The organism is Acidovorax sp. LjRoot38 (assembly GCF_964252975.1).
In the GTDB taxonomy this organism is placed as follows: Bacteria; Pseudomonadota; Gammaproteobacteria; order Burkholderiales; family Burkholderiaceae_C; genus Acidovorax; species Acidovorax facilis.
In genome coordinates this window covers 1-55,913 of record NZ_CAXUPT020000019.1, presented here as the reverse complement: position 1 = coordinate 55,913, position 55,913 = coordinate 1, and the positions used below count along the sequence as shown (strand labels likewise).

51 protein-coding genes and 3 pseudogenes (1 of these 54 running past the window's edge) are annotated in these 55,913 nt (G+C 64.9%); 25 read left to right on the top strand and 29 right to left on the bottom strand.

The genetic code is table 11. The features are described 5' to 3' along the window. From trbB to ACSQ22_RS23860, 5 genes are all read right to left on the bottom strand, one after another. Positions 1-385 carry the 5' portion of a P-type conjugative transfer ATPase TrbB gene (trbB, locus tag ACSQ22_RS23880; protein ID WP_008905748.1) on the bottom strand. Its footprint begins 671 nt before the window's first position, so only the first 385 of its 1,056 coding nucleotides appear in the window; the start codon lies at positions 383-385; its stop codon lies off the left edge, out of view. Beyond that, entirely contained in the window at positions 382-828 is a 447-nt protein-coding gene (locus ACSQ22_RS23875) for a ribbon-helix-helix protein, CopG family (protein WP_008905747.1), read from the bottom strand. The genes trbB and ACSQ22_RS23875 overlap by 4 nt, the downstream gene beginning before the upstream one ends. Continuing rightward, positions 825-2,822: a conjugal transfer protein TraG gene (locus ACSQ22_RS23870; protein ID WP_008905746.1), complete on the bottom strand. Its 1,998-nt coding sequence runs from the start codon at positions 2,820-2,822 to the stop codon at positions 825-827. Before ACSQ22_RS23870 ends, ACSQ22_RS23875 begins: the two co-directional genes overlap by 4 nt. A 248-nt stretch (positions 2,823-3,070) precedes the next feature. Continuing rightward, positions 3,071-3,328, bottom strand: coding sequence for an EexN family lipoprotein (locus tag ACSQ22_RS23865; protein WP_008905745.1), 258 nt, complete (start codon positions 3,326-3,328; stop codon positions 3,071-3,073). After that, positions 3,328-4,248, bottom strand: a complete 921-nt coding sequence (locus tag ACSQ22_RS23860; RefSeq protein WP_008905744.1) for a LysR family transcriptional regulator — start codon at positions 4,246-4,248, stop codon at positions 3,328-3,330. Before ACSQ22_RS23860 ends, ACSQ22_RS23865 begins: the two co-directional genes overlap by 1 nt. A 62-nt stretch (positions 4,249-4,310) precedes the next feature. On the opposite strand from ACSQ22_RS23860, the gene ACSQ22_RS23855 reads away from it, so the two are divergent. Continuing rightward, entirely contained in the window at positions 4,311-4,691 is a 381-nt protein-coding gene (locus tag ACSQ22_RS23855) for a hypothetical protein (protein ID WP_139019393.1), read from the top strand. Positions 4,692-4,828: 137 nt separating this feature from the next. After that, entirely contained in the window at positions 4,829-6,325 is a 1,497-nt protein-coding gene (boxB, locus tag ACSQ22_RS23850) for a benzoyl-CoA 2,3-epoxidase subunit BoxB (protein ID WP_296336607.1), read from the top strand. Between the two features lie 96 nt (positions 6,326-6,421). Here the strand turns inward: boxB (ACSQ22_RS23850) and pcaF are convergent, their stop codons facing one another. From pcaF to ACSQ22_RS23805, 9 genes are all read right to left on the bottom strand, one after another. Then, positions 6,422-7,630: a 3-oxoadipyl-CoA thiolase gene (pcaF, locus tag ACSQ22_RS23845; RefSeq protein WP_436131753.1), complete on the bottom strand. Its 1,209-nt coding sequence runs from the start codon at positions 7,628-7,630 to the stop codon at positions 6,422-6,424. Then, positions 7,627-8,112 carry a MaoC family dehydratase gene (locus tag ACSQ22_RS23840; protein ID WP_436131752.1) on the bottom strand — a complete coding sequence of 162 codons (486 nt, stop codon included), beginning with the start codon at positions 8,110-8,112 and terminating at the stop codon, positions 7,627-7,629. Before ACSQ22_RS23840 ends, pcaF begins: the two co-directional genes overlap by 4 nt. Continuing rightward, positions 8,109-8,909 carry an enoyl-CoA hydratase/isomerase family protein gene (locus tag ACSQ22_RS23835; RefSeq protein WP_008905739.1) on the bottom strand — a complete coding sequence of 267 codons (801 nt, stop codon included), beginning with the start codon at positions 8,907-8,909 and terminating at the stop codon, positions 8,109-8,111. Before ACSQ22_RS23835 ends, ACSQ22_RS23840 begins: the two co-directional genes overlap by 4 nt. 10 nt (positions 8,910-8,919) lie before the next feature. Continuing rightward, positions 8,920-10,461, bottom strand: a complete 1,542-nt coding sequence (locus ACSQ22_RS23830) for a 3-hydroxyacyl-CoA dehydrogenase (RefSeq protein ID WP_008905738.1) — start codon at positions 10,459-10,461, stop codon at positions 8,920-8,922. Then, a complete protein-coding gene (locus ACSQ22_RS23825; RefSeq protein ID WP_008905737.1) occupies positions 10,458-11,252 on the bottom strand; it encodes an enoyl-CoA hydratase-related protein in 795 nt (264 codons plus the stop codon). Before ACSQ22_RS23825 ends, ACSQ22_RS23830 begins: the two co-directional genes overlap by 4 nt. Positions 11,253-11,380: 128 nt before the next feature. Further along, positions 11,381-12,658 (bottom strand): benzoyl-CoA 2,3-epoxidase subunit BoxA, encoded by a 1,278-nt coding sequence (gene boxA, locus ACSQ22_RS23820; RefSeq protein WP_436131751.1) that lies wholly within the window; start codon positions 12,656-12,658, stop codon positions 11,381-11,383. Between the two features lie 62 nt (positions 12,659-12,720). Further along, complete coding sequence (gene boxB / locus ACSQ22_RS23815) at positions 12,721-14,148, bottom strand: benzoyl-CoA 2,3-epoxidase subunit BoxB (protein ID WP_436131750.1); 1,428 nt, start codon at positions 14,146-14,148, stop codon at positions 12,721-12,723. A 12-nt stretch (positions 14,149-14,160) separates the two neighbouring features. Continuing rightward, positions 14,161-15,828: a 2,3-epoxybenzoyl-CoA dihydrolase gene (boxC, locus tag ACSQ22_RS23810; protein ID WP_008905734.1), complete on the bottom strand. Its 1,668-nt coding sequence runs from the start codon at positions 15,826-15,828 to the stop codon at positions 14,161-14,163. A 267-nt stretch (positions 15,829-16,095) separates the two neighbouring features. Then, complete coding sequence (locus tag ACSQ22_RS23805) at positions 16,096-17,016, bottom strand: helix-turn-helix transcriptional regulator (protein WP_050813866.1); 921 nt, start codon at positions 17,014-17,016, stop codon at positions 16,096-16,098. A gap of 162 nt (positions 17,017-17,178) precedes the next feature. Here ACSQ22_RS23805 and ACSQ22_RS23800 point away from each other — a divergent pair, with 162 nt between their 5' ends. From ACSQ22_RS23800 to ACSQ22_RS23740, 13 genes and pseudogenes are all read left to right on the top strand, one after another. After that, positions 17,179-17,649, top strand: a complete 471-nt coding sequence (locus ACSQ22_RS23800) for a 4-hydroxylaminobenzoate lyase (protein WP_008905732.1) — start codon at positions 17,179-17,181, stop codon at positions 17,647-17,649. 3 nt (positions 17,650-17,652) lie between these two features. Beyond that, complete coding sequence (locus ACSQ22_RS23795) at positions 17,653-19,206, top strand: 3,4-dehydroadipyl-CoA semialdehyde dehydrogenase (RefSeq protein ID WP_008905731.1); 1,554 nt, start codon at positions 17,653-17,655, stop codon at positions 19,204-19,206. Positions 19,207-19,242: 36 nt separating this feature from the next. Further along, positions 19,243-20,802, top strand: a complete 1,560-nt coding sequence (locus tag ACSQ22_RS23790) for a benzoate-CoA ligase family protein (protein WP_008905730.1) — start codon at positions 19,243-19,245, stop codon at positions 20,800-20,802. Then, a complete protein-coding gene (locus ACSQ22_RS23785) occupies positions 20,799-21,590 on the top strand; it encodes an alpha/beta fold hydrolase (protein WP_008905729.1) in 792 nt (263 codons plus the stop codon). Before ACSQ22_RS23790 ends, ACSQ22_RS23785 begins: the two co-directional genes overlap by 4 nt. Then, positions 21,587-22,759: an ABC transporter substrate-binding protein gene (locus ACSQ22_RS23780; RefSeq protein WP_008905728.1), complete on the top strand. Its 1,173-nt coding sequence runs from the start codon at positions 21,587-21,589 to the stop codon at positions 22,757-22,759. Before ACSQ22_RS23785 ends, ACSQ22_RS23780 begins: the two co-directional genes overlap by 4 nt. Before the next feature lie 87 nt (positions 22,760-22,846). Beyond that, entirely contained in the window at positions 22,847-23,719 is an 873-nt protein-coding gene (locus tag ACSQ22_RS23775) for a branched-chain amino acid ABC transporter permease (protein ID WP_008905727.1), read from the top strand. Between the two features lie 17 nt (positions 23,720-23,736). Beyond that, positions 23,737-24,726 carry a branched-chain amino acid ABC transporter permease gene (locus ACSQ22_RS23770; RefSeq protein ID WP_050813865.1) on the top strand — a complete coding sequence of 330 codons (990 nt, stop codon included), beginning with the start codon at positions 23,737-23,739 and terminating at the stop codon, positions 24,724-24,726. After that, positions 24,723-25,469 (top strand): ABC transporter ATP-binding protein, encoded by a 747-nt coding sequence (locus ACSQ22_RS23765; protein ID WP_008905725.1) that lies wholly within the window; start codon positions 24,723-24,725, stop codon positions 25,467-25,469. The genes ACSQ22_RS23770 and ACSQ22_RS23765 overlap by 4 nt, the downstream gene beginning before the upstream one ends. Further along, entirely contained in the window at positions 25,470-26,171 is a 702-nt protein-coding gene (locus ACSQ22_RS23760) for an ABC transporter ATP-binding protein (protein WP_008905724.1), read from the top strand. A 102-nt stretch (positions 26,172-26,273) separates the two neighbouring features. Further along, positions 26,274-27,410, top strand: a complete 1,137-nt coding sequence (locus ACSQ22_RS23755; RefSeq protein WP_436131749.1) for an ABC transporter substrate-binding protein — start codon at positions 26,274-26,276, stop codon at positions 27,408-27,410. Between the two features lie 12 nt (positions 27,411-27,422). Next, positions 27,423-28,412, top strand: coding sequence for a methyl-accepting chemotaxis protein (locus ACSQ22_RS23750; protein ID WP_085942591.1), 990 nt, complete (start codon positions 27,423-27,425; stop codon positions 28,410-28,412). Positions 28,413-28,477: 65 nt separating this feature from the next. Next, positions 28,478-30,328: a sensor domain-containing protein gene (locus ACSQ22_RS23745; RefSeq protein WP_008905721.1), complete on the top strand. Its 1,851-nt coding sequence runs from the start codon at positions 28,478-28,480 to the stop codon at positions 30,326-30,328. Between the two features lie 203 nt (positions 30,329-30,531). Then, positions 30,532-30,942: pseudogene (locus tag ACSQ22_RS23740) on the top strand (transposase); the annotation flags it as partial. A 211-nt stretch (positions 30,943-31,153) separates the two neighbouring features. On the opposite strand, the gene ACSQ22_RS23735 reads toward ACSQ22_RS23740, so the two are convergent. Beyond that, positions 31,154-32,014, bottom strand: a complete 861-nt coding sequence (locus tag ACSQ22_RS23735) for a helix-turn-helix domain-containing protein (protein WP_008905720.1) — start codon at positions 32,012-32,014, stop codon at positions 31,154-31,156. 266 nt (positions 32,015-32,280) lie between these two features. On the opposite strand from ACSQ22_RS23735, the gene ACSQ22_RS23730 reads away from it, so the two are divergent. After that, positions 32,281-34,122: a tannase/feruloyl esterase family alpha/beta hydrolase gene (locus ACSQ22_RS23730; RefSeq protein WP_436131748.1), complete on the top strand. Its 1,842-nt coding sequence runs from the start codon at positions 32,281-32,283 to the stop codon at positions 34,120-34,122. A 462-nt stretch (positions 34,123-34,584) separates the two neighbouring features. Continuing rightward, positions 34,585-36,366, top strand: coding sequence for a carboxylesterase/lipase family protein (locus ACSQ22_RS23725; protein WP_436131760.1), 1,782 nt, complete (start codon positions 34,585-34,587; stop codon positions 36,364-36,366). A gap of 34 nt (positions 36,367-36,400) precedes the next feature. On the opposite strand, the gene ACSQ22_RS23720 is transcribed toward ACSQ22_RS23725, so the two are convergent. Beyond that, complete coding sequence (locus ACSQ22_RS23720) at positions 36,401-37,369, bottom strand: helix-turn-helix domain-containing protein (RefSeq protein WP_436131747.1); 969 nt, start codon at positions 37,367-37,369, stop codon at positions 36,401-36,403. Positions 37,370-37,550: 181 nt separating this feature from the next. Between ACSQ22_RS23720 and ACSQ22_RS23715 the strand changes: the two genes are divergently transcribed. Next, a complete protein-coding gene (locus tag ACSQ22_RS23715; protein ID WP_008905715.1) occupies positions 37,551-38,225 on the top strand; it encodes an OmpW/AlkL family protein in 675 nt (224 codons plus the stop codon). Here the strand turns inward: ACSQ22_RS23715 and ACSQ22_RS23710 are convergent. Continuing rightward, complete coding sequence (locus tag ACSQ22_RS23710) at positions 38,215-40,131, bottom strand: sigma-54-dependent Fis family transcriptional regulator (protein ID WP_008905714.1); 1,917 nt, start codon at positions 40,129-40,131, stop codon at positions 38,215-38,217. The two genes, ACSQ22_RS23715 and ACSQ22_RS23710, sit on opposite strands and share 11 nt — an antisense overlap. 288 nt (positions 40,132-40,419) lie before the next feature. Here ACSQ22_RS23710 and ACSQ22_RS23705 point away from each other — a divergent pair, with 288 nt between their 5' ends. The 3 genes from ACSQ22_RS23705 to ACSQ22_RS23695 all read left to right on the top strand — a co-directional run bounded on the left by ACSQ22_RS23705 (position 40,420) and on the right by ACSQ22_RS23695 (position 44,353). After that, positions 40,420-41,886, top strand: a complete 1,467-nt coding sequence (locus ACSQ22_RS23705) for a benzaldehyde dehydrogenase (protein ID WP_008905713.1) — start codon at positions 40,420-40,422, stop codon at positions 41,884-41,886. A 35-nt stretch (positions 41,887-41,921) separates the two neighbouring features. Next, positions 41,922-43,658, top strand: coding sequence for a GMC family oxidoreductase (locus tag ACSQ22_RS23700; protein WP_436131746.1), 1,737 nt, complete (start codon positions 41,922-41,924; stop codon positions 43,656-43,658). A gap of 182 nt (positions 43,659-43,840) precedes the next feature. Next, on the top strand, positions 43,841-44,353 hold the full coding sequence (locus ACSQ22_RS23695; protein WP_436131745.1) for a nuclear transport factor 2 family protein: 513 nt from the start codon (positions 43,841-43,843) through the stop codon (positions 44,351-44,353). Between the two features lie 194 nt (positions 44,354-44,547). Here the strand turns inward: ACSQ22_RS23695 and ACSQ22_RS23690 are convergent, their stop codons facing one another. Both ACSQ22_RS23690 and ACSQ22_RS23685 read right to left on the bottom strand, forming a co-directional pair. Then, complete coding sequence (locus ACSQ22_RS23690; protein WP_436131744.1) at positions 44,548-45,507, bottom strand: alpha/beta hydrolase; 960 nt, start codon at positions 45,505-45,507, stop codon at positions 44,548-44,550. 69 nt (positions 45,508-45,576) lie between these two features. Next, positions 45,577-46,428 (bottom strand): SDR family oxidoreductase, encoded by an 852-nt coding sequence (locus ACSQ22_RS23685; RefSeq protein ID WP_436131743.1) that lies wholly within the window; start codon positions 46,426-46,428, stop codon positions 45,577-45,579. Positions 46,429-46,641: 213 nt separating this feature from the next. Here ACSQ22_RS23685 and ACSQ22_RS23680 point away from each other — a divergent pair, with 213 nt between their 5' ends. Further along, positions 46,642-46,950: a winged helix-turn-helix transcriptional regulator gene (locus ACSQ22_RS23680; protein ID WP_436131742.1), complete on the top strand. Its 309-nt coding sequence runs from the start codon at positions 46,642-46,644 to the stop codon at positions 46,948-46,950. 169 nt (positions 46,951-47,119) lie between these two features. Here the strand turns inward: ACSQ22_RS23680 and ACSQ22_RS23675 are convergent, their stop codons facing one another. The 9 genes from ACSQ22_RS23675 to ACSQ22_RS23635 form a co-directional block, all read right to left on the bottom strand. Continuing rightward, positions 47,120-49,102: a relaxase/mobilization nuclease domain-containing protein gene (locus ACSQ22_RS23675; protein ID WP_436131741.1), complete on the bottom strand. Its 1,983-nt coding sequence runs from the start codon at positions 49,100-49,102 to the stop codon at positions 47,120-47,122. 448 nt (positions 49,103-49,550) lie between these two features. Beyond that, entirely contained in the window at positions 49,551-50,147 is a 597-nt protein-coding gene (locus ACSQ22_RS23670; RefSeq protein WP_436131740.1) for a S26 family signal peptidase, read from the bottom strand. Then, entirely contained in the window at positions 50,144-50,677 is a 534-nt protein-coding gene (locus ACSQ22_RS23665; RefSeq protein WP_436131739.1) for a DUF2840 domain-containing protein, read from the bottom strand. Before ACSQ22_RS23665 ends, ACSQ22_RS23670 begins: the two co-directional genes overlap by 4 nt. Beyond that, positions 50,674-50,958 (bottom strand): chromosome partitioning protein ParB, encoded by a 285-nt coding sequence (locus ACSQ22_RS23660; protein ID WP_436131738.1) that lies wholly within the window; start codon positions 50,956-50,958, stop codon positions 50,674-50,676. The genes ACSQ22_RS23665 and ACSQ22_RS23660 overlap by 4 nt, the downstream gene beginning before the upstream one ends. Next, positions 50,955-51,593, bottom strand: a complete 639-nt coding sequence (gene parA, locus ACSQ22_RS23655; RefSeq protein WP_436131737.1) for a ParA family partition ATPase — start codon at positions 51,591-51,593, stop codon at positions 50,955-50,957. The genes ACSQ22_RS23660 and parA overlap by 4 nt, the downstream gene beginning before the upstream one ends. A gap of 253 nt (positions 51,594-51,846) precedes the next feature. Beyond that, complete coding sequence (locus tag ACSQ22_RS23650) at positions 51,847-52,704, bottom strand: replication initiator protein A (protein WP_436131736.1); 858 nt, start codon at positions 52,702-52,704, stop codon at positions 51,847-51,849. Positions 52,705-52,730: 26 nt separating this feature from the next. Next, positions 52,731-53,012 (bottom strand): helix-turn-helix transcriptional regulator, encoded by a 282-nt coding sequence (locus ACSQ22_RS23645; protein ID WP_436131735.1) that lies wholly within the window; start codon positions 53,010-53,012, stop codon positions 52,731-52,733. 83 nt (positions 53,013-53,095) lie between these two features. Next, positions 53,096-53,848: a DUF2285 domain-containing protein gene (locus tag ACSQ22_RS23640; RefSeq protein WP_436131734.1), complete on the bottom strand. Its 753-nt coding sequence runs from the start codon at positions 53,846-53,848 to the stop codon at positions 53,096-53,098. 334 nt (positions 53,849-54,182) lie between these two features. Beyond that, positions 54,183-54,533 (bottom strand): DUF2958 domain-containing protein, encoded by a 351-nt coding sequence (locus ACSQ22_RS23635; RefSeq protein ID WP_008905702.1) that lies wholly within the window; start codon positions 54,531-54,533, stop codon positions 54,183-54,185. Between ACSQ22_RS23635 and ACSQ22_RS23630 the strand changes: the two genes are divergently transcribed. The 3 genes and pseudogenes from ACSQ22_RS23630 to ACSQ22_RS23620 form a co-directional block, all read left to right on the top strand. Continuing rightward, positions 54,532-54,660, top strand: coding sequence for a hypothetical protein (locus ACSQ22_RS23630; RefSeq protein WP_436131733.1), 129 nt, complete (start codon positions 54,532-54,534; stop codon positions 54,658-54,660). The two genes, ACSQ22_RS23635 and ACSQ22_RS23630, sit on opposite strands and share 2 nt — an antisense overlap. 186 nt (positions 54,661-54,846) lie before the next feature. Next, a complete protein-coding gene (locus ACSQ22_RS23625) occupies positions 54,847-55,140 on the top strand; it encodes a helix-turn-helix domain-containing protein (protein ID WP_008905700.1) in 294 nt (97 codons plus the stop codon). A 52-nt stretch (positions 55,141-55,192) separates the two neighbouring features. Next, positions 55,193-55,369: pseudogene (locus ACSQ22_RS23620) on the top strand (nucleotidyltransferase domain-containing protein); the annotation flags it as partial. Positions 55,370-55,585: 216 nt separating this feature from the next. Here the strand turns inward: ACSQ22_RS23620 and ACSQ22_RS23615 are convergent. Then, positions 55,586-55,879: pseudogene (locus tag ACSQ22_RS23615) on the bottom strand (DUF932 domain-containing protein); the annotation flags it as partial. Positions 55,880-55,913 lie beyond the last annotated feature (34 nt).

Below are 55,913 nucleotides of genomic sequence, written 5' to 3'. Positions count from 1 at the left end.
GCGTCAGCGGGATCACACCCACGGCGCGCTTGCGTAGGGCGAAGGCCGGGCCCGGCGCAGCGGGCGGCAGGATACCCTCGAACCGCTCGCCCGTTTCAGGCAGCTCGGCGGTCAATAGCGGCTGGCCGCGATGCACTTCCGCGCCGACGTGCGCGGCCACCAAGCGGATGATGCGTTCGCCATCGGCTTCGGACAGTTCTACTCCCATCGGCCTGCGGCCCGACGACAGGCGATCGATCCATAACGTGCGGTCGGGGTTGAGCATGATTTCCACCACGTCCGGGTCTTCCAGCGCGGCGGCGATCAGCGGCCCCATCGCCGTGCGGAGCATCTGGACGCGGCGGTCGAGCGACGTGGAATTGAAGGACGGAGGGACGGCGCTCATGAGGCGCGCTCCTGCGCTTCATCCATGCGCGCCGGGTCGGGATGCAGTTCCTCCACCACGTCGCGCACCAGGCTGCGCCCGCGCAGCAGGTGGCGGCCCAACTGTTCGACGAACTGCTCGAAGCGCGCTTTGCCCTGGGCACGGGCCGCATCCTGGTGCGCCTCGGGCACTGGCGTGCTCACCGTGAGGAAGTAGCGGATGAACAGCGCCAGCGTTTCGATCTGGATGTTCTGGTCGCGCTCCATGCGTTCGGCCTGGCGCGACAGCCGATCCAGCCGCTTGGCGATGGCCGCTTCGCGCTGGTCGCCCGCGTCCGGCGACAGCCAGGACGCCAGGGCAGCCGCGACGATGGACGACTTGGACACGCCTTTTTTTGCGGCCAGCTCGTCAAGGCGCTTGGCGTGCTCGGGCTGGATGAAGAGGTTCAAACGGTGCTGGGTCATAGCTCGATTCCGTCGTCAGGGTCCAGGGTTGCCAGCCGGGCCGTGCGCTGCAGGGCCGGGTCGAAATGGCGTGGAAGGGGAATCGGTTCGTCGTCGTCATCGAGCAGCGCGAAATCGGCTGCGGACGCGGTCAGCTCGTGGTCGTAGGCGACGGTTTCAGAAAGTTCTGGCTGGCGGCGTGGGCCGCCATCGTCGGCGCTACCCATGTCCGCTACAGCTTCAGTGACAGGCACCACCGGAACGGCAGGAATCGCCAGTCCGCTCCAGTCATTGGAACGCGCAGGCGGCACATCGGCGTAGCGCCCGACCCCGAGGACGGGCGGCGGCAGCGCGCGGCGCTTGAAATTGCCGTCCGCGTAGTAGCGCAGCTTCTTCGCCTTGATCGGCGCCACGCTGGACACCATCACCACCGCCTCGTCGGGCGGAAGCTGCATCACCTCGCCGGGCGTCAGCAGTGGGCGCGCGGTTTCCTGGCGCGACACCATGAGGTGGCCCAGCCAAGGAGCGAGCCGATGGCCGGCGTAGTTGCGCTGCGCGCGCAGCTCGGTGGCTGTGCCCAGCGTCTCGGAAATGCGTTTGGCCGTGCGTTCGTCGTTCGTCGCAAAGGTCACGCGGACGTGGCAGTTGTCGAGAATCGAATGGTTCTGACCGTAGGCTTTGTCGATCTGATTGAGCGACTGCGCGATGAGGAAACTGCGGATGCCGTAACCCGCCATGAAGGCTAGTGCCGTCTCGAAGAAGTCCAGGCGCCCCAGGGCCGGGAACTCGTCGAGCATCAGCAGCAGTTTGTGGCGGCGCTTGATGCCGTCGGAGCCGTCCAGCGACTCGGTGAGGCGTCGCCCGATCTGGTTGAGGATCAGACGGATCAGCGGCTTGGTGCGGCTGATGTCCGATGGCGGCACCACAAGGTACAGCGACACGGGATGCTTCGCTGCGATCAGGTCGGCGATGCGCCAGTCGCAGCGCGAGGTGACTTCGGCCACCGTGGGGTCGCGGTACAGGCCGAGGAACGACATGGCAGTGGACAACACGCCCGAGCGCTCGTTGTCGCTCTTGTTGAGGACTTCGCGTGCGGCGGATGCCACCACGGGATGCGGCCCATCGCCCAAGTGCGACGTGGTCATCATCCGGTGCAAGGTCAGTTCGAACGGGCTGGCCGGATCACTGAGGAAGTTGGCGACGCCGCGTAGCGTCTTGTCCTCGCCCGCATAGAGCACATGCAGGATAGCGCCGACCAGCAGCGCATGGCTAGTCTTCTCCCAGTGGTTGCGCTTCTCCAGTGCACCCTCGGGGTCTACTAGGATGTCGGCGATGTTCTGCACATCGCGGACTTCATGCGCGCCGCGCCGCACCTCCAGCAGCGGGTTGTAGGCCGCTGACTTCGCATCCGTGGGGTTGAACAGCAGGCAGTGCGAGAAGCGCGAGCGCCAGCCAGCGGTGATGCTCCAGTTTTCGCCCTTGATGTCGTGGATGACGGCCGACGCGGGCCAGGACAGCAGGGTAGGCACGACCAGACCGACGCCCTTGCCGGAGCGCGTGGGTGCGAAGGTCAGGACGTGTTCTGGGCCTTCGTGGCGCAGGTACTGCCGGCGATGCAAACCGAGGAACACGCCAGCAGGCTGGTCGAGGCCCGCCTTGCGAATGTCCTCCATGTTGGCCCAACGCGCAGAACCGTAGGTCGTGACCAGCCGAGACTGCCGCGAGCGCCACACCGACATGCCGATGGCCACCAGCACGGCGACGAGGCCGCTGCCACCGGCGATTGCACCGCCCGTGTCGAAGACGCGCGGCGCGTAAGCATCGAAGAAAAACCACCACTCGAACAACCGCCAGGGGTGATAGACCGGCGTGCCGAAGAAATCGAACCAGGGCGAGCCCAGACGTAGCTGATAGCCGAGGGCCACTGCTGTCCATTGTGTGGCGCTCCACATCCCAGCGATCACAATGCCAAAGACCACAGCAATCTGACCGAATAGAACGTTCGTCCCATGCATAACCTAGCTTCCTTCCTGCGCTCTGCTTCCTCGTGCGCAAGCGGCACACAAACCTGCCGCATATGCGAGGATCAACCCTGTCCACAGAGCTGGTCAAAGACCGTTATCGGAAGAAAAGTCGAGCCAAGAACAAGAATTAGCGCAGGGGCGCAGGACGTAAAAACGCCGCAAGCGTGGGCGCATTGCGGCGTGTCGAGCAAGAACGTGAAAGATCCGTGGCAAGCCAGCCAAGATCTGAATCTAAGCAGCTAGAACTTGGGTGCCTCCTTGGATGGCGTATAGGGCACCTTGCCATCACCGAAGAACCGGCGATTCGTCGCCTCGGCCACGCGATTGCACAACTCGTCGCCCAGCTTGGCTCGCTCCAACCTGCATTGCTGTCGCAGCGTTTTGAGGCGTTCGGGGTTGGCGGCCAACGATTCGACAGTTTCCGTTGCTGTCGATTCGGATTTTCCGCAGCTGACAAGAGCTATGGCTAGCGCTGCAAGCAGCATGAACTCACGCATCATGCACCTCCTTTAATGTTGACGATCTCGCTACCTGTCGAGCCAATGAATTGCAATCGCTCAATGAAACGAGCCAGCGCCTGGGTCGGCTCGGTGTCCTTGCGCAACAAATAGGTAGTCAGCATGGGTGGCTTGCCCGCCAACGAGCGGGCAACGACGTTTGGTTCACGGGCGGAGGCAATGCGCGCGGCATCGGCAAGGCCCAACGCCAGGCCAGCAGAAACCAATGTCATCATCACGTCGAACGTAGCCACCCGCTGCGCGATCAGCAGGTCCATTGCCTGCTGACGCAGAATGCGATCCACCTGACGAGCGTGTCCCTCGCAGATTGCAGGGTCGCCCAAAACCAAAGGGTAGCGCAGCACTTCCTCCAGCGGAATACGCTTGTAGACCAACACGGGATGGCGCGCAGGCACCGCCACCATCAATTGATCATCCCAGGCTGACTCCGCGAAGATACCGTCGCCCGCGTCTTCGGTCATCGAAAAACCAGCGTCGTACAGATCGTCATGCAGCCCCCTGACCTGTTGAGCTAAAGGTACCTCGAACAGTTTGATTTCCACCTCGGGGTCTTCCTCGCGGCTGCGTGCCAACAAAGTCGATAAGCGCGACGGTGTGATGCCATCAGACAGGGCGATGCGCAACTGACCATCGAAGCCATTGACCGCCGCCTTCACGGCATCGCGCGCCTGTTCAAGCGCGATGAAAACACGCGACACATGATCCGTGAACAGTTTGCCGGCATGAGTCAACCTGGTACTGCGTGTCGTGCGTGCGAAAAGTTGCACGCCCAATTCCTCTTCCAGTTCCTTGATCGCACGCGACAAGGGCGATTGCTCAATGTGCAGCCGCTGTGCCGCTCTCGCAAAGTGCAGTTCTTCGGCGACAGCAAGGAAACAGCGCAGATGCCGAAGCTCCATTGCCTTTTCTCCTCCGTTCATCGGTGCGCCATTGACAGCTTGGCAAAACCTGTCGGATTGGCGTGTTACTTCGTCGTGCTTTCGTCCTCTGTTTCCGTACCCAACGGCGCATTGCCGATCACTTGGTTGATCGTTGTGTAGGGCGCATTCAAACAGCCCTCGTCTATGAAGTCAGCGATGCCGCCCTCGTTGCATGCCTGCGCCAACTGGTAGGGATCGCCTGCGCTTCGTATACGGGATTCGACCTGCGGCTCTTCCTGCTGTTTCAGTTCGTGTGGCTGCATCTGTACCACGCGCCGACATCGGCCGCCTTCGCGATAGAGCGGCACATTCAAGCGCGAACCAATCGACCACTGCGGCTTGCAACAACAGCGCCGTTCTGCGCGTATGTAGGCGAGATCAACGGCGATTTACAAACCTGTGCCGCCCGGTCCAACCTCTGATCTATATCAAATGCTCAATCCACATGAAGATGCATATTAATGCACGTTAATCATCAGATGAATGCATTATTTTGCAATATTGTAAAAAGGCGTGTGTGTAAGCCCGCCGTTGTCATCCAACCACAGGAGAGAAAAGTATGAGCGAGACATTGGATACATTGACCGAAGATTCCGAGGCAGTGCGCGCCGACAACTTCGTCGAGGTCAGGCTAGACGAAAGCATTCCCAACAACGTGGATCTGTCGTCCGACAAGCAGTTGCTGCGCGCCCTGGAGACTTGGCACCCGCAGTACCTCGAATGGTGGAAGGACATGGGGCCCGACGGGTTTCAGGATGCCGACGTGTATCTGCGCACCGCCGTGGGCGTCGATCCGTCCGGCTGGGCCAAGTTCGGCCACGTGAAGATGCCCGAGTACCGCTGGGGCATTCTGCTGGCGCCCAAGGTCGAGGGGCGCACCATTCCCTGCGGCGAACACAAGGGCGAGCCCGTCTGGCAGGAAGTGCCGGGCAAGTACCGCGCCCTGCTCAAGCGCCTGATCGTCGTGCAGGGCGACACCGAGCCCGCATCGGTGGAGCAGCAGCGCTACCTGGGCAAGACGGCGCCCAGCCTCTACGACATGCGCAACCTGTTCCAGGTCAACGTCGAGGAAGGCCGCCACCTGTGGGCCATGGTCTATCTGCTGGTCAAGTACTTTGGCAAGGACGGCCGCGAGGAGGCGCAGGCGCTGCTGGAGCGCCGCAGCGGCCAGCAGGACAATCCGCGCATCCTGGGTGCCTTCAACGAGCGCACGCCCGACTGGCTGTCGTTCTTCATGTTCACTTATTTCACCGACCGCGACGGCAAGATGCAGCTCGCCGCGCTGGCCGAAAGCGGGTTCGACCCGCTGTCGCGCTCGTGCCGCTTCATGCTGACCGAGGAGGCGCACCATCTGTTCGTGGGCGAAACCGGCGTGCAGCGCACCATCGAGGCCACCTGCGCCGCCATGGTCCGGGCGGGCATCACCGACCCCTATGACGTGGAGCGCGTGCGCGCGCTGGGCGTGGTGGACCTGCCGCTGCTGCAGCGCAAGGCCAACTTCCACATGAGCGTGACGCGGGACCTGTTCGGCAGCGAGATTTCGAGCAATGGCGCCGAGGCGTTCAGCGCCGGGCTCAAGGGCCGCTTCAACGAGGCCAAGCTCACGGGCGACGACCACCAGCTGCAAGACGCCTTCTACCCTGTTACCCAGGTGGTCGATGGCGCGCTGGTCGTGAACCAGGTGCCCGCGCTGCGCGCTATCAACTGCCGCCTGCTGGACGACTACATCGCCGACTGTCAGGGCGGCATCGACCGCTGGAACAAGACTATCGAGAAGGCAGGTATCGCGTTCAGGCTGAGCCAGCCGCACAAGGGCTTCAACCGCCGCATCGGCGAATTCGCGGGCTACCGCATCGACCCGCAGGGCGAAATCGTCAGCGACGAGCACTGGCAGGCCAACGCCGCCGAGTGGCTGCCCAACGCCGAGGACATGGACTTCATCGTGTCGTTGATGCAGCCCTGCACCGAGCCGGGCCGGTTCGCCAGCTGGATTGCGCCGCCGCGCGTGGGCATCAACAACCAGACGGGCGATTTCGAGTATGTGAAGATCGCATGATGAAAGCCGCGCCTTCCTATCCAGGAGGGCGCAGGCGTGTCGTTTTCACTTCGCCGCCAGCGCACACACCATCGTTTGGTGCGATTTGCGGTGCGCTCACACCCGCTCCAGCACCACGGCAATACCCTGCCCCACGCCGATGCACATGGTGCACAGCGCGTACCGGCCCGCGTGTTCGTGCAGGCGGTTGACGGCGGTGGTGGCCAGGCGCGCGCCGCTGGCGCCCAGGGGGTGGCCCAGCGCGATGGCGCCGCCCCAGGCGTTCACGCGGGCGTCGTCGTCCGCGAGGCCCAGCGCGCGCAGCACGGCCAGGCCCTGGGCGGCGAAGGCCTCGTTGAGCTCGATCACGTCCATGTGGTCGATGGTCAGGCCCGTCTGCGCCAGCACCTTCTGCGTGGCGGGCGTGGGGCCGAAGCCCATGATGCGCGGCGCCACGCCGGCGACGGCCATGCCGACCACGCGGGCGCGGGGCTTGAGGCCGTATTGGGCGGCGCTGGCCTCGTCGGCCAGCAGCAGCGCGCAGGCGCCGTCATTCACGCCCGAGGCGTTGCCGGCCGTCACCGTGCCATCGGGCCGCACCACGCCCTTGAGCCTGGCCAGCGCTTCGAGGCTGGTTTCGCGCGGGTGTTCGTCCTGGCTGACCACGATGGCATCGCCCTTCTTCTGCGGGATGGTCACGGGCACGATCTCGCGCGCGAGGTGGCCGGCCTTTTGCGCGGCCACGGCGTTGAGCTGGCTGCGCAGGGCCATGCGGTCCTGCGCCTCGCGTTCGATGTGGAAGTCGGTCGCCACGTTCTCGGCGGTTTCGGGCATCGAATCGACGCCGTACTTTTCCTTCATCAGCTTGTTGATGAAGCGCCAGCCGATGGTCGTGTCGTACACCGCGTTGCTGCGGCTGAAGGCGCTTTCCGCCTTGGGCATCACGAAGGGCGCGCGGCTCATGCTCTCCACGCCGCCCGCGATCACCAGGCCCGCCTCGCCCGCCTTGATGGCGCGCGCCGCCGTGCCCACGGCGTCCAGGCCCGAGCCGCACAGGCGGTTGAGGGTGGCGCCGGGCACGTCCACGGGCATGCCCGCCAGCAGGCTGGCCATGTGGGCCACGTTGCGGTTGTCCTCGCCGGCCTGGTTGGCGCAGCCGTAGAGCACGTCGGTCACGGCGGCCCAGTCCACGCCCGGGTTGCGCTCCATCAGCGCTCTGAGGGGAATAGCGCCCAGATCGTCGGTGCGCACGCTGCTGAGCGCGCCGCCGTAGCGGCCGAAGGGGGTGCGGATCGCGTCGCAGATGAAGGCGTGGCGTGCGGTCATGTGTTGTCTTCTCCTTGTTCGTTGGTGGGTGGATCAGGCAGGCATACAACCGGCAGCTTGAACATGCTGGTGGCTTCCAGATCCAGTACCTGCCGCCCCTCCTGGTTGAAGAGCTGCCAGCGCCATTCGATGATGCCCAATTCCTTACGGCTTTCAGAGCGTCGCGCGGCGATGACGTGCGCCTCCAGGCGTAGCTCGTCACCTGGCTGCACGGGGTACGGCCAACGCACGTACTTCAAACCTGGCGACGCGAAGGATTCCGAGCCTTGCAGCGCCACATCGACGATGAGGCGCATGGCGATGCTGCCGGTATGCCAGCCGCTGGTGATCAAGCCGCCGAAGCTTCCGCCTTGCGCTGCCTGCGCATCTGTATGGAACCACTGCGGGTCGTAGGCCTTGGCGAAGGCCACCGACTCCTCTGGCGTCACCCGGTACGGGCCGGCATGAATCACCTGCCCAGGATGGAATTCGGCGAACTTCATGCACCGAAACGGGGCGCCCTGCGCTCTTCGAAGGCCGCCAGGCCCTCGCGCGCATCGCTGCCCGCGAAATCGATCATCTCCAGCGCCAGCGAATGCTCGAACGCCGGCCAAGCCGCGCGCAGCCAGTGGTTCAATGAGCGCTTGGTGTGTGCCAGGGCGGCAGGGCTGCCGGCAGCCAGTTCCTGGGCGATGCGCCGCGCCGTCTGCAGCAGTTCCGCATCGGGCACGGCCAAGCTGACTAAACCGATGTGCTCGGCCTCCACGCCGGTCAGGGGGGCGCAGGTTAGCAGGTGGTATTTGGCCTTGGCCATGCCGCACAGCAGAGGCCAGATCACCGCCGCATGGTCGCCCGCCGCCACACCGATCTTGGTGTGGCCGTCGATGATCTTGGCTGTGTGCGCCGCCACCGACACGTCAGCCAGCAAGGCCACCGCCGCACCCGCGCCTACCGCCGCGCCATTGACGGCGGAGACAATGGGCAGGTCGCAATCCAGCATGGACTGCACCAGTTGCCGCCCCTCGCGCATCACGCGGGCGCGGTGCTGCGCGGAGTCGAGCATTTGCCGCACCAGCTCGGCATGCCCGCCAGCGCAGAAGCCCTTGCCTTCGCTGCGCACCAGGATGCTGCGCACGCCGGGCTCGGCGGCCAGGCGCGACCAGATCGTCGCGATGGCCCCATGCCCGGCGACGCCTGTGGTCGGCATGCTGCCCGGCTGGCCCAAGATGACCTCGGCTACCCCGTCATCACCCACTTCGACACGGAAATCGTTGGTATCTACCGGAATCGTCTTTGGCATCAGTCGTCCTTCAATTCAATCCCCAAGCGCGCCGGCGCAGCCCTGGGCTCGCACGGTAGCGCTCGCCGCGATAGTGCCCATCAAGATGGTCGAGCACGGCCACCACCGCGCCCGCACACCAGCCCTCCAGCCAGTGGAAGGGGCCATCCGGGTAGTTCGCGCCCAGTTTCATGGCCGTGTCCGCGCCACCCTCACTGCACACGCCCTGCAGCACCGCGTCGCAGGCTTCATTGATCAGCATGACGATGGTGCGAGCGACGAGCAGGCCAGCCACGTCGCCAAACAGCACCGGCTCCCAGCCCCCGAACTGCAGCATCGCCTGCACCTCGTCCCGCCATGCAGGCGTAGCGGCGGGCGCGGCCGTCCAGGCCAGGGCACCGCCGTTCGCGTTTCCATCCAAGTTCGGCAGGACGAGATCGCAGACCGCGAGGTTGGCGGCCTGCTTCTCAAAGGCCAGTTGCGCCGCCGTGCGTCCGTCCGTCACGCGCAACTGCCCGTGCGGGGTTTCGATACCGCTCCAACCGCTGTCGGGGCAGCGCTCCACGCTTGCCCCCATGGCCGCGAGTCGGGCGGCCATCCGCTCAACGAAACCGCCCCGGCCGTGCAGGATGATTCCCTTCTCGGGGGGCATCCAGGCAGCCACTGGACCGGGCTGTACGGGAGAGGGGACGGTGTGGTGGTCGGCGTTGTGCCGGTAGAAGCCCTCGCCGGACTTGCGCCCCAGCAGGCCGCCATCGACCAGTTCCTGCTGCACCAGGCTCGGGCCGAAGCGCCGGTCCGAGTAGTTAGCCGAAAACATGCTGCGTGTTACCGCGAGGTTGGTGTCGTGGCCGATGAGGTCCATCAGCTCGCATGGTCCCATGCGAAAGCCCACCGCGCGCAGGCAACGGTCGATGTCGGCGGGGCAGGACGCGCGCTCGGTGAGCACGTTCAGTGCCTCGGCATAGAACGGCCGGGCGATGCGATTGACGATGAAGCCTGGCGTGGAGCGTGCATGCACCGGCGTCTTGCCCCAACGTACACCTAGCCGCTCCACGGCGGCAGCCACTTGCGCATGGGTCTTGAGCCCACTGATAACCTCTACCAATTGCATGGCCGGCACCGGGTTGAAGAAATGCATGCCCACAAGGCGCTCGGGCCGCTGCATGCCGTTGGCCAGCGCAGTAATCGAGATCGACGACGTGTTGGACGCCAGGATGCAATCGCTGGCCACGATAGCCTCCAGGCTGGCGAACAGGTCGCGCTTGACGGCGGCGTCCTCGACGATGGCCTCGATGACGATACTGCAGCCGCTGGCCTGAGCCAGGTCCTGCGCGGGCCGGATACGGCCCAGCGTCTGTTGGGCCTGTGCTTCAGTCATGCGCCCGCGTTCGGCGAGTTTCGTCAACTGCTGGCGAAGCTTACGCAACGCATCCTCGGCCGCGCCTTCGCGCTTGTCGAACAGTAGCACCGTGTCGCCCGCCTGCGCAGCGATCTGGGCAATACCCGCCCCCATCAGACCGGCGCCGATCACGCAGACCTGGGCGCCAACGGGAATGTCGAATGGACTCATGGTGCAGCCTTCCGAATCCAGGCCGCCGGGCGCTTGTTGAGGAATGCATCGAAGCCTTCTCTGGCCTCATCGGTCATGCGCACGCGCGCAATGGTCTGCGCGGTCAACTCGCGCACCGCCCCGTCCACTGGTCCGACGTGAAGCTGGGCATAGAGGGCTTTCACCTCGGCTAGAGCCGTGGGGCCGTTTTGCAGCAGGCTGTCGATGATCTCGCACACGGTGGTATCCAATACGTCGCGGGAGCAGACTTGGTGCACCAGTCCGAGGGCATGCGCCTCGTGCGCATCGAAGCGCGTGGCCGTCAACGCCAGCTGCAAGGCCGCGCGCTTGCCCACGGCGTTGACGAGGTAAGGGCCGATGACGGACGGGAGAATTCCGAACTTCACCTCGCTGACCGCAAAGCGCGCGTCCTCGGAGGCCACGGCAAAGTCGCAGGCCGCCACCAGCCCCACTCCGCCGCCCAGCGCCAGGCCGTGGACGCAGGCCACGGTGGGCTTGGGACAGTGGGCGACGGTCGCGAGCATGCCCGCGAAGCGCCGCGCATCTTCCACGTTTTCTTCGCGCGACGCGACACTCGCGCGCTGCATCCATTGGAGATCGGCCCCTGCCGAGAACGCCTTGCCCTGTCCCTTGAGCAGGATTGCCCGCACCTGGGTATCGGAGGACAGCTTGGCGAATGCCTCGCCCAATTCCTGGATCATCTGCTCGCCGAAGGCATTGAATACCTCCGGCCGTGCCATTTCGACGCTGGCAACGCCATCAGCATCCAGCGTCACATTCACTGTAGTCATGTGTTAGTCATCCATTGCGCTGTGCGCTACCGTGAGTCCGCCAACGGATCACCCGCCTTGCCACCTCCCCTCAGCGCCTGGTGGTGCGAGAGAAGGGGAAGGGCGTGCGGCGTCTCAGCAGTTGCTTATTAGTACGTCTCAAGGTGTAGGCGACCTTCGGCCTTCATGGCACTGCCGATTGCGTCCCAGTCGAGGCACGCATCCATTGCGATGTCGCGCAATGTCAGCACCACGCCTTCTTCCATGCTCTTGAGTCCGCAGACGTAGAAGTGGCTCAGCCCGTCCTTGAGCAGGGCAGCCAGGTCGGCGGAGCGCTCGCGCATCAGATCCTGCACGTAGCTCTTGGGCTTGCCGGGGGCGCGAGAGAACGCGAGGTTGATGTCGATGAAATCCTTGGGCAACTTCTGCAGGGGGCCGAAGTAGGGCAGCTCCTGCGGGGTACGCGCGCCGAAGAACAGCATGAGTTTGCCGCTCTCGAACTTGCCGCTGTTGCGCAGGCGCCGGCGCCACTCGGTCATGGCGCGCATGGGGGCGCTGCCGGTTCCGGTACAAATCATCACGATGTGTGAGCGGGGGTGGTTAGGCATCAGGAAGCTGCTGCCGAAAGGCCCTACCACCTTGATCTTGTCGCCCACCTTGAGATCGCAGATATAGTTGGACGCGATCCCGCGCACCGGCTGCCCTTGGTGATCCACAGTGACCCGTTTCACGGTCAAGGATAGGTTGTTGTAGCCCGCGCGCTCGCCGTTGCGCGCGCTGGCGATCGAGTACTGGCGTGGCTGGTGGGGCCGGCCCAGCGCGTCCTCTCCCGGCGGGATGATGCCGATGGACTGACCCTCCAGCACCGGGAAGGGCACCGTTCCGAAATCCAGCACGATGTGGTGGGTTTCGCTGTCGAAGCCATGCTCGGTGCAGTTGAAGTTACCCACCACTGTGGCCTGCATTGGGCCCTTGGGGGTGTACAGGTTGGTGTAGGCATGTGCCGCCGACCAAGGCGGGACATGCGCCCCGTACCGCCCCGAGCGGAAGGGTTCCGTCCCCGGCTCGGCCGTTTTTGCCGGTGCGGGTGTCGCGACAGTGCAGATGCTCGCGGCATCTTCGGTCGCGTCGGCTTCCTCTAACTGCTCAGGGGTCAGTTCCTGTGGCAGTTCATCCCAAGTCAACTGCTCCTCGATGGAATACGCACGTACGATGGGTACGATGCGCCAGTTGTCGATCGAGCCCGTGGGGCAGGGGGAGATGCAATCCAGGCAACCATTGCAGACATCGGCCCTGATGACGTAGTTGCGGTCGTCGTGCGTGATGGCGCCGACGGGGCAGGTCGCCTCGCAGGTATTGCAGCGGATGCAGATCTCGGGGTCGATCAGGTGCTGCTTGAGTGTCGTGACAGCTTCGGCGGTTTCCATCGTGTTCATCCTTTTCTCATGGGCCGGGGGTTCCCGGCCCTTGTCTCCCACCACCGTGGTTATCAGCCAAAACGGACGTATTCGTAATTCACGGGCTGGCGGTTGATGCCCATGACGGGCGGTGCGATCCAGTTGGCGAACTGGCCGGGCTCGACCACGCGGCCCATCAGCGAGGCGACGAAGGCACGGTCCTCGTCCGAGGGCAGCCACTCATTCTTGCGGGCGTTCCATTCGTTCTCGCTGACCACGCGGCCGTCGGGCGACAGGCGGATGCCGGCGAGCGCGCCGATGGCGCGGTTGAACGCCTTGTGCGGCACCTGCAGCCGGAAGGGGATGTTGGCTTTCTCGATCACCTTGTTCCAGCGGCCCACGCCCGCGACGGAGTCCTTGATGTAGTCGTCGCGCAGCACCTCGTTGAGGGCATTGAGCATGGGCACTTCCTTCTCGACAAGCTGGCCGTTGACCACCTCCAGCACCTTGTAGGTCTGGCCCTTGAGCTGGTGGTCGTCCGTGCGCTTGCCCTCCTCGTAGCGTCCCTTGAGGCCCGAGCTGTAGAAGGTGGCCGCGTTGCTGGACTGGTCGGCGCCGAACAGGTCGATGGTCACCGAGTAGTGGAAGTTCAGGTAGCGCTGGATGGTCTCCAGGTCGATGGCGCCCGCGGCGCGCACCTTCGCGGGGTCGTCGGTCTTGAGTTCGTTCATCACCTGGCACGTGCGCTGCACCACGCGGCTGACGCCCGATTCGCCCACGAACATGTGGTGCGCCTCCTCGGTCAGCATGAACTTGGTGGTGCGCGCCAGCGGGTCGAACGCGCTCTCGGCCAGCGCGGCCAGCTGGAACTTGCCGTCGCGGTCGGTGAAGTAGGTGAACATGAAGAAGGACAGCCAGTCCGGCGTCTTCTCGTTGAACGCGCCCAGGATGCGGGGGTTGTTGGCATCGCCGCTCTGGCGTTCCAGCAGCGCCTCGGCTTCCTCGCGGCCGTCGCGGCCGAAGTGCTTGTGCAGCAGATAAACCATGGCCCACAGGTGGCGGCCTTCCTCGACGTTGACCTGGAACAGGTTGCGCAGGTCGTACATGCTGGGCGCGGTCAGGCCCAGGTGGCGCTGCTGCTCCACGCTGGCGGGCTCGGTGTCGCCCTGCGTCACGATGATGCGGCGCAGGTTGGCGCGGTGCTCGCCGGGCACGTCCTGCCAGGCCTTCTCGCCCTTGTGGTCGCCGAAGTGGATCTCGCGGTTGGCGTCGCCGGGGTTCAGGAAGATGCCCCAGCGGTAGTCGCGCATCTTCACGTGGCCGAACTGGGCCCAGCCCTGCGGATCGACGCTCACTGCCGTGCGCAGGTATACGTCGTAGTTGGTCGAGCCCTCCGGGCCCACGTCGTCCCACCAGTTGATGAAGTTGGGCTGCCAGCCTTCCAGTGCGCGCTGCAGGGTGCGGTCCTCGGACAGGTTGACGTTGTTCGGAATCTTCTCGCTGTAGTTGATGCTGCTCATGTCGTGGTCTCCTTACACCCGGTTCAGATCGAATTGCGACTTCTCGCCCTTGCCATACACCTTCAACGCGCCCTTGTCGCCCACGGCGTTGGGGCGCTGGAAGATCCAGTTCTGCCAGGCCGACAGGCGCCCGAACACACGGGTGACCATGTTCTCCTTGCTGGCGAAGCGCAGGTTGGCTTCCAGGCCGGTCAGGGCGTCGGGCGACATGGCGGCGCGCTCCTCGATGGCGATGCGGACCTCGTCCTCCCAGTCGATGTCGTCGGGCGCGGCGGTGACGAGGCCCAGGCGCAGCGCTTCGTCGGCATCCAGCGGGCGGCCCGCGGCGGCGCGCGCGGCCTCCAGCGGGGCTGCCTCGTCGTAGAAGCGGCGCTGCAGGCGGCTTTGGTCGGTGACCAGGGGCAGCAGGCCGAAGTTGAATTCATCCAGCACGATGTGCGGCGCCTTGGCGGCGTCGTCCGGCAGCGCCAGCATGTAGGCGCGGTCGGCGGCGAAGGCCAGCTCGGCCAGCATGCCCGCGAAGCAGGAGCCGGGCTCGATCAGCGCGAACAGCGTGCGCGAGGACACGTCCAGGCGCGCGAACGTGCGGCGCAGCAGGCCCAGCGTGGCGCGCACCAGCCAGTGCGCGCGGTGCTCCAGCAGCACCTGGTCGGCGCGCAGCACGGCGCCGGCATCGCCCTCGGTCTTGAGCAGCCAGGTGCCCACGTCGAGCTCGTTGGTGCGCAGGTTCAGGATGGCGTCGTCGAGCTGGCGGCCCATGGCCAGCGGCCACCAGGCGGCGCCCGCGGCCTCGATGCCCGCGATGTCGGCGGGCTGCGCGCCCTGCGGCGCCTTTACCGTGAGCGTGGCCGTGCGGCGGGCGCGGTCGATCTGCACGGTGACGTGTTCGTACACCAGGCTGTCGGGGCCTTCCTGGCGCTCGATGCGGGGCAGGGCGATGCCCTGGGCTGCCGTGGCGCGCCCGCCGGATTCGCCCAGCCTGGCGGCGCGGCTGTTCACGGTGTCGGCGAACTGCGCGGGCTTGGCGATGGCATCGACCAGGCGCCAGTCCACGGCGCGCTGGCCACGCACGCCCTCGACGCTGGTGCAGAAGATGTCGGCGAGGTCATGGCGCACCTTGCGCTTGTCGGTGACGCGGGTCAGGCCGCCGGTGCCGGGCAGCACGCCCAGCAGCGGCACTTCGGGCAGGGACACGCTGGAGGAGCGGTCGTCCACCAGCACGATCTCGTCGCAGGCCAGGGCCAGCTCGTAGCCGCCGCCGGCGCAGGCGCCGTTCACGGCCGCCAGGAACTTGATGCCCTCGTGTTGGGAGCTGTCCTCGATGCCGTTGCGCGTCTCGTTGGTGAACTTGCAGAAGTTCACCTTCCAGGCGTGGCTGGACAGGCCCAGCATGAAGATGTTGGCGCCCGAGCAGAAGATGCGGTCCTTGCCGCTGGTGACGATGACGGACTTCACCTGCGGGTGCTCGAAGCGCACGCGGTTCAGCGCGTCGTGCAGTTCGATGTCCACACCCAGGTCGTAGCTGTTGAGCTTGAGTTTGTAGCCCGGGCGCAGACCGCCGTCCTCGGCGATGTCGAGCGCGAGGCGGGCGACGGGGCCATCGACGCTCAGCGTCCAGTGGCGGTACTGACTGGGGTCGGTACGGTAATCAACACGTGGGGATGAAGTGGTTTCAGCCATGCTGTCTCCGGTCAAGTGATGGTGCAAAATAGTGCATCTTTTCAAGATGTTCAAGGAGTATCTTGCATTAAATTGCATACGTCAAGTGCTGGCAGCACAAAATTGCATCTGCCTGCGCTTTTTCGCGCACACATCAGAACCAGACCAAGGCTCGACCAGCGTCGAAGATGAAGTGCTTTTAACCTCCAGCGCTTGGCGAGCAAGCGCTGACAGCTATTGTTTTGGAAGCAACTGAGCGAGGACGCGTGCCCACCGGCGCGCGCGCCCTCATGCCGACAGCACGGGCACAACCGCTGCGCAGAGCGCATCGAAGGCCTGTTGCTGCGTCTTGCCGCCTGTGTTCACGCGCAGATCTGCCTTGGAGTAGAAGGCTGCGCGGCCGTCAAGGATCCGGCGCAGGTCCTCCATGGCCTCGTGGCTGGCAGCCATTGGACGCAGATCGCCTTGCGCGGCTACGCGGCCCATATGCTCCTCGGGCGATGCCTGGAGCCATACAGTGGTGCAGTGGGCCAGCAACTCGTTGAACGTGGCGGGGTCGGAGACGATGCCGCCCGGCGTGGCGATGACAACCTCACCGTAGATCTGCACCGCTTCTTCCAATGCGCGCCGTTCGTAGCGGCGGTAGGCATTGGTGCCATACAGGTCATGAATCTCGCGCACGCTGCAACCGGCCACCTTCTCTATCTCGCGGCTGAGTTCGATGAAGGGTAGCTCCAGATGATCGGCCAGCATCCGCCCAAGCGTCGATTTACCCGCGCCCCGCAACCCCACCAGGGCGATGCGCCGTCCCCGCGCCGCATCCACCGCCCCCGTTCCGAGTAGCTCGCCGATCGCGACGCGCACCCTGCGCAGATCGGCTTCGGAGCGATTCTCCAGCAGCTCGCGGATCAGCAACCACTCGGGAGAACTGGTCGAGACATCGCCCACCAGTTCCGCCAGCGGGCACTGGAGTGCACCTGCTACCTGATGCAGCACCAGGATCGAGGCATTGCCGATGCCGTACTCCAGATTGGCAAGGTGCCGCTCTGACACTTCAGCGGCCTGGGCAACGGCCTTGCGCGTCAGCCCCCGGCGCGCACGCAAGCTGCGCACGCGCTCACCCAACGCGGCCAATAAGGCGTCACGCGGCTCCTCTGTATCGAGGGCGGCAACGGCAACCTCCAAGTGACGCCCGTCTCTTTTGTTCATGCCAATTGACCTTTCGAGCCCTGCATTGTCGCACCTAGGGTTAACACCACGTATGCATTATATTGCTTGACAAGCATAGGACATCATTCTATAGTCACGAACAAAGCACGATAGTGCATGTTTCTGGGGTGTGCAAGCACCTTACATCAAATAAGAACCACGATGAGCAAACACACGTTCTACCAACAAGTTGCCGATCTAACCGCACAGATTGCAGGCCGCCCCCTTGACGCAGCGCTGGACCAGTGGCTGAACGCACAACATGGGCCGCACAGCCAAAGCTACGAACAGCTCAAGGCGTCCTGCTTAGAAGGCGTGCGCGATGGCTGGCTGTGTGAGCGCGAGGGCGGGGGCATCCGCTACGGCCGAGTCTTCAAGGCCGACGATGCGCTGCACCGCTTTTCCGTCGATGTAGTGGACATGCAGGACATCGCCGGCCCGCACCACGTGCACCCGGGCGGCGAGATCGATCTGATCATGCCACTAGGCGACGGCGCAGCGACCTTTGACGGACGGCCCGCCGGCTGGTGTGTCTATCCGCCCGGCAGCGCGCACCGGCCCACGGTTGCGGACGGACGTGCCCTGGTTCTCTATCTCCTGCCCGAAGGGCAGATTCAATTCTCGAAAAGCTGATCCATGAACACTCCCCTGCTTCCCAACTATGTCAGCGGCCGCTGGCAGGCCGGCACCGGCGCCGGCGCGGTTCTCAGCGATCCGGTGCTCGGCACGGAACTGGTGCGCGTCGATGCCTCGGGCCTTGACGTGCCCGCCGCCTTCCGGTTCGCACGCGAGCAGGGCAGCGCCGCCCTGCAGGCGCTGACCTACGGCGAGCGCGCCGCGCTGCTGGCCCGGTGCCAGAAGGTGCTCCAGGGCCACCGCGACGCCTACTACGACATCGCGCTGGCGAACTCCGGCACTGTGAAGAACGATTCGGCAGTAGATATCGATGGTGCGATTTTCACCCTGGGCCAGTACGCCCGCTGGGGCGAGGCGCTGGGCGGCGCCCGCGTGCTGCGCGACGGCGATGCGGTGAAGCTGGGCAAGGAGCCCGTCTTCCAGTCGCAGCACCTGCGCACGCCGCGCCCCGGCCTGGCCCTGTTCATCAATGCCTTCAACTTCCCGGCCTGGGGCCTGTGGGAAAAAGCCGCGCCCGCGTTGCTGTCCGGCATGGCCGTGGTGGTCAAGCCCGCCACGGCCACCGCCTGGCTGACGCAGCGCATGGTTCAGGACGTGGTGGACGCGGGCATCCTCCCGCAGGGCGCGCTCTCGGTCATCTGCGGCAGTTCGGCGGGCCTGCTCGACGCGCTGCAACCGTTCGACGTGCTTTCGTTCACGGGCTCCGCCGACACGGCGGCCGTGATCCGCAGCCATGCCGCCGTCACGCGCCATGCGGTGCGCACCAACATCGAGGCCGACAGCCTCAACAGCGCGGTGCTGCTGCCGGACGCGGCACCCGGCACACCGGCCTTCGACCTGCTCGTGCGCGAGGTGGTCAAGGAGATGACCGTCAAGTCGGGCCAGAAGTGCACGGCGATCCGCAGAATCTTCGTGCCCGCCCCGGTGTTCGGGGCGGTGGCCGAGGCGATCTCGGCCAAACTGGCCAAGGTCACGGTAGGCAACCCGCGCAACGAGGGCGTGCGCATGGGCGCGCTGGTCAGCCGTGAACAGCTGCACAACGTCGGGCAGGGCCTGCGGCAGCTGGCGGGCGCTGCCACGATCCTGCACGACGGGCGCAGCCAGCCCCTGGTGGACGCCGACCCCGCCATTGCGGCCTGCCAGCAGCCCGTGCTGCTGGGCACGCTCGACGCCGACGGCGCGCAGGCCGTCCACGACGTGGAGGTCTTCGGCCCCGTCGCCACGCTCGTGGCCTACCGGGACGCCGGCCACGCCCACCAGCTGGTGCAGCGCGGGCTGGGGTCGCTGGCCGCATCGCTGTACAGCGACGATGCCGCCTTGCTCGCCCGCAGCGCGCTGGCCCTTGCGCCGTTCCACGGCCGGCTCCACATCGTCACCCCCGAGGTGGCCCAGGCGCACACGGGCCACGGCAACGTCATGCCCATGTCCGTGCACGGCGGGCCGGGGCGCGCGGGCGGTGGCGAAGAACTGGGTGGCCTGCGCGCGCTCGACTTCTACCACCAGCGCAGCGCCATCCAGGCCAGCCCGCAGGTGCTGCAGGCGCTCGGGCTCTGAACCTCTCGCACACACGCACACGCACACGGAGACACCATGCCCACCCCCACGGACGGCCCCTTCAACTTCGCCGAGCACCTGTTCGCGCTGCACCGCCAGCGCGGCGACCGCCTGGCCTACATCGACGACCGCGGCCCCCTGAGCTACGGGCAGCTGGAGCAGCGGGCGCGCCGCTTGGCCGCCGCCCTGCTGGCGGCCGGCGTGCGCCGCGAGGAACGCATCCTGCTGCTGATGCTGGATTCGCACGACTGGCCCGTGAGCTTCCTTGGCTGCCTTTATGCGGGCGTGGTGCCCGTCGCGGTGAACACCTTGCTGACCGCGGACGACTATGCCTACATGCTGGAGCACAGCCGCGCGCAGGCGGGCATCGTCTCGGGCGCGCTGCAGGGCACCCTGCAGGCCGCTATGCAGAAGTCGGCGCACGAACTGCGCACGGTCATCGTGTCCCAGCCCGAGAGCGAGCTGCCGCAGGGCGCGCTGGAATTCGAGGCTGCGCTGGCCGCCGTGCCACCGCTCGCCGCCCCCGCGCCGACCACGGGCGACGAACCGGGCTTCTGGCTCTACTCCTCCGGCTCCACCGGCCGACCGAAAGGCACTGTCCATACGCAGCGCAACCTGTGGTGGACGGGCGAGCTGTATGGCAAGGGCGTCCTGGGCCTGACCGAAAAGGACGTCTGCTTCTCCGCCGCCAAGCTGTACTTCGCCTATGGCCTGGGCAACGGGCTCACGTTCCCGCTCTCGGTGGGCGCCTGCACGGTGCTGATGGCCGAGCGGCCCACGCCGGACGCCGTCTTCAGGCGCCTCACCGAGCTGCAGTGCCGGCCCACGGTGTTCTTCGGCGCCCCGACCGGCTTCGCCGGCATGCTGGCATCGCCCCGGCTGCCGGAGCGCCAGTCCGTGGCCCTGCGCATGTGCTCCTCTGCCGGGGAGGCGCTGCCCGCCGACATTGCCCACCGGTTCAAGGCGCACTTCGGCGTGGACATCATCGATGGCATCGGTTCCACGGAGATGCTCCACGTATTTCTCTCCAACCGTCCCGACGACATCAAGTACGGCAGCACCGGGAAGCCCGTGGCCGGGTACGAGGTCGAATTGCGCGGAGAGGACGGCCAGCCAGCCTCCGACGGCGAAGTGGGTGACCTGTACATCCGAGGCCCGAGCGCCGCACTGACGTATTGGGCCAACCGGGAGAAATCCCGCGAGACCTTTCAGGGCGCTTGGACGAAGAGCGGCGACAAGTACGTGCGCGACGAGCAGGGCTACTACGTCTATGCCGGTCGCAGCGACGACATGCTGAAGGTGAGCGGCATCTATGTCTCGCCTTTCGAGGTCGAATCCACCCTCATGGAACACCCCTCGGTGCTGGAAGCCGCGGTCATCGGCACGGCGGACGCCGAAGGCCTGACCAAGACCAAGGCCTTCGTCGTGCTCAAGGATGGGCAACTGGTGGACGAAGGGCAGCTCAAGGCCTTCGTCAAAGAACGGCTCGCGCCCTACAAATACCCCCGGCAGATCGAGTTCCTGGCCGAACTGCCCAAGACGGCCACCGGCAAGATCCAGCGCTTTCGCCTGCGCGAACTCGAGGTCCGTCCGTGACTCAGTTTCAGGATCTACGCTGGCGCAGCCGCGAGGTGCGCGTCGAGTACGCCTGGGTGGGGCCCGAATCCGCGCGAGGGCCGCTCATTGTGTTTCTGCACGAAGGGCTGGGCTCGCTGGCGATGTGGAAGCACTTCCCCGACCGGCTGTGTACCACTGCAGGGGCTCGCGGGCTCGTGTTCTCGCGCCCGGGGTACGGCCAGTCCACGCCCCGCCCGCACGACGAGGTGTGGGACGTGGACTTCATGCACCAGCAGGCCTATGAAGTTCTGCCCCGGCTGCTGGACGCCGTCGGCGTACAGCAGCCCGTCTGGCTGTTCGGGCACAGCGACGGCGGTTCCATCGCCCTGTTGCACGCGGGCCGGCATCCGGAACGTGTGGCCGGACTGGTGCTGCTCGCGCCGCATATCTTCGTCGAGGACATCACGGTCCGGAACATCGAGCGCGCCAAGGCGGACTACGAGACCGGCGGCCTGCGGGCGGGCCTGGCGAAGTACCACGGCGACCCCGACTCCGCCTTCTGGGGCTGGAACCGCATCTGGTTGCACCCGCCCTTCCGGCGCTGGAACATCACCGATGAACTCGCGGACATCCGCTGCCCGGTCCTGGCCATCCAGGGCCTGGACGATGCCTACGGCACGCTGGCGCAGATCCGGGGCATCGCCGAAAGCGTCCCAACCACGCAGTTGCTGGAAATCCCGCACTGCGGCCACTCGCCCCACCGGGATCAGCCTGAGCAGGTCATCACAGCGACACACACATTCATTCACCACAGGAGACAAGCATGAAGCACACACTCACTCGCCGCAGCGCCATCGCGCTGAGCACACTGATTCTCGCCGCAGGCGCCCATGCCCAAAGCACGGACAAGCTCAAGGTCGGCCTGATGCTGCCCTACAGCGGCACCTTCACCGCGCTGGGCGTGGCCATCGAGAACGGCTTTCGCATGTACGTGGACGAGCAGGGCGGGAAGCTCGCGGGCCGCGAGATCGAGTTCATCAAGGTGGACGACGAGTCCGACCCCGCCAAGGCCACGGAGAACGTCAATAAGCTGATCCGGCGCGACAAGGTGGACGTGATCGTCGGCACCGTGCACTCGGGCGTGGCAATGGCCATGGCGCGCGCGGCGAAGGAAAGCAACACCCTGCTCATCGTGCCCAACGCGGGCTCCGACGCCGTCACGGGCCCGATGTGCGCCACCAACATCTTCCGCAGCTCGTTCTCGAACTGGCAGTCTTCCTACGGCATGGGCACGGTGGCCGCCACGCAGGAGAAAAAGAAGACCGCGATGACCATCACCTGGAAGTACGCAGCTGGCGAGGAGATGACCAACGCCTTCAAGGAGGGTTTCGAGAAGGAAGGCGGCAAAGTGCTCAAGCAGTTGACGGTGCCCTTCCCCAACGTGGAATTCCAGGCGCTGCTGACCGAGATCGCGGCGGCCAAGCCAGATGCCGTGTTCGCCTTCTTTGCCGGCGGCGGCGCCGTGAAATTCGTCAAGGACTACGCGGCCGCGGGCCTGAACAAGACCACGCCGCTCTACGGCTCGGGCTTCCTTACCGACGGCACGCTGGACGCACAGGGCGAAGCGGCCCAGGGCCTGCTGACCACGCTGCACTATGCGGATAACTTGGATCTGCCCAAGGACAAGAGCTTTCGCGTGGCCTATGCCAAGGCGTTCAAGCTGCAGCCGGATGTCTATGCCGTGCAAGGCTATGACGCCGCGCAGATCCTGCGCGTGGGCCTGGACGCCGTGAAGGGCGACGTATCGAAGAAGGCCGAGTTCGCGGCGGCTGTCGAGAAGGCGAAGTTCGACAGCCCGCGCGGCTCGTTCACCATGTCCAGGTCGCACAACCCGGTGCAGGACATCTATCTGCGCCGGGTGGAAGGCAAGGAGAACAAGGTGATCGGCATCGCCTCCAAGGCGCTTTCCGATCCGGCGCGCGGCTGCAAGCTGTAAGCACCATCCACCGAGCCACTCCACGGCAGGGCGACCCGGCACACCCGGTGCGCTCTTCCACTCTCCAATCAGTCAGGATGAACCAACGTGGATTTCGCCACATTTCTCGTGCAGTGCCTGAACGCGATTCAGTACGGACTGCTGCTCTTTCTGCTGGCCTCCGGGCTCACGCTCATCTTCGGGATCATGGGCGTGATCAACCTGGCGCACGGCAGCTTCTACATGATCGGCGCGTACATGGCTTTCGCTCTGTCACCGCTGTTCGGTGGCAATTTTCTGGTCACCCTCGTTGCTGGAACCTTGTTGGCAGCCGTCCTGGGCTATGTGCTCGAATGGGTGTTCTTCAGCTATCTGTACCAGCGCGAGCATCTGCAGCAGGTGCTGATGACCTATGGCCTGATCCTGGTCTTCGAGGAGCTGCGCTCCATCCTCGTGGGCAACGACGTGCATGGCGTGCCGGTGCCGCCCTGGCTGGGGGGTAGCCTGCCCCTGGGCGACCTTATGCAGTACCCCTGGTACCGTCTGTTCGCATCGGGCGCCTGCATCGTGCTGGCCGTGGCACTGTATCTGGTCGTCAACCGCACGCGGCTGGGCATGATGATCCGTGCCGGGGCCAGCAACCGGGACATGGTGCGTGGGCTGGGCATCAACATCCGTCGCCTGTACCGCACTGTGTTCGCCGCCGGCGTGGCCTTGGCAGCCCTGGCCGGCATGATCGCCGCGCCGATCTCGTCGGTCTATCCCAACATGGGGGCCAGTGTGCTGATCATCTGCTTCGTGGTGGTCGTCATCGGGGGCATCGGCTCCGTCACTGGTGCACTGGTGGCGTCACTGCTGGTGGGCTTCGTGGACACCTTTGGCAAGGTCTTCTTTTCGGAAGCTGCGGGCATTGGCATCTACGTGCTGATGGCCATCGTGCTGATTTGGCGCCCCGAGGGCTTGATGGGCCGGCGCACATGAACACCACTACCTTATCCATGAAAACTGCTCCAACGCCTATCGCTGTCCCGCGCAACAACGGGATCTGGTTACCGCTGGGGATCGCGGTGGCGCTCGCCGCCGCCGGCCCTATGCTGACCGGCTATCTGGGAGACCTTGTGGTCAAGGTCATGATCTTGTCCATCTTTGCCCTCAGCTTGGAACTGCTGGTTGGGATGGCCGGGCTAGTCAGCCTGGGGCACGCGGCCTATTTCGGCGTTGGTGCCTACGTCACCGTCATCGCATCGGGCGACGGGGCGGGCAACCTTGCCGTGCTGGTGGGGCTGTCCATGCTGGCGGCAGGCCTGTATGCGCTGGTCGTGGGAGCGCTCTCGCTGCGCACGCGCGGGGTGTACTTCATCATGGTCACTCTGGCCTTTGCGCAGATGGCCTATTTCATCTTCCACGACACGCCCGTGGGCGGCGGCAGCGATGGCATCTACCTGTATGCGCGTCCCGCCGTGGGACCTCTGGACATGGAGAGCCGCCTCACCGTGTTCTATGTGGCGCTCGCCGCACTGGTGTTCACCTACGTGCTGCTGGCCGTGATTCGCCGCTCCCGCTTCGGTGCCGCGCTGGCGGGCATCCGCGCCAACGAGCAGCGCATGCGCGCCACCGGCTTTCCCACCTTTTGGTACAAGCTGGCCGCCTTTGTCATCGCCGGCTCGCTGGCCGGGCTGGCGGGCTTTCTGGTGGCCGCGCGCGACGGCGTGGTCAACCCGGAAATGCTGTCGTGGCATATCTCCGGCGAGGTGCTGCTGATGGTGATCCTGGGGGGCATCGGGCACCTGCGCGGCGCGGTGCTGGGGGCCATCGTCTTCACCCTTCTCAAGGAACTGTTGTCCACGCACGCCGTAGTGGGCAGCCTGGCCGACCATTGGCAGCTCACCCTTGGGCTGGCGATCATCGCCTTCGTGGCCCTACTGCCCAGGGGCCTGATCGGGCTGGTGCACCGCACCGCACGCACCGCCAAGGAGCCCCGCACATGAGCACGATCCTGCAAGTCCAGGGGCTGACCCGGCGCTTCGGGGGGCTCACGGCCGTGAACACCGTTTCCATCGACCTGCGCATTGGCGAAGTCCACGCTGTCATCGGGACGAACGGGGCCGGCAAGTCCACGCTCATCAACATGCTGTCCGGCGAGATCGCCAGTTCCGAGGGCCGCATCCAGCTCTCCGGCGCGGACGTGACCCGCCAGCCGCAGCCGCGCCGCGCCTTGTCGGGCATCGGCCGCAGCTACCAGCGCACCACCATCTTTCCCGAATTCACAGTGCATGAGAACTGCCGCCTGACCGCCCAGGCCAGAAACCCGCGCCCCTGGGCATTGTGGGAGTCGGCGCGCAAATGCGACGCCAGCGTACAGGCGGCCAATGCTGCGCTGGAGGCCACCGGGCTTGCTCCCGCAGCCAACCGCCTTGCGGGCACCCTGAGCCACGGCGCCAAGCGCCAGCTGGAAGTGGCCATGTGCCTGGCCACCCAGCCGCGCGTGCTGCTGCTGGACGAGCCTCTGGCCGGCATGGGCGCCGAGGAGACCGACCGGATGCTCGCGTTGCTGGAGCGGCTCAAGCCGGGCCACGCCATCTTGCTGGTGGAGCACGACATGGACGCGGTGTTCCGCATCGCCGAGCGCATCACCGTCATGGTCAACGGCGCCGTCATCGCCACCGGCTCGCCGGATGCGATCCGCAACGATCCGCAGGTGCGCACGGCCTACCTGGGCGAGGAGCACTGAATGATCGGCATAGAGGACCTGCACACCTATTACGGCGACAGCCACATCCTGCGCGGCATCGAGGCGCGCATCCCCACGGCCACGTCCGTGGGCCTGCTGGGCCGCAACGGCATGGGCAAGACGACCCTGATCCGCAGCCTGATGGGCTATGTGCGCCCGGCGAGCGGCAGCGTGCGCTGCGACGGCGCCAGCGTGACGGGCTGGGCACCCGAGCGGATGGCCCGGCTGGGCATCGGCTACGTGCCGGAGGGGCGCGGCATCTTCCCGAACCTGTCCGTGCGCGAGAACCTGGTAATGGCCGCGCGCGCTGGCGTCGATGGCCGGCGCGAGTGGACTTTCGAGCGCGTGCTCGCTACCTTCCCGCGCCTGTCGGAGCGCCTGGCCCACGGCGGGCAGCAGTTGTCCGGCGGCGAGCAGCAGATGCTCTCCATCGGCCGCGCGCTGATGACGAACCCGCGCCTGCTCATCCTCGACGAAGCAACCGAGGGGCTGGCACCCCTCATCGTCGCCGAGATCTGGCGCGTGATCGAGGCGATCCGCCAGACAGGCATCGCCACCCTGATCGTGGACCGGGACTGGCGCCGCGTGCTGCACCACACGGAACAGGCGCTGGTGATGGAAAAGGGCCAGATCGTCCTGGCGGGCGATTCCGCCAGCCTCCTGGCAGATCCCCACGCCCTCAGCGAGCGCCTGGGCGTTTGATATGCAACCCCAAGCCCCCGGCAGAGGGGCAACGGCGCATATGCAACGCGCCGAATGCGATCCGCCTATTCGCATCGGCCTAACGAGTTTGGAGAGAGACAAATGCGATCCTTCACATTGCGCCTTCTGGCGGCGCCGGTGTTGCTGTGCTCTTGCATGGCGGTTCAGACTTCCGCTGCGGGCGAAGTCGTCGTAGCCCATGTGGGACCTTTCAGTGGGCCGCTGGGCGTCAACGGGCTGGCCAATCTGGAAGGCTCCAAGGCGTGCATTGCCGAAGCCAATGCGGCCGGCGGCATCAACGGCAACACCCTGCGGCTGGTGCAGCGTGACGACGAATACAAGCCCGAAAAAACCATTGCGCTTATGCGCGAGGTCGCGCGCGGCGAAAAGCCCGTTGCCTTCCTCAACCTGCTGGGGTCGGCCAACGCCAGCGCGCTGCTCAAGGACGGCACACTCGAAAGCCTGAAGATTCCGGTTGTGGGCGTTACCCCTGGAGCTGACGTTCTGCGCTCGCCAGGCAGCCCGTGGATGTTCCACGTTCACGCCAGCGACAACGCTCAATTGGCGCGCATCGTCCAGCATCTCTCGACCATCGGCATCCAACGCATCGCGGTGGCCTACCAGGACATTCCCTTTGGCCGAGGCGGGATGGAATTCATCCAGGGCGTCGCCCAGAAGGCAGATGTCGCCATTACCAAGAGCGTTGGCGTACCTTCGGCGGGTGAAGATTTCACGGCTATCGCCAACGACCTGCGCCAGTCGAACGCGCAAGCCTACGTGATGATCCTCGTGCCCAACAGCGGGGCAGCCTTCGCGGCGCAGGTCCGGGGCGCGGGCGATGCCACGCCGATGTATGGCATGTCCTACGTCCCCGTCAAAGGGCTGATCGACAAGGCCGGCGCGGCGCACTCCGTCGGCATCGGCCTAGCCCAGGTCACCCCCAATACGGACTCATCTTCCTCAGCCCTGATCCGGCAGTTCCGCTCGGCCATGGAACGGTATGCCCCGACGGACACCGCGCGCACGCAGCTGCACCTGGTCGGTTACCTGAACTGCCGGGTGTTCATCGAAGGGCTCCGCCACACAGGCAGCGCGCCTACCCCCGACAGTCTGCGCGGCGCGCTGCACAAGCTGCGGGTGGACTTAGGCGGCTACCTGGTGGATTTCGCCGGTGGCAACGTGGGGTCGCGCTATGTCGATATCGGCGTCGTCACGCGGGATGGGCGTCTGCAGTACTAACACTGCGACTTCATGAGCAAGAGAAACTCGATGCAAACACGAACCGAACACCGCCACGCGCCCCACATTGCGCCACCTGCCTATGGCCAGTTGATTGCCGCCGTCATTGGGGCCCTTGTTTCTGTGGCCATCGCTCTAACGGCCCAAGATCTCCTGACGATGTTACTGGGTGGCTGCTGCCTGGTCCTGTTCGTTGTCATGGCTGTCTTCGGCCACCGGCGCGCAGACGCAGGGCCCCTGCAGCATGAGCAGGCTTCGACGGCCTCCGAGGCACACGCTGTGGCCGTCCACTCCCTCTGGAGCGACGTGCGCGAAGTGGTTGAGGGGCTGGGGCTGGACGGGGAAGTTCAGAACCTGGCGCAGCACGCAGGCATCCTCGTACGCCTGGTTGCCAATGCGCTCGATGCCATGGACCGCGCTACGGTGCTGGCCAAATCATCGGGTAACCAAGTCAAGGATGGAGCCGTCGCCGTCGCCGGCATTGAGACAGCGATTGAAGAACTTGCGCAGCACATCGAGCATTCCAGCGCCGTGTTTGCCGAACTCCAGGCCAAAGCAAATCAGATCGGAGACATCGTGGCCACGATCCACCAAATCGCGCGACAGACCGATCTGCTCGCCGTCAACGCCGCCATCGAAGCCAGCCGCGCCGGCGCAACAGGGCGCGGGTTTGCCGTGGTGGCCCACGAAGTCAAGGCACTGGCCGCGCGCACCAACGAAGCGAGCAACCAGGTCAGCACATTGGCCTCTTCGCTCGCGGCCTCATGCAAATCGGCCGGCGAGCGTGTGGGCGATGCCTCGAAGGCTACGGAAATGGGTCGGGCGCGCATCCACGCATCGCGTGAGGCTATGCAAGGCATCCAAACAGGCGCCCAGAAGCGCGTTGCCATCGTGTCTGAGGTCGTCGAGGCGTTGCGTCAACAAGAGGTTCTAGGAAACCAGCTTACCCATGACATCCAGTCTTTGGCTGAAAAAGTGGATGTAGTGAAAAAAGTGCCCTAGGCCCAATGAAACAGACAGCAACGCGGAGGATACCGTTCGGCGGCTGTCTTCATCCCGCCGTTCACATGCCCCTCACGCCCGAGGTGCCAGTCCTCCCGATCTCCGATTTGCCCGTTGATACGCCGCTGCAACGCACCCTGCGCGAGCAGCAGACCCTACTGGACAGCGCGGGCGTGGGCATCGTCTTCGTTCGCCAGCGCGTAGTTGTGCGCTGCAACCCACGCTATGCGGAGCTTTTCGGCTATGACTCCCCGCAGGAACTGATCGGTCAGAGCATGGAAGCCCTGCACCCGAGCAACGAGGCTTTCCGCGCTCTGGGGCGTGCCGCCTACGCGACTCTCTCGCAGGGGCACACCTTCCGCACCGAATGGCGCATGCGTCGGCGCACTGGCGAAGTCTTCTGGAGCAACCTTACTGGCCGTCTCATCAACCCGGATGACACCGCCGAAGGATCGATCTGGACCATCGACGACATCGAGGCCTACAAGCGCGCCCAAGAAGCGCTAGACCGGGCGCACGAGAACCTAGAGCGCCAGGTGCGCGATCGCACGCGCGAGCTGCGCGAAACGGTGGACAACCTGCACCGCGAGATCAGCGACCGCAGGGCCGACCAGGAGCGTATCTACTGGCTCGCGCACTACGACGCGCTCACCGGCCTGCCCAACCGCGCGCTGCTGGCCGAGCGCGCGCGCTCGGCCATCTGCTTGGCGCAGGAGGGCGGCACGCCGCTGGCCGTGATCTTCCTGGACCTGGACCATTTCAAGCAGGTCAACGACTCGCTGGGTCATCGCGTGGGCGATGCGTTGCTGATGGAGGTCGCCCAGCGGCTGCGTGCCACGGTGCGCGACAACGACACCGTCTCGCGCCTGGGCGGTGACGAATTCATCCTGCTGCTGCCCGGGGCCAACGCGCACGGTGCTGCCCGCGTGGCGGGCAAGCTGCAGGAAGCTTTGCGCCAGCCCTACCAGATCGACCACCACGAGCTGACGATGGCGCCCTCCATGGGCATCGCCCTCTTCCCGCAGGACGGCGCGGACTTCGACACGCTCACCCAGTCCGCCGACGTGGCCATGTACCGCGCCAAACTCGACGGGCGCAACACCTTCCGCTTCTTCACGCCCGAGATGCAGGCCCAGTCGATGCGCGCGCTGCAGCTCGAAAACGCCCTGCGCCGCGCACTCGAACGGGAGCAACTGCATCTGCACTACCAGCCGCAGGTGAGCCTGTCCACAGGCTCGGTGCACAGCGTGGAGGCGTTGCTGCGCTGGCTGCACCCGCAGCTGGGCGGCATTTCGCCGGCAGAGTTCATTCCCATTGCTGAAGACAACGGGCAGATCCTGCAGATCGGCGAATGGGTGCTTCGCACCGCACTGGCGCAGCTCAAGGCCTGGCGGTGCAGCGGGTTCCCGGGGCTGACGATGGCGGTCAACCTCTCAGCCATCCAGTTCCGCCAGCCCCAGCTGCCCGAGCTAATCAGCCGCATGCTGGCCGAATTCGGTCTGCCGCCCAACGCGCTGGAGCTGGAGCTGACCGAGGGCGTGGCCGTGGACGACCCCCATACCGCCGTAGCCACAATGGACCAGCTGCACGCTTTGGGCGTGCGCATGTCGATGGACGACTTCGGCACCGGCTACTCGTCACTGAGTCAACTCAAGCGTTTCCAGATCTTCAAGCTCAAGATCGACCAGTCGTTCGTGCGCGACCTGGGCAACGACCCCAACGACCGCGCCATAGTGAGCGCCATCATCCGCATGGCCCATGCTCTGGGCATGCGCACCACCGCCGAGGGCGTGGAAACCGAAGACCAACTCGCTTTCCTACGCGCACAGGGCTGCGATGAGGCCCAAGGATACTACTTCAGCCCACCGCTGCCGACCGCAGGAATGCAAACTTATTTACTGCAGCAACGAGGCTGAACCTCAAGCCAAAACCGCTCCTGACTATTAGTTATGACTGCACCTGAACAAGGGCTTGCGGGAGTAGGGGCGGGGAGTCTTTTACCGAGCGAGGTTGCATCGGCGGCTTCAATTCAAGACTGTGCGATTGGATCCCGCCGCCAACACCTCCAGCTCGAACTGACCCAACTGCTGGCGTAGCACCTTATCCAGCAGAGCTATGGATTGGTGTGTTGCCCGCAGTGCTGGGCCAGGTGCATACCCTGCTGGGGGACAACGGCTTTTACAGCCAGGCCAACGTGAGTGCCTGCAAGCAAGCCGAGATCGAACCGCTGCTGGCGCTCAAGGTGAAAGAGCACCATGAGCCCGTGCTGGAGCGTCTCGCACCTGGCGCCCCTGAGCCTCAAACCATGGATGCTGTGATATAGATGGCGCATTGGCTGGGCACGCAGGCCGGGCGGGCGCTGTACGGCTTGCGCAAGCAGACCGTGGAGCCAGTGTTCGGGATCATCAAGCGCGTAATGGACTGGCGCCAGATGAGTATGCGCGGGCTCCCCCAGGCGCAAGGCGAATGGAGCTTGGTGACCATGGCCTGGAACGTCAAACGCATGCACATGCTACGCGCAGCGACGTGAGAGCAAAAGTTCATCTCGATCACAACAAGACTGGATGTTCAGGCGCTTTGATGTGCCCTCAGGGGGGCCTTGGCAATCGCGCAGATGCCGTCTTGAACAACACCTTGCACTCAGCAATCAATACCGCTCGGGTTCAAATCCGACGGACTCCTAGCAGGCAGCCTGCACCGTACAGATTCTCCTACAGCCTCTGATGCCAACCCCAGCGCCACTATGTGCCTCGTCGCCAGCGGGCGGGTGTGGTGCCAAGCATGCGGCGAAAGGCTTCCGTGAAATGCGCCTGGCTGGAAAAGCCGCACTCGCTTGCGATCTCCGTAATAGATTGCTCCGAGGTGGAGCGAAGCACGTTGGCCGCCACATCGATGCGCCGCTCAAGAACGAAGGCGTGCGGCGATTTGCCGAACGTCGCCTTGAACATCCGGGCAAAGTGATAGGGACTCATGTGAACCTCTTCGGCCAGCCTGGAGATGCGCAGGTCCCCTGACAAGTGCTCCGCGATATAGGTTTGAAGACGGGTCTTGTCCCGTGATCCAAACTGGCCGCTGCTTCGCAATCGCTTTGTACTCGGCCCGCCCAATGTAGTCAGCAGGCCCAGCAATGCGATGGTCAGCCCTTCAGCGTACATCGGGCTATGGGGAGAGCATCTGGATGCCTCATCCCACAGCGCATTGACGACATTCGCCAACGGCGGGGCGAACAGTTCAAGCCGCGTTTGCAGTGCAAAGGGCCGGACGTCCGCGTGGACCAGGCGATTGACCATGCACGGCGGCAACTGGATCATGACGACTTCGCCGGCAATGCCATCCCACCGTGCCCGGTCGAGACACAAACCCGCCTCGGCAAATGCCGCCACACCGGGCGCGGAATAGAACTCCTGCGTGCGTCCGGCGGTCGTCCACCACCGCCTTCCTCTTCCGCTTCGCACCACGGCCACGGCGGCTTCTGGCAGCTCCATAGCGCCCACTTCAGCTTGTCCCGGCAACAGTTCCAGAGTGATGGGAAGCCCCGCCCAGCCGAGCGGCGTTGCCAGAGGCTCGAAGTGTCGCAATGGTTGCCGCGCAGAGTCCGACATGGGTGCTTTCAGCTAGGTTGTGATGCAGTGAACAAGCGCATTCTGATCCACACAGTCTTTGATTTATGCATTTTAATGCATGCAACAACAACCTGGGAAACCCTATGCGCCAGGAGCAATTTTTCGAAAATTGAGCGCAATATCTCGATAGATTGTCCGTATCCGCTCGCCTAGCATCGTGGCTGGGGATCATCGATCAATGCACTTTAATTCATTGACAGCGTTGTCCCCAGAGAAAACACAACGTGACTTAAGGAGACGACAACATGACCACGATCCAAGGCCGCCTCTCGGCCTGCGGACCAGCCCGGCTTTCGGGCGCTTGGGCCGCAACCGCTTTTGCCGCGTCGCTCAGCCTCGCCCTGGTTGCCTGCGGAGGAAGCGGCAAGGACCACGCTGCGGAAACCACACAGTTGACGTGCGATGACTCGATCACGGCCAACTTCAAGCCGGATGCCCACACCACTGTGCTCCTTGTGAAAGCCTTCAAAAAAGGCGACCCCCTCGTCCTGTCCGGCGCGGCCACTGCGCAGACGCCGAAAGCGGCCAATGCCCTTTGCTTGGTCAAGCTTCTTGTCGGCCCCGGCAATCCCGGCCCAGTCAATGCGCCATCAACCTCTCCAGGGATCGGAATCGAAGTATGGCTACCCGCCAAGTCAGCATGGAATGGCCGAGTGCATGCGGTGGGTGGCGGTGGCTGGGCAGGTACGGAAGAGGCAGATACCACGGCAATCTCTTCCGCGACGAACAGCGGGGATATTCGTTTTCCCGCTGACATCGCAGGCCAGGACGGGTCGGTTTCCTCGTCAACCGACACAGGCCATAGCGGTAGCCCACCAATCTTGCAAGCGTCATTTGCCGTGAACCCTGACGGTTCGATCAACACGACCCTCTGGAACGACTTCGCCTCCAGGGCAATTCACGAGCAGGCGGTCAAGACCAAAGCGCTTGCACAAGCCTACTACGGTACAGCACCCAAATTTTCGTATTGGGACGGTGGCTCAACGGGTGGGCGGCAAGCCCTCAAGCTCGCGCAGGCGCACCCCGGCGATTTCGATGGAATTCTGGCAGGCTACCCTGCAATCAATTGGACCAAGTTCATCACTGCAGAACTCTACCCGCAAATCGTCATTCACCAGGATCTCGGCGGCAACTACATGTCGCTGGAGCAGTTGGATCTGGTCTCAAACGCTGCGATCTCCGCTTGCGACATTGTGGGGGGCAAGCATTTGGGCTTTGTGCTCGACCCGGCCAGTTGCCGCTACGACCCGACAAAGGACGCCAAGGTTCTTTGTGTTGGCAGCGGCGGAACCAATGGAACCTCGGCCTGCGTGACCCAGCCCCAAGCACTGGCAATCAACAAGATCTGGTATGGCATGACCTCGGACGGAAGCGTGCCAGATCCCGCGATCGACAACGGGTTTGGTCCTATTGAAGGTGTGCATCGGTGGTACGGCTTGACACGCGGAACGAGCCTGGCTCTGCTCGCCACGCCCGCTGTATTCCCGATTGCTTCGGAGATGGTTGCATTTGAACTGCAGGACTATCGAATCGCCAGTACCTTGTTCACCAACGCAACCGGCAATGGAGCGGACGCATGGAAAACGCTGAGCTATGCGCAGCTCAATAACGCCTACGACGCCGGTATCGCGCTGCAATCGCAGTTTGGCTTCATCAACACGGACGACCCGGACCTGACTGCATTCAAGGCGCGCGGCGGCAAACTGATCCACTATGCCGGGATGGCGGATCCGCTGATCCCTCCCCAAGGGTCTCGACAGTATTACGAGCGTGTCCTGGCGACCATGGGCGGGCCAGTTCCCGTGCAAGAGTTTTATCGCTACTACGAGTACGCCGGGATGGGCCATGGCCCCATGAATCAAACGTCGAACCATGGCGCTTCACCGCCGATGCCCCACCCTGCGGCGGGGGACCTGCACAAGCTGCTGGTTGAATGGGTAGAGCATGGCCGGGCGCCAGAGGGCATCGTTGCATCATCCGTTCCTGGCGCCCCCGAAGAGATCAGTCTGCCGGTCTGCGCGTACCCACTGAAAACGACTTACACGTCAGGTGATGCCTATCTTGCGGCGAGCTATGTTTGCCGATAATCGACAGTGCAACCGACGTTCGTAGCGGAGCTATGGCCGGGGTCACTCACATTTGCACCGGTTAAGGCGAACTGGAGTGGAGATATGTGCCATTCATCCAGCAAATTGCCCGGCAAACCGATGCCCCCCCGCCATTACCTCCAGCTCGAACGGACCCAACTGCTGGCGTAGCACCCTATCCAGCAGCGCGATGGTCTGGTTCATCAGCGAGTCGTCGGCTTGGCCAACGGGGCGAGAAGGAGGGTGCTGTGCAGCGCTGGTCGGCAAATACGGTGCCATCGCAAAACGGGATCCTCGGTGAATGAGTGCACGCCGAGGGGTAATAGCACCGAGCTGTTCGACGCTCCAGGGCACCACTTCCAACCAAAGCTGCGTGATTCCGTAATTTCTGCGCAACAGCGATTGCCATCGCCTGGGTAGAGCGTGAACCATCTCTACCTCAACACATCAACGTCCGGGCACATGGAACAGTCATCGATTCAGAACAAAAGGGCACGCGGCGCACACCCCGCCACACGCAGAAAGCTCGTGATGGGCGAAGTGATTGGCAGCATGGAGCCTGAGAACATCCACGCTTGGCGAGGCATCCCATATGCAACGGCCCCGGTGGGAGCGCTGCGGTGGAGAGCCCCGCGTGCTGCAGCACCCTGGCAAGGGGTACGCGAAGCGCTCGCCCATGGACCGATCGCACCACAGTACGCGGGACTGCTGGCCCCGCTGCCAAAGCGCATACATGGCCAGATCGTTGGGGACGAAGATTGCTTGCACCTCAACGTCTTCGCCCCTCCTTGGCTGCCTGAGGAGGTGCCCCAGGGCACCGAACGTCGGCCTGTGATGGTGTGGATCCACGGCGGCGGCAACGCAGTAGGCACTTCCGCCAGCTACGACGCGATCCGTAATCTCGCCGCGCGGGATGGACTGGTTGTCGTCACCGTCAACTATCGGCTTGGAGTGCTGGGCTGGTTTCGTCACCCCGATCTCGCTGAAGCCGACGATGCCACGCAAGAGGAGCGATCAGGCAACTTCGGCACCCTGGACCTGATTCTGGCTCTCCAATGGGTACGACAGAACATTGCGGCCTTCGGCGGGGAACCGGATTGCGTCACGATCTTCGGAGAGTCAGCCGGCGGCCAGAACGTGCTGACGCTACTGGCAAGCCCGCTGGCGGCGGGTTTGTTCCACCGAGCCATCGCGCAATCGCCAGTCACCGAAACCTTCAGTGAAACGCAGGCGAGCTACGCCACAAATGCGCCACTGGAAAGCCATCGGACCAGCGCTCGCGAAGTGGAAAACCGGCTACGCAGACGGTTTGGCGGTCCAGCTGCGGGGACGGCCCGGGCCACGGCGGACTGGCTGCGCAGCCTCACACCCAATCAACTGCTCAGCGTATTCCGCCCTGGCACCGCGGGCATCTATCTTGCGCCCCGCCCTGTGCGCGACGGTGTGGTTCTCCCTCGCGAACCTTTGTCCGAGGTCTTCCGCTCCGGTCGATGGAACCGCGTCCCCGTCATTCTGGGCAACAACCGAGACGAGTACAGGACCTTTCTCGCTGACAAGCCAGAGCATGTGCACCTGCTGCCCGGCGGATTGCCGCTGCTACGCGATCGTGCGGCATACCTGACCGAGTCGGGCTTTCTATCTCAGGCATGGCAGGCAATGCACGTTGATGGGTCGGCGGATGCCATGCTGGTCGGTGGACATGCCCAGGTCTGGACGTATCGCTTCGACTGGGATGAGGTACTCGCCCTCCCATTCGTGCGGCCGGACCTGCTGCTCGGCGCAGCGCACGGCATGGAAATGGCTTTCCCCTTCCGGGACATCGCCGGCGAATTGGACGTCTTCAAGATCAATACCCCATTCAACCGCACGGCCCGTTCGGCACTGGCCCATGCGATGGGCGACGCCTGGACGTCCTTTGCGCGCACGGGCCACCCTGCACTGCCTGACGGCACCGCCTGGCTTGCACGCACGCTCGATTCGGGGCGCAGCCTGATCTGGGACAGCCCCGCTGCAGGCGGCTGGCGCATGGCCGAAGTGAGACAGGAAATCGATCAACTCAAGCATGCCCTGCACACAACACCGGAGCTACAGGATGGGACCGCGCGCTGCCGGGTCTATGCGCGGACATTCTTGTGGAATCCTCTGTTCGCAGGTCATGGCGATGAAGCCGAGTATGCGCGCTGGTGCACTGAATTCGGCTGCCATCTGCCTGCCACAGCCTTTCGGCCCAGTGTGGAGGTCTGATCAGGTGCGTCGCCCCAAGGTTTGGCTGGGCGTTTCACCGAAGGCCCGGCGATAGTGCTGCGTAAATTCGCCCAGGTGGGTGAAGCCAAAACGCAAGGCCGTCGCCGCCACACGGGGCGGCGCCCCATTTTTTTTCCAACAGCGCGGCGCGGACGCCTTCCAGCCGCCGCGCGCGCAGCCATTGCATGGGCCCCAGCCCGTCGCTGGCCTGGAATGCGGCCTGCAGGGTTCGTCCTGGTACGCCTATGCCTTCCGACAGCCTGATCAGCGACATCGGTTCCTCCAGGCGTTCCAGCAAGAAAGCCTTGGCCTTGCGCAAGCAGGCCGGGTTTGAGCGGACGGACTGTATCGCCGTCGGTCTTGCTGAATGGGGATGCTGTAGCAGCAATGTGGTCAGCAAGAGATCTTGCAACCGCACGTCCAGGTGCCGAAGTGCTGTGCCATCGAATTCCCCACGAAGGGCGCCCGTCAAAAGTCCCAGCGCAGGGGCAAGCGCGCTGACTGTCCACTCCGAATCGGGGTTGTAGAAGCAGATCGGCGCTCGCGGGACGGTTCCGGCAAGCGCCGTCCAGGCGGTTTCCACAGCCTGTCGCTCAATACGCAGGACGAGTTGCTCGTAGCCGACTGCCGCCGTGAAGTGGAAGCGCTCTCCGCCGCCCACGACTGCAAGGTCTCCAGGGCCAGCTCGCCGCAATTCACGGCCATGCCGGTACTCGATGTGGCCGGCCAATGGAAAGCAAAGCAGGTAGTAGTCGAGCAATGCGCCGGGGTCCACAGCCACCGGCGCCTGCCAAGCCAGCCGATTCAACGACAGCGAACCAAATGGCAGGTGGTCCGCCCAGGCATGAAAGCGGGCGCCGTCATCGAGCACGCGCAAGGCATGGGGACTGAAGACCTGACCAAGCCGGGTCTGCGCTTCACCCGCATCACGCGTGTCGAAAAGTCGACCATGGCGGAAGTCGAGACCAGCGAAAAGAAACTGCGGCAAAGCGAAGGATGGCATGGTGTTCGGGGATTCTGCTCATCGGCGCTGTACGCGACCAGAGTTCATATCCTGATGATCGCCTTGCGCATTTCCGCTCTCGCCGGCGCGCAAGCGATTGCGATGGCAGCCGCGACCCGGAACCATGGTCGTGCCGCAATGCGGCAACCACACATGACAGCCGAAGCAAGGAGACAAGTGCATGAATCTACCCAGGCATCACCGAAAGAAGCGATTTGCGGCGTTGGCCGCCTTCGCTCTCGTCACGACCGCCGCCACAGCCGCCGACACCGAAGAAGCCCGCTGGTGGCTGCATGTCGGCGCCGCTAGAGTCACATTCCACGATCATTCGGCTCTCACATTGGCAGGCCAACCGGTAAGCGGCGCCGGAGCAAAGGCATCGGACAGCACCACGGCGGCGCTTGAGGTCGGATACGCATTGACACCTCACTGGTCGGCCTCGGCCACGTTGGGCGTGCCGCCCACCAGCCGCATCGACGGCACCGGCACTGTCGCGAGCGCTGGCCGCTTCGGCGAGATCAAGTACGGGCCACTGGTGCTGGCGATGCAGTACCGATGGGGTGCGGCCGGAAGCATCCGTCCTTACGCCGGTGCCGGGGCAGTCTATTACCGGGTCCTGGAGTCGCGCGACGGCGCCATCCAGGGACTGGATGCCAGGAGTGGCTGGGGCTCTGCGCTGCAGGCGGGCGTAGAGTTTCCACTCGGCCCGAGGTGGGGGGTGTTCGTCGATGTCAAAAAGATACTCCTCAAGACGACGGCCACCGGCACGCTGCCAGCCGCAGGCGGTCCGCCGGTGCGTGCCCGCAGCACCCTTGACCCCGTGGTGGTGCACGCCGGCCTGCATTTCAGCTTCTGACTCCCGGCACATTGCCCGAATCTGCGCGTCTCAGGCGGCGGTATAACGTGGCACGGCCGATGCCCAACAGCCGTGCCGCCTGGGTAACGCTGCCGCCAGTCTGCTGCAGGGCCTGCTCGATGGCTTGGCGAGTGAGTTGCTGCAGCACACTACCGCTGGTGGCATCGGCGCTGGGCGACGCAGTCAAGAGATGCCCCCCGAAATCGTCAAGGGTCAGGTCTGCATTCATCGAGGCCAACGCCAGCGCCCGCTGGACCGCATGCGCGAGTTCGCGCACGTTGCCAGGCCAACGCCAAGTGCGCAACTGAGCCCGTACGCTGGGCGGTATGCGGCAAGGTTCTGCGCCCAAACGCAGCAGCAGGGTATCCAGGATGGTGTCAAAGTCCTGCCGCTCGCGCAACGGCATCAAGTGCAGCGTATGGCCGGATACCCGGTACATCAGGTCCTCGCGGAACAGGCCTTGGGTCACCAGCGCCGGCAGGCTGCGGTGGGTGGCGCAGACGATCTGCAAATCCACTGGCCGCATCCGCGTGCATCCCAGGCGCACCACTTCGGCGCTATCCAGTACGCGCAGCAGCGAGGCCTGTAGCGGCAGGGGCATATCGCCGATCTCGTCCAGGAACAGCGTGCCACCATGGGCTGCCTCGATCTTGCCCGGCGCGCCGCCACGACGGGCACCGGTGAAGGCCCCCTCCACGTGGCCGAACAACTCGCCGGCCAGCAATTCGGCGGGTATGGCTGCACAGTTAAGGGCAATAAAAGGCCCTCCGGCTCTCGTGCCACCGGCATGCAGGCCACGGGCCACCACCTCCTTACCAGTGCCGGTTTCACCAGTGATCAGCACCGGCAAGCCGGACTCGGCTACACGCAGCGTGCGTTCAAAGGCGCGAGCCAACCGATCGTCGCCCAGAATGGGCTTCGCTGGCAACGGGGTAGCCCGCGCTGGCTGGCGGGTGGCTCGTGCAGACGCCCTGGCGTCCTCCAGAGTCATCGCACGCAGGCGCACACCTTCGGCCAAACGCATCGCAGCGCCATGCCCAGAGCAGCGCAACGCCGACACCCAAGCACCGAAGCGCTCACTGAAGAGTTGCTCGAAATCCAGCACCGCCAGTGGGCCGGGTGACAGGCCCAACAGGTGCCGCGCCGGCCGGTTGGCTGCCAGCAACTCACCGCCATCACCAAACGCCAGCCAGGCGCCGCTGCCTGCGGGCAAGGTAGCACCGCCGCCAGCATCGATCTCCACGTGTACCAGTGCGGGCACACGCTGAAACAGCCGCCGCTCGATGCGATGGGCGCAACGCGCCGCCAGCCACAAAGTGCTGTCCACCAAGCCCGGCATATCGCGGCTGACGTCAATGGACCCGATCACCTCGCCCTGCGGGTCGAACACGGGAGCCGCGCTGCAGTGAAAGATCTGCGTCTCGGTGTGGAAGTGCTCGGGGCCCAGCACGCGCACGGGCTGTGCCTCGCGGATCGCTACAGCCATCGCGGTGGTGCCGATGGCCGATTCGGAGAGGTCTACGCCCGCGCGGAAGGCCTGCCGCAACGGCACGCTGCGCTGGGCGATGGCACCATCCACTGCCAGTGCGTTGCCGTGGCGGTCAGTCAGTAGCACCGCATAGCCTGCATCGGCCACCGAGGCTGCAAGGTCCGTCAGTTCGGGGCGTGCGGCGTCCAACAACTCGGCATGTGCACCCAGCAGATGCGCAATGCGCGCACGTTCCACTGGCTGAAACTCCACCGGCTCGTCCACCGAACGGCCGATCTCGCAGCAGTGCACCCAGGAACGCAGCACGCCTTCATGTACGACACCCTGCGGCGCCCTGCCTTCATCGAAAAAGGCGCGGCGGGCGCTCCAGATGGCTTCTGGGCGATAGCTCGTGATGGCACCGGTGGCAACGGACATAGGCGAGAAAGCGGATGGCAATCGGAAAGTCTGAGGCGCCGTGGATGCAGCGTCAATCGGGGATGTCCTGACGCGCGCGGTGCCTGGGCTGGCACGTCGTCTAGCTTTGAGACGGAATCGTCTCGAATTGAGACGGTGATCCTGCTGGCTTCCCGCGTCTGTTTCGGGCGTTTCCGAGGGAAAGATGCTGCAAGGAGCCAACCGTGCCCGGTCTGGTATGGGGTTTGCGGGAAGCAGGAGACCGACGGCTCGAACCGTCGGCAACCTCAACGTCACCGGAGACATTGCATGACAACCACCATCGCTAGCCAGCCCGCCTGGCATCAGCGCATCTACGTTCATGGTTGGGAAACCGCCCAGGGCGGCACCACCCTGATAAAAGAACCCGCCACTGGCGAGGTGCTGGGCGAGATCGGCCTGGCCGACGCGCGCGACGTGGACCGCGCCGCCCAACGGGCCGCCGCCGTCCAGCCCGCCTGGGCCGCCACCCCCTTCGACCAGCGCGCCGCCGTGCTGCGCCGCGCGGAGCAACTGCTGGCCGAGCGGGCCGACGAGTTCCAACACTGGAACGTGCGTGAAGCCGGTTCCATAGGGCCCAAGGCCGGCTGGGAACTGCAGGCCACGCGCGAGCAATTGTCCATGTGCGCCGCACTGCCCATGCAGCCGGTGGGACAGATCTTTCCTTCCAGCCTGCCGGGGCGCACGAACTACTGGCACCGAGTGCCCATCGGCACAGTGGGCGTGATCTCGCCATGGAACTTCCCATTGCTGCTGGCCATGCGCTCGGTGGCTCCGGCACTGGCGCTTGGTAATGCGGTGCTGCTCAAGCCTGACGTGCAGACAGCGGTGATCGGCGGGGCATTGATCGCCCAGCTGTTCGCGGATGCGGGTCTGCCCGAGGGGGTGCTTCAGGTGTTACCAGGCGGTCCCGAAACGGGTGACGCGGTGGTGCGGCATGCCTTGGTGAACATGATCTCCTTCACCGGTTCCACCGCCGTTGGCCGCAGCATCGGCCAGGTCTGCGGCGGACTACTGAAGAAGTGCGTGTTGGAGCTGGGCGGCAACAACGCGCTGGTGGTTCTGGACGACGCCGACCTGGAGGCCGCCAGCTCCAGCGGCGCCTGGGGCGCATTCCTGCACCAGGGTCAGATCTGCATGCAGGCTGGCCGCCACTTGGTGCATCGCAGCGTGGCTGCACGCTACGGCCAACTGCTGGCTGAGCGGGCGAGGCGGCTGCACGTGGGTGACCCGCACGCGGGCCCGGCGCACCTGGGCCCACTGATCAACGACAAGCAGGCGACGCGCGTGGAACGAATCGTGCAGGACGCCATCGACGGAGGTGCCCACGCCCTGGCCGGAGCGCGACGGGAAGGGCTGTACTACTGGCCCACGGTGCTCGAAGGCGTCACGCCGCAGATGCAAGCTTTCACCGAGGAGATCTTCGGCCCGGTGGCCCCGATCACCGTCTTCGACACCGACGACGAGGCAGTGGCGCTGGTCAACAGCTCGCCCTACGGGCTGGCGGCAGCTATCCACACGCGACAGGTGTCACGCGGCCTTGCCCTGGCGCGGCGACTGCATAGCGGCATGGTCCACATCAACGATCAGACGGTGAATAACGAATTCCACGTGCCCTTCGGCGGCATGGGCGCCTCGGGCAACGGCGGACGATTTGGTGGCCCCGTCAACCTCGACGAATTCACTCAGACGCAGTGGGTCAGCGTGATGGAGCAGGGCATCCAGTACCCCTTCTGACCTTCGCAGTAGAACGATATCCAGGAGACACACCTATGAAACTTCCTCGCAGCATTGCCCTGTCCCAGGGCGACAGACTGAACGCTCTCGAAGCAGCGCTCTACCACGGGCGGCTGGACCGCCGCCGCTTTCTGCATCTCGCGTTGGCCAGCGGCGTCGGGCTCTCTGCCGCCGAGGCCATCGCGCAGCAAGGCGCGGAGGCCGCCGCCTTGCAGCAGGCGAACGCCCGCGCCCTGCAGGCCGAATACGACGTCATCGTGATCGGCTCCGGTAGCGGGGGCGCCGTCGTGGCTGGCCGCCTGGCTGCCGAAAGCGACGCCAGGGTGCTGCTGCTTGAGGCCGGCGGCAGTGACCAAGTGCCGGCGGTGCTCGAACCAGCGCAGTGGCCCACCAACATCGGCAGCGAGCGCGACTGGGGCTACATCGCCCAGCCCAGCCCAGCGGTGAACCAGCGCGCGCTGATCCTGCCCATGGGCAAGGTGCTGGGCGGCGGCTCGTCGATCAACGCCACCGTCTGGGCGCGTGGCCATCGCAGTGACTTCGACTTCTGGGCCGCTGAAACCGGCGACGAAGGCTGGCGCTACGAGCGTGTGCTGGAGATTTACCGCCGTATCGAGGATTGGCAGGGCGCGCCCGACGCGGCCAGGCGCGGACGGGGTGGTCGGCTGTGGGTGGAGCCGGCACGCAACCCCAACCCCGTCGCCCCGGCGATGGTGGAGGCGGCCGCAGCCCTGGGCATCCCGCGCTTCGAGGACCAGAACGGCGCCATGATGGAAGGCGCTGGCGGCGTGGCCATTGCCAACCTGCGCATCCGTGACGGTCGACGACGGAACCTGCCCATGGACTACCTGTACCCTGCGATGGGACGGCCCAATCTGACCCTGTTGATCGGCGCCGAAGTGCAACAGCTGGTGATGGGAGGCAGCCGCGTCAAGGGCGTGAGCTTCATACGCGAGGGACGCCTGCACACAGTGAATGCCACACAGCGCGTGGTGCTGTGTGCCGGGGCCATCAACACCCCAAAGATCCTGATGCTGTCGGGCATCGGCGATGAGGCCGAACTCAAGCGTCACGGCATCAAGGTCGCGGCGCGGCTGCCGGGTGTGGGCCGCAACTTTCAGGACCACGTGCTGGTGGCCGGCTGTGTATGGGAATACAAGAGCGCCCTGCCTCCTGCCAACAATGTGGCCGAAGCCACCTTCTTCTGGAAGAGCGATTCTGCCCTCGCCAGCCCGGACCTGCAGCCCTTCCAGATCGAGGTGCCCTACGCCTCGGAAGTGACAGGGGCCAAGTACAACCCGCCGGCCGGTGCATGGTCAATCGCGCCAGGCCTTGTGAGCCCCAAGAGCCGCGGCCGCGTCGCCTTGGCCTCAGCCAACCCCACCGACAAGGCGCTCGTGGATGGAGGCTTCCTGCGTCACCCCGACGATGTCAAGGCGCTGTTGCGCGGCATCGAACTTTGCAGAGAGATCGGTAACTCGCCAGCGATGAAGGACTTCGTACGGCGGGAGGTGATGCCGGGTCCGCTGAAGCTTCAGGCCATGGCAGACTTTCTGCGCAATGCGGCTGGCACCTACTTCCACGAAAGCTGCACCTGCCGCATGGGACGCGACGAAATGGCCGTGGTAGATGGGCGACTGTCTGTGCGTGGAGTACAGGGCCTGTCCATCGCAGACGCCTCCGTCATGCCTCGCGTGAGCACTGGGAACACCATGGCCCCGACGGTGGTTATCGGGGAGCGCATGGCGGACATTCTGTTGCGAGCGTCGTGAACGCTCCCGCCCGCATCGCTCGCAGCTGCTCGATCTTTTCCGACCTGGCCCAGTAGCAATCTGCTACAAGCCATCAGTCGGCAAGTGCACCAAAGTACATCGCATTTATCCTACATTTCAGTTTCAGTATGCACTCAAATGTCAAACATGGAGTTCAACTCCGCATCACCAACTATGTCGCCATGAAGATGATTCGTCTTGTTCTTTGCTTGCTGATTTCGTCCACCTTATTCTTTGCCACTGCACGTGCACAGGAGGCGGTGACGCCCTCCGCCAATGCTGAGGCGCTATTCACCAGCAGCGACCCGAAGTTGCATGCCAACAAACAAGTGGTCTATCAGATCATTCGAGAACTGATCGAGGCTGGGCACTGGGATCGCGCAGATCGCTATCTCACCGAGCGGTATATCCAGCACAACCCAAATGCGCAATCAGGCCGTGATGCAGTCGTCCGGTACTTCACTGAGGTGCTCAAGGTTCGCCCGGGCACTATCCCGGCGAAGATCAAGACACCAATCGTTGCGGTCATGGCGGAGGGTGATTTGGTGACGGTGATATACCCTCGCACCGTTGAAACACCGCAGGGGTCTTACTCGACGACTTGGTATGACACTTGGCGGCTTGTCAATGGGAAAGCCGACGAGCACTGGGACCCGGCATTGCGAGGGGAGGTGCCGGACTTGCGCGCGCGGTAGACCCACATTCGTGGTCTTCATCCTATTCATCCGACCCAAAGCCTTGCCGTTGTTAGATCATCAGCTTCCACGGTATCTCTGAACCCCACGCAATCATCCAGCATCGCGTCGTGGCCGCTCGGGTATGACGCCGCTCCGCACTTGGCTATGTGCCGAATGCGCGAGTCGCATTTTTCTGCGAGTAGCCCACGCTGTCAGCCAATCTGCTTGCGCAGGAACGAACCTGCACGCTCGAACGCCTGCACGGCAGCGGGCAGCACACCTGCCATCTCAATGAAGCCATGTACCATGCCCGGCACCTCGACATAGTCCACCTCGACACCGGCCTTCGTCAGTGCGTTGCGATAGAGCCTTCCATCATCTCGCAGGACATCGCATTCGCCAGTGAAAATCAATGCGGGCGGCAGGCTGTGAAAGTCGTCAGCTTGCAGTGGAGAGAGGCGCTGATCCCGGGTGTTGAAGTTGCCTACGAAGGGAGCGGACATGGCATGCATGGCCGCAAGGGTGAGCGGCGGGACGTTGCCATTCTCGGACCTGGACGCGAAAGCATCTGCCGCTGGCGACAGGTCGAGGCATGGATAAAAGAGTACCTGGGCGAGCAGCGGGATTTCGCCGCGCAACTGAAGGGTAGCGACAGCCGAGAGACTTCCACCGGCGCTGTCGCCGGCCACCGCCAGCCGCTGCGGGTCCAGTCCCACTTCAGCGGCGTGGCTGAACAGCCAGCGGATCGCGGCCACCACGTCCTCGGGGCCGGCTGGTGCGGGATGCTCTGGAGCCAGCCGGTAATCGACGGAGACAACGGCATGGCCACTGGTGTGAACCAGACGGCGACACACCTTGTCGTGGGTGTCGAGATCGCCGACTGACCATCCGCCGCCGTGAAGATAGATTGTGGCCGCATGCGCCCCCTCGCCTTCTTCAGGAAGATACAGTCGCAAGGGAATCGGTCCGGCTGGCCCTTCGGCGTGCCGTTCGTGCACAGCGCCCACCGCCAACGGTTCACCGCCAAGGCTGGCGCCGATTTGCTTGTACGCCTCGCGCATTTGCGCCATCGGCAGCGATTCCAGCAGTGGCGCATCGCCAGCGGCCATCGCCTCAAGCACCCGGCGCACATCAGGTGCCAGCCGGGCGGGATCGAAGGGTTGTGCTTGCATGTGGTTTGCTCCTTTTCAATGTTCCGAGCCATGGGGAGCCGCGGCGCCCCCTTCCCGCGCAGCACTACGTCAAAGCGCCTTCAGCGCACGTTCGACACTGGTCGCCAGCGAAGTGGTCGGCCGCCCGATCAGCTCAGACAGCGTGCGCTCGGAGCCGTAGAGCGCGCCCTGGGAAGCACTGACGTCATAGGAGGCGAAGGCTGCAGCAAGACCCTTGGGCAAACCAGCGCCTTCCAGGGCTGCGGCATAGTCGGATTCGGAAAGATTGCGATAGGGGATGTCCTTGCCGGTCTGTTTGGAGATTTCCGCTGCCAGCTCCGCGAGAGTCCAGGCCGTATCGCCGGCCAGCTCGTAGGTGGCATTCACATGACCGTCGGTGGTCAGGACCGCGACCGCTGCATCAGCAAGATCCTCGCGCGTGGCTGACGAGATTCGGCCATCGCCTGCGCTACCAAAGAACGCGCCATTGGCCAGTGCCGCGCCAACCGAACCCGTGTAGTTCTCGGTGTACCAGCCATTGCGCAGAATGGTGTAGGAGAGCCCGGACGACTTGAGATCGGCCTCGGTGGCGCGGTGTTCTTCGGCAAGGCTCAGCACGGAAGTGTCAGCATGCAGCACGCTGGTGTAGACGATGCGCTTGACCCCCGCCTTTTTCGCCGCCGCGATGACGTTGGCATGTTGAGCGGCGCGCTGGCCGATTTCGCTGGAGGAGATTAGCAGCAACGTCTCCACGCCGGAAAGCGCGGAGTCAAGGGTCGCCGGCTTGGAGTAGTCGATCGCCTTGGCCGTAACGCCCAGGACTTCGGTCTGCTCCGGATTGCGCACCAGGGCAAGAAGATTGGCCAGAGAGGTCTTCAGCTTGAGGTTTTTGATGACGAGGTGGCCCAGTTGGCCGGCGGCGCCAGTAACGGCAATGCTCATGGTGTCACTCCTTAGTGAACTAGAGGGTTGATGAAAAAACCATAAGCCACTATAAATGTTGAAATTATTTTTCGTAAGTACGCACAAAAAGGTAAGCTCATGACAGCAAACTCGTCACTGCCTGCACCGTCGCCGGCCATGCCTTTGTCTGAAAGGTTGAGGCGGGGCGACGTCCTGACCCCGCTCTGCCCCTCGCGAGAAATCCTGAGCCACTTGACCAGCCGATGGGGCGTGCTCGTGCTTGTTGCGCTGTTGCCCGGCACGCTGCGGTTCAGCCAGTTGCGCCGCAAGATCGGCGGTGTGAGCGAGCGGATGCTCGCCCAGACGCTTCAGCTACTGGAAAGCGATGGCGTGGTGGAGCGGCACGCCCATGATGTCGTGCCGCCGCATGTGGAATACACGCTTTCACCACTAGGCAAGGAGGCAGCCACCAAAGTGCGGGAGTTGGCTGATTGGGTGGAAGCTCACTATGCGGAAGTGCTGGTCCGACAAAAAGCCCAGGTCAAGGAGGAACGTCGATAGCGAATTCATCGCAAACAAGGATGTCATCTCCTCACGGCCAGCGTGCCTTAGATACCCCTTGCTCCAAGTCCGAGTCGACGGCTATGTAGCAGTCACAATCAATCCTGCGGGTCGGCGGGCCGAACATCATGGTGATGGCGCTATTCAAGATGGCCATGATCTGATGGTGTTACCCCAAAGACGGTCCGCGTTGCGGACCAATTTCCCAAATGCCACCGTTGCGCATCGTCACGGCAAGTTTCTGCCCCAGACGCTGCTCGATCACTGGCTTCCACGGCACTAGGCTGAATCCCTTGCCATCGTCGAGCATCGCGTATCGCCCGCTGGCGAGCATGACGCTGCGCCGGTAGATGCCGGCCACACGTTGGCCGTCCGTGACCGGGCGATGCTCCAGGCCGGTCTCGGCTGCAATGTCCTTCGCGGCTTGCGTCAGTTCCCGATTGCGCAGCGTCGCCAGCAGATTGCGGGCCAGGATCACGCGCTGGCCACGCTTCTCCGCCAGCCCCTGTTCGGCCAGGAAGTCGGCGCGTTGCTGCATGGCCTGCTTGGCGTCGCCACCAAAGCCCAGGTCGCCCAGCCCTCGGCCGCAGCCTATCAGTTGTTGGTCGAGCCAGGTGGCCCCGATCACGCGGGCCTGTCGCTCGATGGGCAGGTGCGATTTCAGCTCCACGGCCACGCCGCCCAGGCGCTGCGCGTCGTAACGGCGGCCCTGCTCGGGCAGATCGTCCGGCACCTTCCATAACCCCTCGGCCACGCGCTCCACGATGCCGGCCCGGCGCAGTGCTTCCAGCCGGCGGACGTGGGCCGCGACGACTTCCTGTGGATCGCGACCGGGCTTGGCTCGGCCTTGCTCGATCGCCAGGTGATGATCGGTGCGGTACAGGCCATCGCTCGCCAGCGCGGCGATGTTTTTGTCGGCTGCGCGTACGTCGGCCGATCCCTTCACCTCCACCACGGCGCCGGTGGGATAGTTCGCCAGCTCATCGCGGGCGTTGAGCGCGACGTAGTGGGCTTTGCCGTCCACCCCGTCGACGACCAGATAGCCCCGGTCGCGCAGCTCGTCGACCAGTCCCTTCGCGGCTACGCGGCCGAGAATGGTTCGGCCGTCGTCGCCCGGCTCGAACACCGCCAGCTCGCGCGGCTCGCCGCGCATGGCTCGCTGCATCGTGCGGATGATGTCGCCGCGCTCGCCCAGGGCGCGCAAGGTCTTCTCCGCGTCCGCATGGACGGCCCAGGTGCCGGGCTGCATCTCGTCGGCCAGGCCCAGCCGCTGCAAGCGTTGCAGACGGCCGATCAGAAGCAGGCGCTGGCGTTGCAATCTCGGCTCGTTGAGCCGTTCGACATGAACCTGGCCGTCGTCGCCCAGCTCGCGCTTGAGCGTGCGATCCAGGCTCGTCCACCGCTCTTGCTCCACCTCGCGCTGCAAGGTCTGCTGGATCTCCAGTTCGGTGCGCGGCCCCAGCCATTCGGTCGCCAGTTCGGCGGCGCGATGGCGGAAGCCATCGGCGATGTAGTCGCCCGCGATGATGAGGTCTTTGCCGGTGTCGTCGCGCCCGCGCACGACGATGTGCGTGTGCGGGTTGTCGGTGTTCCAGTGATCGACGGCCACCCATTCCAGCCGCGTGCCCAGGTCGGCCTCCATGCGGCCCATCAGGTGCCGGGTGTAGGTGCGCAGGTCTTCCAATTCCGCGCCATCCTCGGGCGAGAGGATGAAGCGGAAATGGTGCCGGTCGTCAGCGCAGCGTTCCTTGAACGCATCGAGGTCGGCTTCGTCGGTCTGCGGCCCGTAGGCTTGGCCCGGCTCGCCATCGCGGCCCACGCCATCGCGCTCGATGTAGCGAAGGTGCTTGGCGAGCGACTGCGGGCTGGCCTGGCGCTGGTTGACCAACAGCGTCTTGATGGTCACACGCCGAGACATGGGCGTCAGCTTCGCCCCGGCGAAGCGCGCCGCCGTGTGGCCGCGCCCTAGGCGCGAGCCGGGCCGCTGGCCGGTGCCCCTCCCGGTGCCGCTGGCAGTGCCAGGACGGCGCACAGCGGACTTGCCGCTGCTGGCCTTGCCCGCCTGCTTGAGCACCTTGGAGACGAAGCCCTGGCCGCGGTTCTTTGGGGCGCCGGGGCGGATGCGGAAATCGTCGTCGCGGCGGTCGGTCATGGCTGCGCTCCCTGCAAGCTCTGGCATGTCCGGTCGTGCGTAGCACGCGGACAAGCCTGCATTGGCGCGAGCCTCGCGCCCCACGCGGCACGGCGGCGAAGCCGCTGCGTGCCGCGCCACCCCCACGTGCAGACTGGCTTTGCGGGCCGACAGGTGCCGCACCCTTTTGTCTTGCCTTCCGCCTTTGCCCCTCGCTGGCGCTCCGGGCAGCGGCGGCCCGGCGGCGCTGCTGCGCGAGCAGTCAGCGCGCCGGCGAACGCGGACACGGCCGTAGGCCGGGCGCGTTCGAGGCAAGACGCCTGCACGTTGGACGGCTGCGCCGAAGGCAGCGCGAAGTGCGGTGCGAATGCACCCGCACTGCACGCGCGACAACACGGCGACGAACAGCAGAACGACACGCCCGATGGCACGACAAGATGCACGGCGACGTGCAGCGAATCGACAGCCATCATGGGCGTGTCTCCAGCCAGACCGGATGCGCGACGCCGATCACGGCGCCTGCATTGACCGGCCCGAAGTACCTGCTATCGAACGACGCCGGGTTGGTCACACTGAGCAGGAACAGTTCGCCGGGTTCGAGGCGACGGCATTGCTGCCAGGATGGCAGCGGCCGGCCCCAGCGGTCAGCAGGCAGCACGGCGGCCGAAGGCACGCCGTCGATGCGAACGATGCGGCCAGCGATGCACACCTCTTGCGGCGCGATGGCGCCCACGCGCTTGAGCAGCGGCACGCGCGCCGGCAGGTAGCCGCGCTGCGCGGCCAACGCGGCAGCGTCTGGCGGCAGCGTGGTCAGGACGATGCTGCCCACTTCCAGCCGACGCGGCGGCGAGCCGGTGCCGTGGCGCTGCGGATCGACGCGATACCAGCCGACCGCCACGCTGTCGGACGGGTTGTAGATCAGGCGCGGCAGCGGACGCACGAAGGACACCCAGGCCAGCGCAGCGAGGCCGCAGGCGGACAGTCCCGCCAGTACGAGGCGAGCGCGCAAACGTGCGCGGGGCGAGCGAGGACGCGGCGCGGTGCCGGCAGTCGAAACGGCGGTCATGGCAGCGCCCTCCCGGTCAGCCAGGCGGCGTGTCGCTCAGCGGTGTATTCGGGCAGCGGCAGGCGCGCAGCGAGCCGGTTGGCGAGTGTGCGCCAGTACGCCGGCGAGACGCCGACCGGCGCGATGCCCAGCGCCTCGATGGCGTCGATGCGCTCCAGCACGGCGCGCACCTGGTTCTCCCCCTCGGCGTGCAGCAGCAGGCGCGCGCCCGGCTGCACGCCGGGGATGCGCTGCGCCGCATCGAGCGGCGTGCAAGCCTGCATGACCATGAGCTGCCAGCGCACGGTGCCATAGTCGTTGGCCTGCCAGCGGATGCGGCAGAACATGGCGCTGGGCAGGAATATTGCGCAGCGCCGCCAGCGGTCGAGCTGGAGCGTGCGCGCGGGTTCCCCAAAGCGCAGGTAGAGCTTGAAGCGCGGTTCGATGTAGGCTAGCGCCACGCGCGTCAGCGGCGCGCTGGCGGGCTGGCCGGAAGGTGCTGCGAGCGCAGCCGTGGCCGCGCCAGCGGTCGGCGAAGCGGATGCAGTCATGGCGTGTGCTCCCTGCGGTGTTCTGGAAACTCCCGCTCCAGCAGGCCGCGCAGCAGGTCGGCCACGGTCACGCCTTGCGTGAAGGCCGATACCTTGATGCGCGCCCGCATGGCGGGCGTGATGTCGAGAGTGAGGCGAGCCGTGTAGAGATCGCCCTTGCCCAACTCATCGGCGTCGCCCTGGCGAATCCACGCCTCGGCGTGCGGATTCGCGGGCGGACGCGCGCCGATGCCGACGCGCTTGGCCGTGCGCTTGCTGTTGGGTGGCGGCTTCGCTGTCATGGCGTCCACCGCAGCAGTTCATCCACCAGCGCGGTGATTTCGCGCGCGGCGGCGCTGTCCGGCGCCGTCTCGCGTGCAAGCCGGCCAGCGGCCACGCTGTCGGCGAACACGATGCGCTGATGCACTTCCGCGCGCAGCGCAGGAAGCGGTTGGTCGGCCAGCGCCTGGCGCGCTTCGCGTCCGATCACGGTGGTACTGACGCGCCGATTGATGACGAAGGCCGCGCGCAGCGCAGGCCGGAACACCTGCGCCTCGCGGATCAGCGCCACCATCTCGGCGCTGGCCCACAGGTCGTAAGGGCTGGGCTGCACCGGGATCAGCACGCGCTCGGCCGCCAGCAGCGCGGAGCGCGCCAGTGCCGCGATGCGTGGTGGGCCGTCGATGATGACGTGATCGGCCCGCCTGGCGAGTTCTGGCGCCTCTTGGTGCAGCGTTTCGCGTGCGAGGCCCACGGCGCTGAACAGCCGTGGCAAGCCTTGCTGGCTTCTGCGCTGTGTCCAGTCCAGCGATGAACCCTGCGGGTCGGCGTCCAGCAGGACGACGTGCTGTCCACGCATCGCGAACTCGCCGGCGATGTGGGTGGCGAGCGTCGTCTTGCCGACGCCGCCTTTCTGGTTGAGCAGCGCGACGATCATGGCGCGGCCCTCCCTGCTGGAAAGCCGGTCTTTTGGTGCAGCGCTTCGTGCCGCGTGGTGGTTGTCCACCGAGACGCGGCGCTTCTACTACCAGTTAGAGAATTTGAGTTAGGGAAGTTAGGAGCGGCCGAAACCCGCGCCGCTATTGGCTTTGCGGCCGATTTTGTTGCCTGATAGCACGAGGATTCGTTGCCTGATAGCACGACACCTGTGTTGCCTGATAGCACGAGTCCGTCCACAGGCCACGCACCGTTTATCCCCGTGCCGTGGGCGGCACGGGCCGAAAGGTCAGCAGCGGCGAGGCAACACCAGCGGCATGCTCGATGCCCAGCAGGTAGCCCGGCAAGGCTTGCCGCGCCACCAGCGCGCGCAAGTCGGCGGCGAAGTCGTAGAACCGCGCCACGCTGCCCGATTTGCGGTACAGGTGCTGGAAGTCGAACTGCCAGCCGCCCGGCTGCCGACCGCCGTGCTTCCTCACCAGCCGGTACAGCCAGCGCTCGATGCCGCCCGTGAGCCGGAAATACGCCGGGTCGATGGTCAGCACCAGGGCGGCGTCGAGCACGCCGGCATAGAACCAGTCCGGCAGGATCAGTTCGATGCCCAGCGGCGTGCCGCGGGCGTCGGCCATTTCCTTCCACTCGTTGATCCACGAGAAGCGGTGCAGACGCCGGCCGCTCGTCTCCCGGATGGATGTGGCCACCGTAGTCGATTGCAGGCGATCCAGTGCGGCCTTGAGGCGCTGGTAATCGCGCAGCGACGTACCGCGCCCGATAAAGCGCAGGATTTCGTAGGGCGTGGCCTGCATCAGCCGCGACGGGCGCAAGCCCGCGTCGCGCGCTTCCACGATCTGCGAGGCGGCCCAGATCAGCACGTCGGCGTCCCAGATTGTGGCGATGCCGTGCTCGGCCGTGCCTCCCACGCGGATCGTCACGTCGCCAGCGCGGAAGTCGATCGGCGCCGTGCGCCGCGACTTGGCCAGCGAGAAGAACGGAAACGCCATCAGGTCCTGGCTGTCGCGCGGCGCCATGTCGCCCGGCAGGGCGCGGAACAGGTCGAGCTGTTCGCGTTCCGGCACGGGCCGCTGCCGGGACGGCAGCGCAGGACTGGACATGGCTAAGGCCACCCGCGCGCCGGCGTTCAGCGCGCACGGCTGTCCGCCGCATGGTGCTCGGCGTACTCGGGATCGGACGTGCTGTCGAAGCTGCGCTCGGCGGCCCAGGCATCGAGGTCGGCTACGGCGTACATGACGCGGCGGCCGAACTTGCGGAACTTGGGTCCACCACCCAGCACGCGCTGCTTCTCCAGCGTGCGCGGCGATAGCCGCAGGTAGTCTGCGGCTTCGTCGTTGGTCAGGTAGCGCTGCGGCTGCGCAGCGGAAGCGATCGGAGCGGCGGCAGGCCGCAAGGGAGCAGGACGCATGGCAAGAACCTCCATAGCTTTCAAAGCTCCGGCCACACAGCGCAACCGGATGGAGGCAGTCTCAGAAAACGAAGCCCTCTTGCTCAGGGACGTTTTGCGTCCACTGCAAAACGTCCCTTCCCAGGCACATCAATCTGTGCTAGGCGGCGGTAGCCGCCACGCATCAGCGCAGTGCCCCGGCGCACCAAGCGGCGCACGCGGGCGCGCAGCTCGCCGTCGGCGTGCCAGTCGGCCGCCACGGCATCGGCGCCGAACAGCCCTTCGGCCACCTCGCGCAAGGACGCACCCGTGAGGGTGGCGTCGAGCGCCTGCAGCGTGTGCAGTTCCAGCAGCGCCACAGGCGGCGGCCTGGGCCGCGCCATAGGCGCGGGCGTGTCGGGCGTATGCGTCGCACCGCGACTGCGGTAGGCATGGGCGACAGCCATGCCGTCCTCCAGACCGGGCGCCAGCGCAAAGCGCACGCAGCGGCCCGGACTGCGCGCGATCAGCGCCAGCCCCTTGCCGTCGTGCAGCAGTTGCTTGTGGCCAGGGATGCGCCAGAACGCGAAGGGCTCGGCATCCACCGGTGGATCAGCGTCGGGGTAAAGCTGCACCACGGCATCGGAGCCTGGCAGCCAGGCCGGCTGCGCGTCCCGCGCATCCAGGGCCGGGTCTTCCAGCAGGCGCAAGCCCCAGCGATGTGCAGCATCGGAGCGGCGATGACGGCGCAGCCAGTCGAGTCGGTATTCGGGATGGCGGCGCAGGTACTCCCAGGCCAGCGCGAGGGCATCGAGGCCCAGGATGTAGAGGTACGCCGCAGTCGGATACCACTGCGCAAGATGGTGAGGTTCGGCCAAGACACAAGCTCCTGTCGAATCGCAGGAGCAGCGCCATTACCGCGCACGGATTACTGCATTAAATATCCAATCGTTAGAAACATGGATGAGCCGTAAATTTCGTGTCAAGACGATATGAATCCAGTACATTGCGCTAATCGTCTGAATGCGGTGTCGGCGCCAGAAAAATCTCGTTTCCTGCGAGAACCACCGTGCCAGAAATTGCACTCGCCATCATGGCCGTTCGCGCCTGAATAACACTCATTCGCTGCAACAGTCTGGATTAAGACCTGACAGGTCTGAAGCCAGACGAAAATAGCCTCAATCCGCCCAGCCACGCCGTGGTGCGAACGGCTCAATCGACGATGGAGCCGTTTTCCTGGGCCAGCCGCAGATATTCAGACAGCGGGCGCACCGCCTGGAAATACCGATCCCGCATCACCGGCAGTTTGTTCGGGCCGACGATGGAGGCCAGATCGGACAGCTTGATGTGGCCCAGCTCGGGCATACCGATCCCCACATCCATGACTCCGAAAGCGGTATCGCCATCGGCAGGATCAAGCGCGGCCAGCAGCCAGGTGGCGTGTGCATCGGGCGTGAACAGCCGCACCACAGGCAGCGGGTCGATGGCGCGGCCCGCCGCGCGATCCCTGCCGTTGGCCAGCAACTGCGCACGCTCCTGATCGGTGGTGAGTGGTTCGGTCATGGCTGAATCCCCCTCAACGCGCATGATGCGCTCGCACGCCTCGATCCCCAATACGCAAACGCAAACCATCGTCAAGCGTGTGCGCAAAAGCACGGATGCGCCTTGCATCGAAACCGCCCAAGCGTGAAAGCGCAAAGCCGCATTGGCGGGTTTGAGGAAAACCACGGTTGCAGTTCCGTGCCTCTGTGGGAATCCACACATGCGGAGTTTCGTAAAAGCACAAATGCGGCAAACCACAAGAAGCGAACACTATAGATTGTAGCCCTATAGGGCGCTATCGGCTGTCATCTTGGATTTTGGGGGAGATCCAGGGTTGGTAGCGAAACACACATTGTCGGAGGCATTGAAGACCATCCGCAAGGCACGGGGCCTGAGCCAGGAAGCCTTCTCCAACGTCTCCAGCCGCACCTACATGAGTTCGCTGGAGCGCGACCTCAAGAGTCCTACCTTGAACAAGCTGGCCGAGCTGTGCGACGTGATGGAAGTCCACCCGCTCACGCTGCTGACGCTGGCCTATGCCGGCAAGAAGCCGAAGCAGGCCGAGCAGTTGCTGGCGCAGGTGCGGCAGGAACTGGAGGCGGCGCTGAAGGCAAGCGGTGAAGCGTAGCTACGGCCGGGCCTAGGGTCAGCATGGCTAGAAAACGTTCGACTGCTACCCCATGTATGTCGGCGTCAGGTGTCCACAAATGACCATCCATCTCACAAAGACGGCTTCCGCATTCATTTCCGCATTGACTGCCCTTCAACCACCTCCTGATTCGATATGGCTTATCGGCTCTCGTGCGAACGGGCGTGCAACACAGGAATCGGATACAGACCTGATCGTGTTCGGCTCTGCGGCTCTATTCAACAGCATGAGATCTCAGCTCAAACAGCCAGAGGAAGTGGATTGCCTGGTCGTATTCAACGACGATGACTATCAAGACCCTTGGCAGGAAAAGAGCGGATCGCTCACAAAGCTCCAATGGCAGATGCTGGATGCCGGTTCGGCTCAGTACGTTGGCACCAAGTGGGTTCCAGACGAAGAATCATCACTTGAATGCGGCGCGGATAGCCTCCGCTCCGTTGATCTGGCTGGCGTGGCGCAGGCGAATCATGTGTTTGGTGTGCTCTCGGCGGCCTTCATCGCGCACGCGGGTCTGCGTCACCATGAAGGGTTGAAACCCCTCCTTGCGAAGCTCGGTCAGCACCGTGGCGGTGGGGATGTAGGCGTACCGCTGCGAACGGCTCTCATGCGGGGCATCCGCGAAGATGGACGGGGCCACGCGATGAATCTGGTCATCGGACAGCGGGTAATCGCTGCGCAGTGAGGGGGAATGGGAAGCGAAACGGGATGCGAGTTGCATGGTCTTTCTCCTGACAAGAAAAGGCTGTTGAAGA

Excerpts from the sequence above, each read along its gene's own strand:
- ACSQ22_RS23875 (WP_008905747.1), bottom strand. The coding sequence starts at position 828 with ATGACCCAGCACCGTTTGAACCTCTTCATCCAGCCCGAGCACGCCAAG.
- ACSQ22_RS23870 (WP_008905746.1), bottom strand. The coding sequence starts at position 2,822 with ATGCATGGGACGAACGTTCTATTCGGTCAGATTGCTGTGGTCTTTGGC.
- ACSQ22_RS23865 (WP_008905745.1), bottom strand. The coding sequence starts at position 3,328 with ATGCGTGAGTTCATGCTGCTTGCAGCGCTAGCCATAGCTCTTGTCAGC.
- ACSQ22_RS23860 (WP_008905744.1), bottom strand. The coding sequence starts at position 4,248 with ATGGAGCTTCGGCATCTGCGCTGTTTCCTTGCTGTCGCCGAAGAACTG.
- boxB (WP_296336607.1), top strand. The coding sequence starts at position 4,829 with ATGAGCGAGACATTGGATACATTGACCGAAGATTCCGAGGCAGTGCGC.
- pcaF (WP_436131753.1), bottom strand. The coding sequence starts at position 7,630 with ATGACCGCACGCCACGCCTTCATCTGCGACGCGATCCGCACCCCCTTC.
- ACSQ22_RS23840 (WP_436131752.1), bottom strand. The coding sequence starts at position 8,112 with ATGAAGTTCGCCGAATTCCATCCTGGGCAGGTGATTCATGCCGGCCCG.
- ACSQ22_RS23835 (WP_008905739.1), bottom strand. The coding sequence starts at position 8,909 with ATGCCAAAGACGATTCCGGTAGATACCAACGATTTCCGTGTCGAAGTG.
- ACSQ22_RS23830 (WP_008905738.1), bottom strand. The coding sequence starts at position 10,461 with ATGAGTCCATTCGACATTCCCGTTGGCGCCCAGGTCTGCGTGATCGGC.
- ACSQ22_RS23825 (WP_008905737.1), bottom strand. The coding sequence starts at position 11,252 with ATGACTACAGTGAATGTGACGCTGGATGCTGATGGCGTTGCCAGCGTC.
- boxA (WP_436131751.1), bottom strand. The coding sequence starts at position 12,658 with ATGGAAACCGCCGAAGCTGTCACGACACTCAAGCAGCACCTGATCGAC.
- boxB (WP_436131750.1), bottom strand. The coding sequence starts at position 14,148 with ATGAGCAGCATCAACTACAGCGAGAAGATTCCGAACAACGTCAACCTG.
- boxC (WP_008905734.1), bottom strand. The coding sequence starts at position 15,828 with ATGGCTGAAACCACTTCATCCCCACGTGTTGATTACCGTACCGACCCC.
- ACSQ22_RS23805 (WP_050813866.1), bottom strand. The coding sequence starts at position 17,016 with ATGAACAAAAGAGACGGGCGTCACTTGGAGGTTGCCGTTGCCGCCCTC.
- ACSQ22_RS23800 (WP_008905732.1), top strand. The coding sequence starts at position 17,179 with ATGAGCAAACACACGTTCTACCAACAAGTTGCCGATCTAACCGCACAG.
- ACSQ22_RS23795 (WP_008905731.1), top strand. The coding sequence starts at position 17,653 with ATGAACACTCCCCTGCTTCCCAACTATGTCAGCGGCCGCTGGCAGGCC.
- ACSQ22_RS23790 (WP_008905730.1), top strand. The coding sequence starts at position 19,243 with ATGCCCACCCCCACGGACGGCCCCTTCAACTTCGCCGAGCACCTGTTC.
- ACSQ22_RS23780 (WP_008905728.1), top strand. The coding sequence starts at position 21,587 with ATGAAGCACACACTCACTCGCCGCAGCGCCATCGCGCTGAGCACACTG.
- ACSQ22_RS23770 (WP_050813865.1), top strand. The coding sequence starts at position 23,737 with ATGAAAACTGCTCCAACGCCTATCGCTGTCCCGCGCAACAACGGGATC.
- ACSQ22_RS23765 (WP_008905725.1), top strand. The coding sequence starts at position 24,723 with ATGAGCACGATCCTGCAAGTCCAGGGGCTGACCCGGCGCTTCGGGGGG.
- ACSQ22_RS23760 (WP_008905724.1), top strand. The coding sequence starts at position 25,470 with ATGATCGGCATAGAGGACCTGCACACCTATTACGGCGACAGCCACATC.
- ACSQ22_RS23755 (WP_436131749.1), top strand. The coding sequence starts at position 26,274 with ATGCGATCCTTCACATTGCGCCTTCTGGCGGCGCCGGTGTTGCTGTGC.
- ACSQ22_RS23750 (WP_085942591.1), top strand. The coding sequence starts at position 27,423 with ATGAGCAAGAGAAACTCGATGCAAACACGAACCGAACACCGCCACGCG.
- ACSQ22_RS23745 (WP_008905721.1), top strand. The coding sequence starts at position 28,478 with ATGCCCCTCACGCCCGAGGTGCCAGTCCTCCCGATCTCCGATTTGCCC.
- ACSQ22_RS23735 (WP_008905720.1), bottom strand. The coding sequence starts at position 32,014 with ATGTCGGACTCTGCGCGGCAACCATTGCGACACTTCGAGCCTCTGGCA.
- ACSQ22_RS23730 (WP_436131748.1), top strand. The coding sequence starts at position 32,281 with ATGACCACGATCCAAGGCCGCCTCTCGGCCTGCGGACCAGCCCGGCTT.
- ACSQ22_RS23725 (WP_436131760.1), top strand. The coding sequence starts at position 34,585 with ATGGAACAGTCATCGATTCAGAACAAAAGGGCACGCGGCGCACACCCC.
- ACSQ22_RS23720 (WP_436131747.1), bottom strand. The coding sequence starts at position 37,369 with ATGCCATCCTTCGCTTTGCCGCAGTTTCTTTTCGCTGGTCTCGACTTC.
- ACSQ22_RS23715 (WP_008905715.1), top strand. The coding sequence starts at position 37,551 with ATGAATCTACCCAGGCATCACCGAAAGAAGCGATTTGCGGCGTTGGCC.
- ACSQ22_RS23710 (WP_008905714.1), bottom strand. The coding sequence starts at position 40,131 with ATGTCCGTTGCCACCGGTGCCATCACGAGCTATCGCCCAGAAGCCATC.
- ACSQ22_RS23705 (WP_008905713.1), top strand. The coding sequence starts at position 40,420 with ATGACAACCACCATCGCTAGCCAGCCCGCCTGGCATCAGCGCATCTAC.
- ACSQ22_RS23700 (WP_436131746.1), top strand. The coding sequence starts at position 41,922 with ATGAAACTTCCTCGCAGCATTGCCCTGTCCCAGGGCGACAGACTGAAC.
- ACSQ22_RS23695 (WP_436131745.1), top strand. The coding sequence starts at position 43,841 with ATGAAGATGATTCGTCTTGTTCTTTGCTTGCTGATTTCGTCCACCTTA.
- ACSQ22_RS23690 (WP_436131744.1), bottom strand. The coding sequence starts at position 45,507 with ATGCAAGCACAACCCTTCGATCCCGCCCGGCTGGCACCTGATGTGCGC.
- ACSQ22_RS23685 (WP_436131743.1), bottom strand. The coding sequence starts at position 46,428 with ATGAGCATTGCCGTTACTGGCGCCGCCGGCCAACTGGGCCACCTCGTC.
- ACSQ22_RS23675 (WP_436131741.1), bottom strand. The coding sequence starts at position 49,102 with ATGACCGACCGCCGCGACGACGATTTCCGCATCCGCCCCGGCGCCCCA.
- ACSQ22_RS23670 (WP_436131740.1), bottom strand. The coding sequence starts at position 50,147 with ATGACCGCCGTTTCGACTGCCGGCACCGCGCCGCGTCCTCGCTCGCCC.
- ACSQ22_RS23665 (WP_436131739.1), bottom strand. The coding sequence starts at position 50,677 with ATGACTGCATCCGCTTCGCCGACCGCTGGCGCGGCCACGGCTGCGCTC.
- ACSQ22_RS23660 (WP_436131738.1), bottom strand. The coding sequence starts at position 50,958 with ATGACAGCGAAGCCGCCACCCAACAGCAAGCGCACGGCCAAGCGCGTC.
- parA (WP_436131737.1), bottom strand. The coding sequence starts at position 51,593 with ATGATCGTCGCGCTGCTCAACCAGAAAGGCGGCGTCGGCAAGACGACG.
- ACSQ22_RS23650 (WP_436131736.1), bottom strand. The coding sequence starts at position 52,704 with ATGTCCAGTCCTGCGCTGCCGTCCCGGCAGCGGCCCGTGCCGGAACGC.
- ACSQ22_RS23645 (WP_436131735.1), bottom strand. The coding sequence starts at position 53,012 with ATGCGTCCTGCTCCCTTGCGGCCTGCCGCCGCTCCGATCGCTTCCGCT.
- ACSQ22_RS23630 (WP_436131733.1), top strand. The coding sequence starts at position 54,532 with ATGGCTGAATCCCCCTCAACGCGCATGATGCGCTCGCACGCCTCGATC.
- ACSQ22_RS23635 (WP_008905702.1), bottom strand. The coding sequence starts at position 54,533 with ATGACCGAACCACTCACCACCGATCAGGAGCGTGCGCAGTTGCTGGCC.